The organism is Peribacillus sp. NPDC097284 (assembly GCF_044761765.1).
Classification (GTDB): Bacteria; Bacillota; Bacilli; order Bacillales; family DSM-1321; genus Peribacillus.
Genome location: NZ_JBIWCZ010000003.1, coordinates 188,834 through 246,504 on the forward strand (window position 1 = coordinate 188,834; position 57,671 = coordinate 246,504).

The window sequence follows — 57,671 nt, forward strand, 5'->3', positions numbered from 1 at the left end:
CCTACCAAGATATGTTGGCATGAGAAGAGCGAAAGAATTAATGTTAACAGGGAAATTGCTAAGCGGTGTTCAATGTGCCGAATGGGGACTTGCGAACGTATCCGCTCCTAAAGAAGAACTGGATCAAGTGGTTGAAACCTTCTTAGGTGATTTAACTGACAAAAGCCCATTCGTTATGTGGATTACGAAAATGTCAGCAAACCGCGGTTTAGATGCGGATACCGATACATTGATGGTGCTAGAACATCTTGCTTGTAATGTTGTGCATCAAAGTGAGGATGCAAAAGAAGGAGTTCAAGCGTTCCTGAACAAAAAGAAACCGGTGTGGACTGGATTGTAAGAGTTAGGAGGAAAAAAATGATTAAATTTGTTGTCCTAGCACGACGTCCGAGTGATTGGGAAAAGGAACGTTTCTTGGAATGGTGGCGTGGTCCTCATGCAGATATGGCTAAGAAATTACCAGGGGTGTTAGCTTACACTCATGGAAAGGTAGAAAAAGATTTCGATCAACGTAATGGGGAACCGGAATGGGACGGACTTGCGCAACTTTATTTTAAGGATCGGGAAGCCTTAAATCGAATGTTGATATCACCTGAGTGGGTAGCTGCAGTTGAGGATACAGCATCAATGGGAGGGAAGCGAATTGCATTGATTATGGATGAGGTGGATTTATTGGCTGAAGAAATTGGTACAGCTACACAACCACCTAGAGCAGCTTCCCGTAGCTCTCGATTTGTTCTCGATACGTTTGATTTACGCGGGAAAACAGCGTTGATAATGGGGGGGCACGGGGTATTAGCTAGTACTATGGCTAAAACACTTGCAGAATTAGGCTGTAATGTTGCCTTAGCGGCTCGTAAGGAATCTCTATGCGTTAGTTTGGCAGAGGAAATAACCAAAACTTACAATGTAGAGGCGATTGGTCTCCGTTGTGACATTACCAATCAACAAGAAGTAGAAAACACAGTAACGGAAACTATAAACCGCTTTGGCACCATAGATATTCTAATTAATAGTGCAGGAACGTTTTGGTCGGGTCCGCCAGAAGAGATTCCTCTAAATGGCTGGACTAAAGTGATTGATGTAAACCTAACCGGAACTTTCCTATGCTGTCAATCAGCTGCAAAACATATGATTAAAAATGGCGGAGGAACCATTATTAATATTACTTCTTCGGGAGGGCTAATGTCCTTCCCGCCGGAAGCCGGTGAGGTTGTTCCTTATACAACGTCAAAAGCTGCTGTGATAAAGCTAACCCAGGACTTGGCTGTAAGCTGGGCGCATTATGGAATTAGAGTTAACAGCCTTGCACCAGGATCCATCGACTCAGGTTTCACGGAAGAAATTGATGAACAACGACAATCCTGGTTACGTAACCGTATACCTATGGGTCGTTTTGGAAGATCAGAAGAAATTTCAGGAGCTATTGCCTTCCTTGCATCAGAGGCTTCCAGCTTTATGACAGGTCAAACACTTGTTGTTGATGGTGGACAGACGATTGGATAGGAGGGGTCCTTTTGATTAATGAAATCGGTGATATAACATGGGGGACAGAAGGCCTCTGGAAACAGTTCGCCAGGTGGTTTGAAATGGACCCAGAATCAGTAGCGGTCTTTGATGGGGAAAGTCCGATAAAGCGAATTGACATTTACCGTAATGCATTAGTTTTAGCAGATCAGCTGTTGCAAGCGGGTATCGGGGCTGGTCACAGAATTCTTTTTGATTCGCATACATCAGTTGATACAGTTGTTATTGGACTTGCCCTTTCCAAATTAGGAGCAATCATCTGTCCGGTTAATTACAAGCTTGCTAACAAAGAACGACAATTAATTCTCGAACGACTACGTCCAACTGCTTATCTAAGCCATAGGAAAGAAAAAGCGGCTGTCGAGTTAGTTGGGTTGAAAAATATGTACTTGTATTTGCAGTCATCTCCGATTGTAGAGTCAACGTCCGAAGAGGAAACGGTTTTAATCGGCTTTACTTCAGGAACTACGGGTGTTCCCAAAGCAGTGCCACATACTGCTAGTTCACTTAATTATGCAAGTAAGTATTGTTCAAGCATTGTTGGTTTAAGGCAGGGTGAGCCCATCATGGCTATTTCGCCTCTCACCTCTGCTGCAGGATGGACATTTAACGTTCACATCGCGCTGTCGATGGGACATCCTTTAATTCTTATGGGAGAATGGAATCCACTTAAGGCACTTGAACTAATGGATTTGCATAAAAGTGCTTGGGGGATGTGTGTACCAACCCATCTTCTTCTAATGATGGAGGCAGTCCACTCAGGACAATGGACCCGTCATCTTCCTTCGATGAGAGCCTTATCAGTAGGTGGTAGTCCTAATTCCGTAGATATCGTCATCAATGCAAACAAGTTACTAGGTATTCAAGTACTCCGCATGTATGGAATGTCTGAATGCTTAGGACATGCATCGGTCCGTTTAACTGATCTTGAAGAACGTAAACTCATTTTTGATGGCGTGCCGTTTCCAGGAACTCATTTGGAAGCGTATGACAGTAAAGGAAAAAGTCTTCCGCGAGGGGAAATTGGAGAGGCAGGTGTCCGAGGTCCGTCTCTCTTTAAGGGCTACTTGCCAGGACTAGGGGCAGAACAAAATAAGCGAACGTCAGACGATGCTTTTTTAACGGGGGATTTAATCATTCGTGATGAGGAAGGATTCATTAGGGTTGTTGGAAGAATTAAGGACCAAATTATTCGTGGGGGATTTAAAATTGATGCAGCAGAAGTAGAGACCGCCTTGATGACACATCCGGCAATTGTTGAAGCAGCTGTTGTTAGTCGTCCAGATAAACTGCTAGGTGAACGAATCTGTGCTGTTGTATCGGTCCGAGCTAATCATGAGTTAATCTTAGATGACATATGTTCCTGTTTAAAAGAAATTGGGATTTCTAAAGCTAAGTGGCCAGAGTTTTTATTTATTGTACCATCTCTCCCAAAAACCGATTTTGGTAAAGTGGATAAAAACCGGGTGAGGGAGATTGTCTTAAAAGAAGATCAAACTCATGCTTAAATCTATCGAAAAATAATTAGACTTGCTCATAAGATTCTTTTACCTATCTGTAACTGGTATTTCCTGAAAAAGTAGGATGTGTTAATCGGTAGATGCAATACGTAAACAGATGGGTAGTGTGGATATTGCTTTTAATGTTCAAAAGTAGAAGTGAATTTCTGACCAATTTTAATAAACAATTAAAATAATGGTCTTTTGGACAAGTTAGTTCCATTTTCGATAAAGTGTTAGCAGCTGCTGTACAGGTTACGATCTATAAGTGTTGCCATCGAAAACTTCCTTTATCTTAATCTAGTATAGCTATCGAATGCTAGAGGAACATAACATGAAGTTTTTGTACATGTTTTAATAACCTGATTTGGAAGGAAGGAAATTGTTTTGGTTTCGAATATAAAATATGACTTAAAAGGACCAGAAGGTGCATCAGAAATTCTGCTTTTACATGAACTAGGCGGGAGCCGTTCTTCTTGGCAGTGGATTGATCCATATCTTGAAAATAACTTCAGGAGAATAATCGTTGACCTGCCAGGTGCTGGCGAAAGCCCCCTTGTCAATTCAGTCATGAGCCTAGATGATGTGGCTCGAAGTCTAATTGATTTATTAGATGACTTAAAGATAGAGACCATCAATTTAGCTGGGGTAGCGTATGGAGCGGTTGTTGCTGCCTATCTTGCTGCAAATTTTCCAGAGCGCATCTCTTCTGTCATGCTGATTGCGATTGGACCGCACATTAGTCAGGGGGTCTCTGATTATGTGTTTAATCGTGCAAATCAGGTAGAAAAGGAAGGGATGGAGGCAGTAGTAAACTATAGCCTGGAAAGTTCCTTTCCGTCCTCTTTCAGAGAACGCTTTCCCGAAATTGTTGCGAATTACAGAAATATATTTACAAGTAATAATCCTTATCATTATGCAGTTTGCTCTCGTGCAATTGCTAGAGCAGGTACAATATTGACCGAACGGATAAAGAGCATTCGCTCACGTGCTGTCGTAATTGGGGGTATGCTCGATCCATCCTTCACACCTGAGGTTGTGGGTGAGGTTGGTCAACTCTTAAACCCACCTGTCAAACCTACTATTATGGAAGAAGCTGGACACTTCCCGCAAATTCAAGCTTCTGAAAAACTCGCAAACTATATGATAAAATTTTTTAACTCAAGAATATATATCTGATTTCTTGAAAGAGTGGTGACACGAATGTTTGATAAAGGACAAGCAATGTTATTGTGGGCATTAGAGTGTCAGCCGGAAATAACTGCGGAGTGGAACGAATGGTATAATCTGGAGCATCTGTCTTCACTAGTGCAAGTGCCAGGTTTTATAAGCGGAAATCGATATGAACAGGTAGAATCTTCTTCTCTATCACCTTTAAATCCTAGGTTTCCTGCCCCACGATATTTGAGTTTCTATGAGCTTTATGATGAAAAAGTGTTAGAGTCCGAGGCTTATCATATTAACCGAACATCTACAGGTCCAGGAATGCGGCCTGAATGGACAAAAAGAATGCTTACTTACATTACTAGTATAATGGGGGGAACCTATAAACCTCTTACTGATACTTGGTTGAATGATACGGACCGTACAGCTCAAAATGTGTGGGCACTATTCTTTGATCCGGAAGAATATGGAGAGGAGAAATTGGATCATTGGTACAATGACCAATTGTTCCCCATATTAAAGGAAAACGAGTCTATAAAGGCTTGCCGTCTAATTGGAACCGATCAGTCCTCTCCTAAAGTACAAGGAGGTGTACAACAACTGAAAGGTCCTAGGAGGATTTTGCTGTGCTCCGTTCAAGACCAATTTAATCCGGAAGTACAGCAAGCATCACTAGTGGAAGCGTGGAGAGGTGGAAGAGATTTTATCAGTGCAGCCCAAGCAGTATTATATAAGAGGATGTCAATAAAGTAGTAAATGAGAATTGACATTAATAGTTCGATGAATTTCTAAAGTCTAGTAACGAATAACATTGAGATCGTATAAAAGGTGAATCTTTAATGATTCACCCCATATCCATATTCTATTTATTTGCAAAGTAGAATACCTATTCACTTATCAAAAGATGAAAGTTGATTCACCTTTTAGTATTTTAGATGAAAACATGATGCAATAATCAAAGGAAAAACGATTTAAATATCGTTCTTCGTGGGAGGGTTAACATTGGAAAAAGCGAAAGAGAAACTTCCAGTACAGCCTGGGCTCTTTAATTCTTCAAAAGAACCATATGGTCTAATTGTTTCACAATGCTCTGAATGTGGTGAAATGGCCTTTCCAAAACAAATTTATTGCCCAGAATGCTGTACAGAAACGATGGAAGAATTGATTTTACATTCTAGGGGGAAATTGAAAAGTTTTACTGGAATTTATTCCCCTACACCAGGATACAAAGGGGAAGTTCCATATACAGTTGGTGTCGTTGAATTTCAAGAAGGTATCAGAATTATGGGTCTAACAACAGAAAAGACAATTGACCATTTAGAAGCAGGGATGGAAGTTGAAATCATTTTTGATTTGGCATATGTGGAAGAAGGTAAAGAATATATAACATTTAAGTATAAACCAGTTCCATAGGGAAGGGAGGGTTTCTATTGGATGAGGTTGTGATTGCTGGAGTAGGAATGCATGAGTTTGGCCGATTTAATGATAAGAGTTACAGGGATTTAGGTTCAATAGCTGCAAAACGTGCTTTAGCAGATGCTAATATGACCATGAAAGATATCCAAGCGGCTTTCTCTGCAAATGTGTATGAGATTTCCGCATCAGGCCATAACGTACTAGAAAGATTAGGTCTTCCAGGTATCCCTATTGTGAATGTAGAAAATGCGTGTGCGAGCGGTGCTTCTGCTTTACGTCTTGCATGCCAAGCAGTTGAATCAGGGGTTTACGATATAGTCCTTGCAGTTGGGTTTGAAAAAAGCCCAAGGGGATTTTTACATGGTGCTGGATATGATTATTGGCAGGAAGCGACGGGGTTGGGAGCAAACCCTATTTATTTCGCGACAAGTATTCATGAACACATGGTGGAATATGGAACGACAAAAGAACAATTAGCTTATATTACTTCTAAAAGTCATAAGTATGCTGTTCATAACCCCTATGCGATGTTTAGAAAAGAACTATCGATTGAAGAGATACTTAATGCACGAATGGTCTCAGATCCCTTAACACTTTACATGTTGTGTGCTCCAAATGATGGTGCAGCAGCTGCTATCATTTGTAAGAAGAAAACGGCCCAAAAGTTTACAAAGAACTATGTCACTATTGCTGCTTCCGTTTTGGAAACGAGACGAAGAGGGGATATGTTCGTACCGGCTGTTTCCGCACCTGTCCACACGTCTTATCCAACACTTGCTGAACGAGCAGCTCACGCAGCTTATGAGATGGCAGGAATTAGTCCTGAAGAAATTGATGTAGCGGAAATACAAGATGTGGATGCAGGTTCTGAGATTATCTATTCCGAAAGATTAGGTTTTTGTCCGATAGGAGAGGGAGGGCTGAGAGCTCAGGTTGGCGAGACTTCCATCGGAGGCAGGATTCCTATAAATGTTAGTGGTGGAATTCTTTCCAGGGGTGAACCTGTTGGGGCATCTTCTCTTGGACAAATTGCTGAGGTTACTTGGCAGTTAAGAGGAGAAGCGGGTGCTAATCAAGTAGAAGGAGCGAAGGTTGCATTATGTCATAGTGAAGGGGCAGGAGGGAACTCCTGTGTCACCATCTTAAAAAGATAGGGGGAAAAGTAAAAATGATTGATTCTAAAACAGCATCTAAAAATAGTCGAGCGGGAGGAAGAATAAGTAAGAGCTATCTGAGTGAAAATCATGAAATATTCAGACGTGCTTTAAAGAAGTTTTTAGAAAAAGAAGCAGTACCATACTTTGAACAGTGGGAGAAAGAAAAAAAGGTCTCGCTTTCCTTCTGGAAAAAGATGGGGGAACAAGGTTTTCTTTGTCCATGGGCGGATGAAAAGTATGGCGGGGCTAATGCAGACTTTGGATATTCGGTAATTATCAATGAAGAGTTGGAAAGAGTCGGTGGCGGGTTAGTGGGAATCAATAATCATAATGACATTGTAGTCCCGTATATAAATACATTTGGAACTGAAGAACAAAAGCAACGTTGGATTCCTAGATGTATTACAGGCGATATCATTACTGGAATTGCAATGACTGAACCAGGCGGAGGTTCTGATGTTGCAAGTTTAAAGACTACAGCGGTTAGAGAAGGTGATTACTATATTTTAAATGGTGAAAAAACGTTTATTACAAGCGGCATTGTAGGAAATTTATTTGTGGTTGCCTGTAAAACGGATCATATGGCTACACCTGCACATAAAGGAGTAAGTCTTATTGTAGTGGAGAGCAATACGCCTGGCTTTTCTAAAGGACGCCAGTTAGAAAAGGTTGGCCAACACTCTTCGGATACATCTGAACTCATCTTTGATGACGCTCGTGTACCAGCTGAAAATCTATTAGGAGAAGAAGGTAAAGGATTTTATTACTTAATGGAAAAACTTCAACAAGAGCGGTTATTAGTTGCTGTTGGGAGCGTGGCTACAGCAGAAAAAATGCTTGAAGTCACGATTGATTATGTTAAACAGAGGGAGGCTTTTGGAAAAGCAATTAGTAAACTGCAAAATACACAGTTTAAAATAGCCGAAATGGCAACCGAGATTGTTATTGCAAGAACCTTTGTAGATGATTTAATCGTTAATCATATGGAGAAAAAAGACGTTATTACCCAAGTTTCAATGGCAAAGTGGTGGATTACGGAGATGACAAAAAGAGTTGCTACTACTTGTATGCAATTACATGGTGGTTATGGATTTATGGAAGAATATGAAATTGCTAGACGTTTTAGAGATGTTCAAGCAACTACCATTTATGCCGGTACAAATGAAATTATGAAAACCATCATTGCAAAGCGAATGGGACTCTAAGGGCTAACATCACTGAAAACGACCAAAGTTATATTAGTATAAAAAATTCAGATGAGCGTTATTTGTTGTTGATTTCATTGACGGTTGCTTGACCAATAAGCGACCGTCAGGGTCCTTTTCTATCACACTACAAAATTCTTTAACTTCTAAATATATATCCCTATCATGATTAAAAAAAATTTCCGGGAAGGGAGCTCTACAATGGAAAATGAAGCGGTCATAATGCAAGTAAATAATGGGATAGCCACAATCACTCTGAATGAACCTAATTCTCTCAATGCCCTTTCAGGTGCAATCATTGAGAAGTTGAACCATTTCTTCAATTCTATAAAAAATGATTCTTCTATTCGTGCTGTTATTCTAACAGGAAATGGGAGGTCCTTTTGTGCTGGTGGCGATATAAAGGGGTTTTCAAAAGTGACTTCTGCAGCCAGCGGGAGAAAATATATGCAAAAGCATAGTTACTTTCTAAAGGAATTGGTTAATATGGAAAAACCCGTGATAGCGGCGGTTAATGGTTTTGCTATCGGAGCGGGATTCAGCATTGCAATCGCATGTGATATTGTGATTGCCTCCTCTAAGGCCAAATTTGGATTGAGTTTTAATAAAGTTGGCCTAGTTCCTGATCTAGGGGCACTCTATCATTTACCAAGAATCGTTGGGATGGCAAGAGCAAAGGAGCTTGCGTTCTCAGATAGAATTCTTTCCGCAAGCGAAGCGAAAGATTATGGCATATGCCTAGAAGTTGTTGAGGAAGATCATCTATTAAATTTTTGCACCGAATTAGCGGATTCATTTGTCGCTAATCCACCAATTGCCATTGGGCTAACCAAAACAATGTTAAATCACAGTATGGAATCTTCATTGGAGGATATTCTCAAAGAAGAAGCAATGGTCCAAGGGATTGTATTTAATACACAGGATCATCAAGAAGGGGTTCGTGCTTTCATTGACAAAACAAAACCTAATTTTACCGGTTCTTACCAATAAGGTGTATATAAGATGTAAAATTTTTTCCTTTGTTACTTAGATTACTGATCTAGCCTCGTTGTTTGTAAAGGAGGGGAATTCACTTCTAGTTAATAATAATAAAGGATGTGAATCAGTGAGAAGATTTAACTTAGAGAATAAAGTGGCAATAGTTACTGGAGGAAACCGCGGATTAGGAAAAGCGATTTCGTTAGCGCTAGCGGAAGCTGGTGCAGATATTGTGATCGTCGGCCGGAATGAAGAAAAAAATAAAGAAGTAGTTGCCGAAGTGAAAGAGTATGGAAGAGAGGTAATCAGTATTCCGACGGACCTTCGGGATATCTCAGCAACCAAAGAAATGATGGGAACAGTAGTTAGACACTTCGGAAAAATCGATATTTTAGTTAATAATGCAGGAATCTCGCATACACAGTTGGCCTTCGATATCTCCGAGAGTGATTGGGATAAGGTAATGGACTTAAATGTAAAATCACTGTTTTTCTGTTGCCAATCTGCGGGGAAGGTAATGAAAGAGCAAGGATATGGAAAAATTATCAACCTTGCCTCTGTAGCAGGTGCTGTCGGTGATTATGGGATAGCTCCTTATACGGCAAGTAAAGCTGCAGTAATTAATTTAACAAGGTCGTTGGCGCTTGAATGGGTAAGACATGGCATCCAAGTGAATGCGATTGGACCTGCCTACATTGAAACAGAGTTGAATAGACAAGAGTTAAGCAATCCAAAAATCCGAGCAAAATTGATTGGGAAGACTCCGATGAATCGATTAGGAGAACCAGAAGAAATAACCGGTGCTGTCATTTTGTTAGCTTCGGAGGCTAGCAGTTTTATCACAGGGCAAACGATTTATATAGATGGTGGATGGTTAGCTCAATAAGTATTCTCTTTGGGGAAGGCAATGTTTCCTTATCATGATATGAAATAAATGAAGAAAAAAACAAAAGGAGGGATAATCTTGTTTGACTTTACCCCAAATGGAGCGCAAAAAGCAATGGTAGATAAAGCGACCAAAATTATGCACAATTATGTTTTTCCAAATGAAAAATATATGGTCCCGCATCGTGGATTACCTCAGGAAATTTTAAAGCCATTACAACAAATTGTGAAGGAAAATGGTTTGTGGGCTGGACATCTACCAAAAGATGTAGGTGGAATGGGAATGGGTTTTGTCTCATTAGGATTGTTGTCAGAAGTGATTGGTCAAAGTCCTATCGGCCCATATGTTTTTGGTTCAATGGCTCCTGACGCTGGTAACGGCGAGATTTTAGTTCATGCAGCGACTGAGGAACAAAAACAAAAATATTTAAAGCCACTGGCAGATTATGAAGTTCGTTCCTGTTTTGCTATGACGGAGCCGGAAGTATCAGGTTCTGACCCAAGAACACTCCAAGGAACAGCAATAAAAGATGGAAACGAGTGGATCATCAATGCCCATAAGTGGTTTACCACTGGTGCAGAGGGAGCTACTTTTGCCATTGTGATGGTCGTAACAGACCCGGAAGCCGAGCCTCATCATCGCACGAGCTTGTTCCTTGTAGATACTGGGACACCAGGCTTTGAGATTGTGCGTGAAGTTCCTGTCATGGGAGATCATTATATAGGAGGACATTGTGAAGTTCGGTTTCATAATTGCCGAATTTCAGAGAATAATTTGCTGGGGAAACGAGGAGATGGATTCAAACTAGCTCAGCTTCGATTAGGTCCTGGGAGGATTACCCACTGCATGCGCTGGCTAGGTGTAGCACGACGGTCCTTGAATGAAATGATAGCCTATTCTTTAACGAAAAAAGATGGGGCTCAAACACTGGCAGATTCGCAAATTATTCAAAACGATCTTGCAGATTCAGAAGCAGAAATTCAGGCTTCCAGATTACTAACACTACAAGCTGCCTGGAAAATGGACCAAGGGGACCAAGCAAGGAAAGAAGTTTCACTTGCTAAGTTATATGGCGCTCAAGTCTTAAATAATGTCATCGACCGAGCTATTCAAAATCTAGGAATGTTGGGATTGACGCCAAATACACCACTAGAAGGGTTATATAGAGAAGCAAGAGCCGCTCGAATTTATGATGGAGCGGATGAGGTACACCGAATGGTGGTTGCTCGACAGGTATTAAAGAATTACCAATCAAAGGAGAAACTATATGAGCAAACTACAAGTCAATGAGATTAATTGGTCCATTGTCGAGGAGTATCTCCGTCAAGAAATACAAGGGCTAAGTTCTTCCCCCCTTGAGGTAAACCAATTCTCAGCAGGATATTCGAACTTAACTTACCTTATTTCTATTGGGGACTGGCAAGGAGTTTTGAGAAGGCCACCATTTGGTCCCATTCCTCCCAAGGCCCATGATATGAAAAGAGAGTTCGAAATACTTGAAAAATTGAATCGTGCTTTCCCGCTTGCACCAAAGCCATATTTATACTGTGCGGACCCAAATATTATGGAACGCCACTTTTATGTGATGGAGAAAAAAGAGGGGTGTGTGTTTGATGAAACTATCCCAAATGAATATGAAAATAAGGAAAACGTAGGACAACATGCATCAAAAGCTTTAGTTGATACACTAGTCAAATTGCATGCTGTTAATTATAAAACTGCTGGGTTAGATACCATCGGTTATCCAGATGGCTATTTAGGTCGACAGGTGAATGGGTGGATCAAGCGGTTCCACCAAGCGAAAACAAATGATATTCCTGCTGTCAGCTCTTTGGAAAATTGGCTTCTTGATAATATACCACCTTCTCTTTCGCCAACCATTGTTCATAACGATTTTAAATTGAATAATATGATGTTTGCAGCTTATGACCCGGGAGAGGTAATTGGTGTTTTTGATTGGGAGTTAAGTACGATTGGTGATCCACTAACCGACTTAGGTACGACACTTGCCTATTGGACCGAACCCGATGATAAAGTGACAGGGTTATCATCCGTTACAATGAATCCTGGATTTTTTACCAGAAGAGAAATATTAGAACTTTATAGTGAAAAAAGCGGTCGTGATATCACACATATTGACTATTATTTGACTTTCGCCTTTTACAAAATTGCCGTGATTCTTCAGCAAATCTATTATCGTTGGAAAATCGGGGAGGCAAAAGATAAGCGGTTTGGAAAATTGGATATAGGCATCAAGAATTTATTAGAACAAGCCTCTAAGGCGCAGAGAAAAGAAATGCTTCGCTGAGACTCTTCTGTATCCATTAGTTAAGAAAATCATCCAAATTATGATGGGGGTGGAATGACCTTGGCTAACGAGTTATTGAAACCGGAGTTAGAAAATGTAAAAGAAATTTTATCATCCATTTTATGCGATTATGCAGAAGATGCTGAGAAGTCATTCAAAAGAGATAGAAAAGAGTTGTCGAATGAAATCGTTAAACGTTTAAAACAAGTAGTTGATGATTATGGTTTAGATGGAATCGGTACAAATGAGGAATGGGGCGGCGCGGAGATATCCTTACTTGATAGAACGAAATTAGTAGAGGAAGCTTCCAAGCACCCATTTGGTCTTTACCATCCAGCTGCAGATGTGTTCGGAGGGGCATTTCCAAGTTTTTTAGCTGAGTGTACGAACAAACAGCGGGACTATTTTCTAAAGCCTGCCATGAAAACTGAAAAAGGCTGTTTTATCGCCGTTTGGGAGGAAGCTGAAGATAATGATTTAACCAAATTAACCACTTCAGCTATTCGAGATCAAGACAGTTGGATCATCACTGGTGAAAAGTCCTATATACAAAACCTAGATACATCGGGTTTTGGTGTTATCCTTGTAAATTGTCAACTTGAAAGTGGAGAGCTTAAACCAACTCTTTTTCTATTAGATTCTGTTGACCAATTGGAAAGGAAAGAAATGACTTTAATTGATGTACATTCTGCACACTCTATTATTTTTAATCAAACACGAATTTGTGACAATCAACGTATTGGTGCGATAGGTGATGGAACGAGATTTATAAAACAGTGGTTAGCCGAATCACAAGTTTTACTTGCCGCAAAATGCTTAGGTGTTTCCGTTCAAGCTATTGAATATGGGAAAGAATTCGCGAAAAAGAGGATTACGAGAGGAAAACCGCTTGCTGAATTTCCAACAATTCGAAATATGCTCGGGAAAGCGTATATCTCGTTGCAATCGGCTAGATTAATAGTGCAAGATGCTGCAAAAAGGATCGATAAGAATGAAGAGGATTGGGAGCTAATTGCTCAAACTGCGAAACTTCAGGCTACAGAAACTGCTTCAAAAATTGTGGATGATGTCTTACAAATTCATGGAGGTGCTGGTTTTGCTGGTGACTTGCCAATAGAAAGGTGGTATAAGGAGATTCGAATAGCAAGAGTAAACCATCTTAAATCGGAAACAATTATTGAAAATGTCTCATCTAAAGTATTGGAGTAACAAAAAATAATAAAGTAATAGTTTCATATAAAAGTTATTAAGTATCCATACTAGGAGGAATGTATATGCGTGAAGTGGTCATTATAGAGGGAGTTCGGACTCCTGTTGGAAAACGAAAAGGGGTTCTCAGTTCTATTCGTCCGGACGAATTAGCTGCTCATGTTTTAAACGAAGTAGTAGTACGTGCGGGCATAAGCACTAGTCTCGTAGAAGATGTCATATTGGGTTGTGTAACCCAAATAGAAGAACAAACATATAACATTGCCCGAATATCTGCCTTAATGGCAGGCTTTCCAATTCAGGTACCAGGGACAACAATTGACCGCCAGTGTGGATCTGGTCAACAGGCGATACATTTTGCGGCGCAAGCAATTATGAGTGGGGATATGGATATTGTGATCGCTGGCGGTGTGGAAAGTATGACTCGTGTCCCAATGGGATCATCGCGGAAAAATACCGATTGGAGTGAGATGCTGACTTCTCGCTTCGACATGATCCACCAGGGGTTGTCTGCGGAAAAGATTGCAGACAAATGGGAATTTACCCGGAAACAGTTAGATGAGTTTTCTCTAGAAAGTCATAATCGTGCATTGAATGCCCAAAGAGAAGGAAAGTTTGAAAGGGAGATTATGCCTCTAAAGGTCACACTTGAAGACGGAACAGTTATCAAGGTTAAACAAGATGAGGGTCCACGGGAAGGATCAACAATTGAAAAACTAGGAACCCTTAAACCAGCATTTGCGGAGGATGGAAAAATTCATGCAGGCAACTCAAGTCAAATGAGTGACGGCGCCGCAGCATTACTACTTATGTCCAAGGAGAAGGCGGAGGAATTAGGGCTTAAACCTAGGTTCCGAATCGCTGCCCGTGCAGTGATTGGTTCTGATCCTATCTTAATGTTGACGGGACCTATTGAAGCCTCTAAACAAGTATTAAATAAAGCAGGACTAACGATTGAAGACATGGATGTATATGAAGTGAATGAAGCATTTGCGTCAGTTCCAATGTGTTGGTTAGAAGAAATGGAAGCAGACCCTAGAAAATTGAATCCAAATGGTGGCGCAATTGCTTTAGGTCATCCTCTTGGTGCTACAGGTGCTCGTCTTATGGTTTCGATGATGCATGAACTCGAAAGAACTGGTGGTAGATTTGGACTTCAAGCTATCTGTGAAGGTGGTGGGATGGCTAATGGAACTATTATAGAAAGAATCTACTAATAATTAACTCATGCAGGTAATCTATTGGTTTCAATGAGGCTCAAAAATTCTCTAAACAAAAAGCATAGAAATTGTGTCAAAGGTTTTTTTAAACATGGTACAACTTTTCACGCATTGTTAATCATAAAAATTTAAGAACAAAAGGAGTGAGTTTTTGAAAAAAAATATCAATCGCCTAACTGTTATTGGATCAGGTGCTATGGGATCACAAATTGCGATGGTTTCAGCACTTGCTGGTATAGATGTTTATTTAAGAGATATAAGTGAAGAAAGCCTAAGAAAAGCAGAGGAATCATTGAATGGTCATATGAAAAAAAGAATACTCAAAGGCAAGCTATCTTCTCAAGAAGTGAAAGAAGCCTTTTCAAGACTGCATTTTGTAACGTCTTTAGAAGAAGCGCTAAAAGATACAGAATTTGTGATTGAAGCAATTGTTGAAGATCTCGAAGTAAAACGGCAATTATTTTCAGAAGTAGACGAATTGGTTTCAGAAGATGTGATTATTGCCACGAATAGCTCCACGATTGTAAGTTCGAAATTAGCGGATGCGACAAAACGTCCACACAAGGTATGTAATCTTCATTTCTTTAATCCTGTGCTAGTAATGGAATTAGTAGAGGTTGTAAAAGGGCTGCATACTTCAAACGAAACAGCGGACACTGCGGTTGAGTTTGTAAAACAAATCAACAAGACCCCAATTTTATTAAAAAAGGAAATTTCGGGATTTGTTGCTAATAGAATTTTGGGTGCACTAATAGACGAAGCAATTTATTTATTAGAAAATGATGTAGCGACTGTAGAGGAAATTGATCTTGCTTGTAAGAAAGCGCTTAATCATCCGATAGGTCCGTTTGCTCTCCTTGATTTAACCGGAATTGATGTGAATTATTATATCAGGAAAATCCTATATGAAGAAACTGGCGACGAATCAAAAAAGCCGCAAAGGGTCATCACAGAAAAATACTTCAAAGGAGAATATGGAAGGAAAACAGGAAAAGGCTTTTATACCTATAGTTAACGGCAATCTAATCCATTAACAACCCATGACATCAGCAGTCGCTTAAACCAAAGGAAATGCATCACCCCAAGAAAGCAATGATCCTTGGCGAGTCATTGTAACGTTTATAAAGAGGGCGAATGGATATACCTCTAAAGTTCAATAAGTTCTATAGGGAATACAATTATTTTCACTTGAAAATTCGATACCAAAATAGGCCAAGCACTTTCCCAAAGATGCCTTGGCTTATTTCACTTTTTGAATAATTATTTTGATCACTGAATAGAGAATGAAGAACTTAATGAATATCTCTGTGATTATTTCAGGAAAAAGGCTGGATCTAAAAAAGGTTAGCTAGCATGGGTTTGGTCCAATACCGTATTCACACTAGATAATTAATGGTCGAATACATAACTCGTCAGTACATCTTTGGTACTTTTTTCATTAAAGTAGGACTGTTAATCCCATTCAGGTTGTAGAATAGAACAATACTCAGCCTTTTGAAGGGAGTAATGAAAACTTCTAAAGAAATAAGAGAAATCATCAAAAAGGAGTGTATGATTTTCATTGAAATCATACGAATCCAGAAATTTTTCAATAATGGATTGTTGATCTACTAGGTCGAATAATCCTGTTACATAAAGTTGATAGCTGAATTTATCATATAATGAATGAAAGCCTGTATCTTCAAAAATTTGCTTTACTAAATTTAATTCCACCTGTATTCACTCCTTTAAAACAATATACCTTTATATCCTTTTAGCTATTCAAAGATAATGGAATAAATGATTAAATGACATGATATATACTGGAATAATAAACAGAAATGGTATTTACTTTATCACTATCATATTTATATGGTAAGATTGAAAAGATTTAAAAAATAAAAAGTTAGAGTAAAGGAAGATACCGTTGAAAAAACCAGTAAAACTCATAATTGCACTTTCACTCATTATTATTGTTATATTGATGTTTTTTGTGTCTAAGGTAGTTTTTAACTCGGATAATAATTCTGAAGAAGCTGCTGATACGACTGTAATTTCTAAAGATTCAAGTTATCTGAAAGATACGGAAAAAGTATATATAGTCCAGGAATACAATGCAAAGAAAAAGAAAGATATTAAATTTGAACTAAGCTTTATTGGAACATCTAAAGGGTATGATACATGGTATGGAGCGGATACTTATTTAGAGAAGGAAAACAAGTATGGCTTATTTTACGGTGACGATAAACTACTGGCTTACCCGGTAGAGGTGGGCAAAAAGTGGGATGTCAAGCCTTTTACTTTCAACATTGAATCTGTTGATGAAACGGTTACAACTCCAGCAGGAACCTTTAATAACGTCGTAAAGGTTAGAACGACTGAAAATGGTTCAGATGAATACAATCTTACCTATTATGCAAAGGGTGTAGGTCAGATTTTAAAGGAATCTGTTGATTCTTCTAATAAAAAGACCATAAGGTTTGAACTCCAGGAAATAAAAGAAAAGTAATTGAGAAGTCTGCCTGTTTTTAAGAGAACCCACAGAGAGTTTCATTCTCTCTGTGGGTTTTTTTGAAGTGGGGCAAACGAAAAGGTAACTTAAGTGGTAGTCCTCTAGATTATGACAGATCTTATATCGTCCAAGTCTTTTTACGTTTAGAGGGTTGTCAGATGGGGATAATGTTCATACAGAAGAGATGCAAAAAAAGTAAAGAACGGAATGAACTAGCCCTAAGCTAATCCATTCCGTTCTTTACTTATATTGATACCTATATTTATTAACGATTTAAATTACTCTTATAAGAGGACCATTCCTACCAATCCACTTATTATTCCAAGAATCACTACAGAGGACACGACAAACAATAGGACTCTTTTAGGGAATGACTTAGCGACAAGTATTAAAGATGGCAGACTGATTGCTGGTAGTGTTAGAAGCAAGGCTGCAGCAGGTCCTCCACCAAGTCCTAAAGACATAAACGTTTGTATAATTGGAATTTCAGCAGCAGTAGGTATAACGAAAAGCATACCGGCTATTGCAAAGATGACAATCGCGATTATACCGTTTGTAGATGAGTCTACTTGAGGGAATAGCCAAACACGCGCAGCCCCAATAAGCAATACAGATAAAACATATGCAGGAACAATGTAAAGAACCATACTTCCTAAGCTTTTTAACCATCTAGAAAGGAAGTTTCCAGTAGTTTCAGTGTCCGTTATTATCTGGTCTATATCAACCGGTTTTTTGTCTTTAACAAAGCGATTAGCTAAATAGCTGATTCCGAAAGTTAAAATCAGTCCGAAAAATAGACGAATTAACGTGAATTTCCATGATAAAACAAATGTCATAAAGACAAGCGTCGCAGGATTGATGGTTGGATTGCCAATCCAAAATGCTAAAGCTGCACCAACTGAGACATTTTTTTTACGTAGTCCAACCGCCACTGGGGCTGAACAACAAGTACACATCATACCAGGGACCGAAGCTAACCCCCCGATGAATGTGCTGCCGAACGATGTTTTCCCAAGCCATTTAAGAAGCAATTGTGTTGGTAATAAGACTTGTACCAAAGAGCCGAGCAGGATTCCTAGTATGGCCGCTTTCCATACGGACGAGAAATAAACCTGTGCATAATCCCAGGCAGATTTCCATGATAGGGTGGCGCTGGACTGGTCTCCCAAAATAGATGTTCCAATGGAATGAGTATCGGCTGCTAGCATCCCTTTTTGATAATAGGGCCACCATTTTATATAAAGTAATCCTACAATAGCGATTACTAAAAATGAAACGATAAACCACAAAGCTTTAGTATTTGACGTGCGTTGTTCAAGTAGTGTAGGTCTTAGCTGTGACATGGTTACCTCCCAATAAAATAAAAAAATTTCAAAAGACAATATATTATACCACTAATCTTTAATTTATTTTGGTGAAATAGTAAATTTCACAAATTTAAGCCTGAATTATGCTTTTATTGACTATGTGTTTTATAATAATTAAGACGAAAAGAAAGGTTGATTTAATTATGACAAATTCAAATAGTGTTAAGCTTACTTCATTATCCTCAAAAGGAGGTTGTGGCTGTAAAATCGGTCCAGCAGACTTGGCTCAGGTTTTACGTGGTTTACCACCTACTCTTCCTAACCCGAATTTATTAGTTGGTTTAGATACAAGTGACGATGCTGGTGTTTATCGTTTAAATGATGAATTGGCGATTGTACAAACCGTTGATTTCTTCACTCCCATCGTTGATGATCCATATTCATTCGGACAAGTTGCGGCAGCCAATGCCATCAGTGATATTTACGCAATGGGGGGAAAACCGCTAACTGCGCTAAATATTGTTGCCTTCCCAATTTCCAAATTGGACAAACAAGTCTTAACTGATATCTTACGAGGTGCAGGAGATAAGTTAAAAGAAGCAGGTGCCACTCTTGTCGGGGGACATTCAATCGATGATAATGAACCAAAATTCGGTCTTGCCGTGACGGGACTTGTTCATCCTGACAAGGTCCGTACAAATGCAGGGGCAAAACCAGGGGATAAACTTATTTTGACTAAACCTATTGGTGTGGGCATTTTAACGACATCGATTAAAAGGGACCTTCTAACAGAGGAAGAAATCGCCCACGTTACAAAAGTAATGTCCACGTTAAATAAAATAGCTTCAGAAACGATGGAATCCTATGATGTCCATGCGTGTACGGACGTTACTGGTTTTGGTCTATTAGGGCATGCTTCAGAAATGTCAAAAGGAAGTAATACCGGTCTTCGTATCCATCATGCCCAAGTGCCAATATTGCCGAGGGTTAAAGAGCTAGCTGAAACTGGTGCCGTGCCGGGGGGAACAAAAAATAACTTTGCCCATCTTCAAGGTGATGTCACTTTCCCAGAAACAATGGATCAGATAGATCAATGGATATTATGTGATGCCGTAACATCTGGAGGACTTTTGATTTCCGTAGCAGGTGTAGAAGCAGATGCATTATTATCCGATTTACAAGATGCGGGAGTGGAAGCCGCAATAATTGGTGAAGTAACCGAAGAGAATCCAGGGCACATTGTTGTCATATAATGAACGAAAAATTTGCTTGGAAGAAATCGACGAAAGCTGATTTCTTCCATTCTCATTTCTCAACGTTTGAAGATATTCAAGTTTTTCTTTCAGATCCAGAAAGGTGGAAACATTGTGTTCCAAGATATTTCAGTTGATGAATTGCTCGATTTAAAGGATAAGAAAGAACTCACGGTAATTGATGTACGTTCCCCATCTGAATATAAAGACGCCACCATTCCTGGCAGTTTAAATATACCGTTTTTTGATGATGCAGAAAGAGCCGAGGTTGGAACGCTGTATAAACAAGTGAGTGCCCAGGCTGCTAAAGAACGAGGTTTAGAAATTATTTCAGTAAAATTACCACAGTTTATAAAGGATTTTGCTAAGATAGAAGGCAAAAAAGCCGTTTTTTGTTGGCGTGGGGGTATGCGAAGCAGGACCACTGCCACTGTCCTATCCTTAATGGGAATTAAAGCCCTTCGATTGGATGGAGGGTATCGTAACTATCGTAACTGGGTGGTAGATCACTTAGAAACGCTGGACATGAAACCCGAAGCCTATGTATTGAACGGATTTACCGGAACAGGAAAAACGACAATTCTGCATCGACTTAGGGAAGATGGATACCCTATTTTAGATTTTGAAGGTATGGCAAATCATAGAGGGTCTGTTTTTGGCCAGATTGGTCTGGAACCGAATAATCAAAAAAAATTCGATTCATTACTTTTCGAGAGTGTCCAAAAAGTTCAGCAATCACCGTTTGTTCTTATTGAAGGAGAAAGTAAAAGGATTGGTAAAGTCATAATTCCAGATTCCGTTTTAGCAAAAAAGGAACAAGGAATACAGGTATTCATCGATTTACCCATAGAAGAAAGAGTTCTTCATATTTTAGAGGACTATCAACCTTGGGAACATGAACAGGAGTGTCTAGAAGCCTTTTTAAGGATTAAAAGACGGATTCATACACCCATTGCTACTCAAATAGAAAATGATTTGAGATCCGGTAACTATTCGTCGGCAGTCGCACTATTACTTGAATACTACTATGACCCTATGTATCAACATACCGCTGACCATTTTCCCGATGATCGAAAAATCACAATCCAGGCTAAAAATGTGGATGAAGCAATTGAAATCATTCGTGAACGGTTACGTGTAAAGCATGGATAAGCAGTAGTGCTGTTTGGGTTTTCCTTTTCCAATCAATAATTAATCGGTTACCTGAATCCTAATTCGTTTTATAATGCAAAAAAGCACACCCTAAAAAAGGTGTGCTTTTTTTGATATTCTATTATTTATACATGTCAGCGATTTGCTTTTGTAATTTGCTATCTTCAAGGTACTCATCATAGCTAATTTGTTTATCAATAGTTCCTTTAGGTGTAAGTTCGATTATACGGTTTGCAACTGTTTCAATGAACTGGTGATCATGAGAAGAGAAAATCATAGCTCCTTTGAAATTGATCAATCCGTTATTCAAGGCTGTGATAGATTCTAAATCAAGATGGTTGGTCGGTTCATCAAGCATTAATACATTTGAACCACTTAGCATCATTTTAGAAAGCATGCAGCGGACTTTTTCTCCACCTGATAGTACGCTGGCTTTTTTCGTCACTTCATCACCGGAGAATAGCATTCTGCCTAGGAAACCGCGCAGGAAGCTTTCACTTTGATCATTAGGAGAGTACTGACGCAACCAATCAACAAGTGTCAAATCGACACCTTCGAAGAATTCAGAGTTGTCTTTCGGGAAATACGCTTGTGAAGTGGTAACACCCCATTTGTAAGTACCGCTATCTGGTTCCATTTCTCCAGCAAGGATTTTGAACATGGTCGTTTTAGCAATTTCATCTCTACCGACAAATGCAATTTTATCTTCTTTGTTCATGATGAAGCTTACGTTATTCAACACGGTCACACCATCAATGGTCTTTGTGATTCCATCTACACGTAGGAGGTCGTTCCCAATTTCACGCTCTGGTGAAAAACCTACATAAGGATAACGGCGGGATGATGGTTGAATATCATCTAGACTTATTTTATCCAATAATTTTTTACGTGAAGTGGCTTGACTTGATTTAGAAGCATTGGCACTGAATCGCGCAATGAAATTTTGAAGTTCTTTAATTTTTTCTTCTTTTTTCTTATTGGCATCTTGTGTCAATTTAAGAGCTAGTTGGCTTGATTCATACCAGAAGTCATAGTTACCGATGTAAATTTTGATCTTACCGAAATCCAAATCCGCAATATGTGTACATACCTTATTAAGGAAGTAACGGTCATGGGAAACGACGATAACGGTATTTTCGAAACCAATCAAGAATTCTTCCAGCCATCTAATTGCTTTTATGTCCAAGTGGTTGGTAGGCTCATCAAGTAAAAGGACGTCAGGCTTGCCAAACAGGGCTTGTGCAAGCAATACTTTCACTTTGTCGCCACCAGTTAATTCAGCCATTTTCTTTGTATGAAGGTCTTCAGAGATGCCAAGACCTTTTAAAAGGATGGATGCTTCAGGTTCAGCTTCCCATCCGTTAAGTTCTGCGAATTCACCTTCAAGTTCGGCGGCTTTCATACCGTCTTCATCAGTGAAGTTTTCTTTCATATAGATTGCATCTTTTTCTTGCATGACTTCGTATAGTCTTTCATGGCCCATGATGACAACTTTAAGGACCTCTTCTTCTTCAAAAGCAAAATGATCTTGTTTCAAAACGGCCAGGCGTTCGCCAGGTCCCATATGCACATCACCGGATTGTGCTTCAATTTCTCCGGAAAGAATTTTTAAGAATGTGGATTTACCGGCACCATTTGCCCCAATCAATCCATAACAGTTACCAGGCGTGAATTTTATATTAACATCTTCAAACAGTTTACGATCGCCGTAGCGCAAACCAACGTTATTTACTGTAATCATTTATTTACATTCCTCCAATGACAATATCTTTAAAATTATAACATGAAAGAGGGGTCAATAAAAATATTTTAGGTTAACATAAGGGAAAAGTGATATATGCGTGATAATTTGGCAATTTGCTCTATACACCGTTCTTATAAGAAAACTACTCTAATCCTTTATGTGAGTGATGTGGATGACTTGGTACTAGTTCTTTTATTTTGGCTTAATAAAGAAATATTTGCTCCCGTCAGCCCATCTAGATAGCCGTAACTATCATATCTCCGATATAAATATAACAATGATATTTCCAAATATTTAATTCTAATAGATTCTTTTCTGGAATATATAGTTTTTCATTCGAAATATAACGTAAACTGGACTTACTGCTTTAAAAAAGATTCTTAAAAAAACCGTTTGAGATAAATAAAAAGGTTGAATGTAATTGTCAATTCTTTTTTTCTTTGATAATATGTATGTCCATTTCCGAGGGCATGGTTTAATTTCACATGTTCTCACATGTAGAGGGGAAGGATCAGAATGATACGACATCCCGATTTTGAAAAAGAACGCGAGCGGTTGGATTTTACAAAAAGGTACATTGATGTAGTCATCAAAACTTCAGAGAGCAATAAGGATCAATTCCAGAAGAATATGCAAGAGGCTTTTGGTGATGCGGATTGGTCGGAGTCAGGTTTATACTCCCAGTTACTGACTACCGCCAATTTCTTTGAAATGTCTCAGTCTGAATTGGATAGTCTGAAAATAGCAAGGAACAAACCATACTTTGCAAGAGTAGACTTTGTCCGGCATGACAATACTCAGGGAGAAATTCTTTATTTTGGTAAAACATCCTTGTATCAACGTGAAAGCCAAGAACAGATTATCGTCGATTGGCGTTCGCCCATTGCCAATCTATATTATGAGGGCCGAATTGGAGAAGTGAAATATCAAGCGGAAGGAGAAACATTCAGCGGGGATATCACGTTAAAGCGGCAACTGATGATTGAGGATGGCGAGTTGGAAGAGGTCAGGGACATTGACTTGACTACAACGGATGAATTGTTGCAGGAATCCCTTTCTAAAAGCTCAAGCAATCGCTTGACAGACATCATCACGACGATTCAGGAAGAACAAAATAAAATCATTCGTGCCGATTTAAATAAACCCATAATCGTTCAAGGGGCGGCTGGTAGTGGTAAAACGACGATTGCTTTACACCGGATTTCTTATTTCATTTACCATTACAAAGATTTATTTGACCCACGTCAGTTAATGATCCTTGCCCCAAGCCGTGTATTCATCGACTACATATCCGAAGCTTTGCCGGAACTGGGAGTCGATAAAGTCAAACAGTTCACATTTGCTGAATACGTCCAGGTGGCAATTGGGCGGCCTTTAAATCTAATACATGATGATAAGTTGATGCGTATATTGGAGGAAAACAATGACGAAACGAAAGTGGCAATCTGGATATCGGGTTTAAAAGGATCTCCTTTATTTAAATTGATTTTGGACGGATATATAAAAGATATCTTCCGGAGCTTTCACCCAGTGGAAGATTTTTATTGTGATAATTACCGGTTATATTCTGCCAAGAAGTTTATTAGATTATTAGAAGAGGATTATTGGTACCTGCCACTTTATGGACGCCTTGATAAGTTAAAGGACATCTTACAAAATGAAGTGAAATTGAAAAAGAAAAAAATGTTGGATCGAGTTGCTGATTTTTATCAAACGAAAATTGATAAAGCCTTCGCCAGGAACATTGATCCGGTAAAACGGAAGGAATTTGTCACAAAGTGCCATGACAAAATGATAGAACGGACCGAACGGATGAAAAAGGCGATTCGTACGTCAGTTAAAGCATATTTTAAACCATTCACAAACAAAGGCTTGCTACAGTATTATCAGGAGTTATATCAGGATCCTGAACGTCTTGCCTTCTACAGCAACGGTAAACTAAGCTTCGAGGATGCACGTGCGTTATGTGAATATAACCAAAAATTGTTTCATGAAAAAAGCTACGAAATCGAGGATTTAGGTGCCTTGTTATATTTACAGGAATTAATTTTTGGTGTTAATAAAGACCATAAAGCCAAAAACGTTGTCATAGATGAAGCCCAGGATTATAGTTTTATGCAATTGCAAGCATTGAAGACAGCCTTTGACACGGATATGTTCACACTTGTTGGAGACCTTGCCCAGGGCATTCATTCATATAGGGGACTTCAAACATGGGAAGATGTTCATCGTTCCATTTTTCCTAGAGCGACTTATACAGAACTGCAAAAAAGCTACCGGACGACCATTGAAATCATGGGGCAGGCCAATCGGATTCTAAAAATGTTACCTTATGATTTTCCTGAGGTCGAGCCTGTGGTCCGTCATGGAAACGAACCTGAATTCATATCCATCAAAAGCAATTGGGAGGGGCAATTGATTGATCTTATCGAAAAGTTAAAGGAGGAAGGGTATCATACATTTGCCATCATCGCCAAAACGATGAAAGATTGCGTGCTCGCGAATGAAAAATTGAGTAAGCTGTCCAATGATTTTCATTTAATTAATGAAGAGGGTATGATTCCGAAGCATAAAACGATGATAATCCCATCCTATCAATCCAAAGGTCTTGAATTCGATGTTGTCGTGGCCTTATCTCTGGAAGAGACATTTCTTCGGGAGAATGAACTTGATTTGAAATTGCTTTATGTCACCATGACAAGACCTTTACATCGCCTTTACTTTTTTGGAAGTGAAAAAGAAGATTTTCTTTTAGCTTGATGGATAAGATAGGAGGCCGATAGACGTCTGTGCCTCCTATTTTGTCATGCCTATTATAATTTCACTAGGATATCTAGGATATTCTCCCAGCCGTAACCAACTTCGGCTAACTCGATTCCGGCCATTTTAACCGTTTTTTCGCTGATTATGCGGCCGCCGAGTGCTTCGTAAAAACCCCTTGATGGATTGTCCTTTAACGCCCATATAATTAAATTAGCATGTTGCTTTTGTACAAGTTCATCTACCACTGCTTTCATTAGTTTTATTCCGATCTCTTGCCGTTGGTACTCTTTTAACAGATAAATGGCGTATACCTCACCTTGGATATGAAGATGATTCGTTTGTTCTGGGCCACCTGCTGCAAAGCCGACGATCTTTCCATCACCATTTTCAGCTATATATGTTGCACTATGAAGCATCTTTAGATTTCTTGACCAATTTTTTTTCCTGGTTTCTAAATTTAAAGAGTTCAGATATGAGTCTGGGAGAATTCCTTTGTAAGTGGATTGCCAACTTTTTATATGAACGTGGGCTATACCAGTTATATCGTTTTCTGTAGCCTTTCTGATTTGCATGTGAAATCACCTTCCATTTAGTAGTTTCCCATAGAATATCATGACAGATGAGAATAAACTTCAGATTTATGTTTAAAAGTTTCTTATAAAGGAAAAGAAATAAAAGAGTCATTCAACGAGATGAAGGGAAGGTTGAGAAAGATGAAATTGAAAGTTGGTTTTTATTTTCCAGGTGGTAAAGAGATTGAGCATGAGGTCGATGGGGATGACAGTACACAAATCATTTCAAATATTCAGAAGCACCGCTTTTATAATTTAGTTAAAGGCGATACACATTATGTGGTAGACACTGAAAAGGCTGCATACTTCTCGGTGACAGAAATAGCTGATTGATTTTTAACCGTATTGGACATTTGTTCCGATACGGTTTATTCTTTTTTGAGATAGAAATACTTTAAAGGAGTCAGTGATGAAAATTAATTTTACGAACAACCAATATAATACATTAATTAAATTGGTGCAGTATGGATATTGGATAGCATCTGATATGGAAAAAAATGAAGAATTCAGTGAGTTAGAGCAGTATTTGAATTCCTATGCGAAGGATTTTGGCGTGAAAGGAATTGAATATATAGAAGAGTATGGGATTTACGATGTGAGTCGTGAGCTTGAAGAAAAAATCCAAGAAGTAATTAATGAATATGAAGATGGCGTTTTCCTGGATAAGCTTGCCTATCACATGGCAAGAAACGAGTTTGTGAAGGAATCGAAGCTCAAAAATTTCAGCCAAGAGGAAGCATTTTTACGAGTACTTGAACTTGAAGAGAAATACCATCTGTATATAGAAGAGAATGGTCTGGAACATTTGAAAATTGAAAAATGAAGAAAAATGAAAGGGAGAGGAACCTCAATTATTCCTCTCCCTTTCATTAACCCAATTTCTCCATTTAATTAATCAGTTATCAGGTATTTCCATGAGCGTTACCTAGCTTATTAACGGCAAATGTATAAAATGCCATCATATCTTCCCGCGAAGAAAACCCCGCTTGAGCCGATTTTTCATTGCCCCCACCTTTACCATTGTGTGAAGAAAGCCATTCCCTAAAGAATTGTCCACAATGAATGGAGATGGTGCCATCGTGTGAAAGCAGAGCCTTTTGTTCCTGTAACGTTATAAATAGGAGAAGTGAGCTTTCTTTCCGATGTATAGCTGAAGAGAGCAGTTGTAGATCCTTCAATGTATGGTCTTCAAAAACATGAGCGATCATCGACCCATCTTCTCTATTTGCCAACAACGATGAAGCGAAAAACTCCATGTTTTCCAGTTTAAGCTTTTCATAAGCCATTGATAGCTTGTCGTGCTCGTTTTCCAATCTTTCCACCCTATTAAGGATATCTATACGACCTGTATTAAATTTGTATGATAACGTAGAAAGTAAGGTCAAGCTGTCAGTATAATCGTTTAACGCCCTTAAGCCACATTTAAAATAGAGACGTGTACTTTCTTTCTGTTTTTCCGTTTTGAGGATTTTAATAATTCCTATTTCTCCGGTTTGTTCCACGTGCGTTCCACCACAAGGATTAAATTCAATCCCCTCGATTTCTACAATTCGAATGTTTTCTGTCACCGTAGGCATTTTGACTACGGGTATGGTCTTCAATTGATCTTCAGACACAAAGTATGTATGTAACTTACGATTCTCATAGATATACTGATTGGCGATCCGTTCCGTTTCAACTGTTTGGACATCAGTCCAGGAAGGTGTATCAATATCAATGGAGACAATGTCTTGGCCAAGATGGAAACTGACGGTATTTGCGTTGAAAAGGTCCCTACAGACGGCTGAAAGTAAATGCTGTCCGCTATGCTGCTGCATATGGTCGAAACGGCGTTCCCAATCAAGCTTGCAATGTACGAAAAGGGAAGCGGGGCTGTTTCCAACCTTATGAAGGATATCTTCATTTTCATTTTTTGAAATTTCAAGAACTGGTATACCATCTATGCTACCAATATCCCCAGGTTGACCTCCACCCTCAGGGTAAAAAGCTGTTTCATCGAGCAGTATATAATAAAAGCCTTCTTCTTCAAAAATGTCGAGGACCTTCGCGCCCCATTCAGATACCTTGGATGATTCATAATATAGTTTCTTTGTCATAATAACCCCTATCCCATCTTTATTCAGTAAATTATATCACCCCCAACCATATTAATGGAATAAGGAACCTTTATCGGATGTTACAGTAAAATATGTAGTCTTTATGACAAAGATTCAAAAAAATTCATGAGACCGTCATTATGCTATTTATAGAAAAAACCTTTTGATGTAAAATATTCCTGAAAGAATATACTTTAGACCTAATTAAAATAAAAATATGGAATTGGGGCTCGACTATTTACAGGCTTTGTGTGAAAGTCGACTATCTTTTTTTCTATGCAATATGTTTATTTACGTAGGTTAGAAAGGGTCAAGTGATTAGAATTGCACATAGTCAATATGGAAAAATACAAAAATACTCTCTATCGAAATATTAAAAAACAGCTTTCTGATTGGTTGGAATTAGATAAAACGAAGATGGTTACTACAAATGAGGTATACCGTTTTCTTCATTCTATTAAAGGGACTGCAGGCACCATAGAGTTAGGTGGTCTCATGTTAATATCCGAAAATCTGTTAGGAAAGCTCGATGAAGACAGTGATGGAGTATGGAAACAAGATGACCTTGAAAATCTACTATTTGCTTTAATTGAACATACCTATGAATATGAGCATTTTGCAGAAGTGGAGATAAAAGAGAAGCCAGCCCATGATACACAGGCCCCACTCATTCAAATCATTGATGACGATATATCGATGCTGATTTTATTAAAGGACATCCTTGAAGAAAAAGGGTGGATGGTCATAACGAGTTCTGATCCGGTTAAAGCTACAAAACAATATTTTGAGATGCAGCCAGATTGCTTAATTCTAGATATTCAATTACCTACGAAAGATGGTTATCAAGTTCTGCAGGATATCCACTTTCATAATGAAAAATATTTCATCCCTAAAATCATGATTAGCATTCAAAATGACAAACAATCACGAATTAAAGCATATAAAATGGGGGCGGATGATTTCATTAGTAAGCCTATAGATATTGAAGAATTTGTTGTGAAAATAGAAAGACATATTCAGCGCAAGAAAATTTTCGATCAATCCGTCCTAATTGATGAACTTACTCAAGTATATAATCGTAGGTTCTTTGAAGATATGCTACCGCGTTATTTTCAGGATTTCAAACGAAACGGAAATCTGTTTTCGATTAGTATCATAGATCTGGATCACTTTAAAAGAGTAAATGATACATATGGACATGCGATGGGTGACGTCGTTTTGTTGGAGTTTGCCCAATTTATTAAAAACAATATCCGTAGTTCCGATTTGATTTGCCGGTATGGCGGTGAAGAATTTGTCATTATATTTCCTCAGACAGCAAATGAGGAAGCCAGGAATAAACTAACAGAATTAATAAAGATTTTCTCTACCAAAAGTTTCACTTATGAACAACAACATTTTTCTGTCTCTTTTTCTGCTGGTGTTTATACGGTACATGATGAGAGCATTACTCCTAAAGAGGCTTTTGAGGAAGCGGATAGTTCCTTGTATGAAGCAAAGCGTTTAGGGCGAGCGCGGGTGGAGAGCATTCAAAAAACTAGCATTAAAAAGAAATACCTTAATGTATCAGTGATAGATGACGATATCATTATTAGAACGATCTTAACGAAAATATTGCAGTCGATGGATTTTCCTCTTTATGATTTACATATAGCCGTATATGAAGATGGGGATTCTTTTTTGAATTCAAACAGGGCAAACGAAAACATCTCCCATTTTTTGATACTTGATGGAGTAATGCCAACTATGGATGGCATTGACGTACTGAAGAAAGTGAAAAAGGGTAGCAATGCCGATTCTTTTACCGTTTTGATGTTAACCGGTAGAAAAAGTTCGGGGGACATTGCTACAGCATTAAAATTGGGAGCGGATGATTATGTCACAAAACCTTTTAATATTACTGATCTTCAGGCAAGAATGGAACGTCTGATAAAAAAAATAATGTAAGCAGTAGACCATTTTTTCTATTCGATAGGAAAATAAAAGAGAAAGTAGGGTTGCGGTTTCAAAGAGTCACATGCATTTGAAACGAATTGATCCTTCTATTGCAGTACTGATCGTAAGGAGAATGAAAAAGTGAAACGGATTTTATTAGCTGAAGACGAAGAAATTTTGCGTATGCTTGTTGTGGATACATTAGAGGATGAAGATTACGAAGTCGATGAAGCTTCTGATGGTATTGAAGCGGTTCAATTACTTGAAAAGAATAGCTATGATCTCATCATCTTGGATTATATGATGCCAGGCTATACCGGTTTAGAAATCATTGAAAAAATCGAATCAACTGAAATTGAAAATAAAGGGAAAATCCTGATGCTATCAGCGAAAAGCCAGCAATTTGAACAAGAGAGAATTTTAGAAGCGGGAGCGGACTATTTCATGGCCAAGCCTTTTAGTCCAATGAAGCTTTTAGAGAAAATAGAGGCCATTTTACATGAAGCTGAAACGTTATTCAAATAAGAGTCTTTCTCGTCAAGTAGTGAGTCTAATGACTGCTTGTATCATTTTATTCATAGTTGGTACAGGGATTTTATTTTATGTGCTGCAGACTGTGAATGCAGAATATATCCAGAAAAGAAATGGAATTGTTGAGAAAGAATTGTTGTTGGATGAAATTTACGAGCAATATAATAATGTCTTTTTGGATGCTAGAGGTTATATTGCATTTGGAAATGAGACATATAAAGACAAAGTTTGGAGCAGGGAAGATAAGATACGACATGATATTTCCACTTTCAAGGACCTATCAAGTTCAAAAGCCGATGAAAAAGTCCACACCGATCTCGTGAATTTTACTGATTATTATTTTAATGCCATTAAGCCTGTTTTTTCGAATATAGAAATGGACGGGAGTAGGGATAAGGGTAAGCAAATAGAAAATGAGATCACTGCCCAAGTTGCGGATTTTCGCGACAGTGTAAGGTCGTATTCGTCTGCGCTTTCAGAAAAGCTTGATGAGAATGTGAATGCATTGGCAAAAGAACAGTCCATTTTACAAGGGACCTTTATCGGATTCGTACTTGTTTTCTTATTGGTCTTTCAGAAAGTCGTGAGAAGCATTATTAGGAATATCGGAAAGCCTTTGGCTGATTTTTCATTTGCAGCTAATGAGATTGCAGCTGGTAGGGACGCCATCATTTCAGTAGATGAAGGCCGGGGAGATGAATTAGGGGTTTTGGCCATTGCCTTTAGAAAGATGATTGCAAGCATTCAGGATAAAGAGCAGGAATTGATGGCTCATAATGAAGAATTGCTTGCTCAGCAAGATGAACTTCAGGCCCAGCAGAATGAATTACAAGAAACGTTGGGGCTTATAACGAAGAATGAGAAACAACTGACTAGAAGAAATGAACTAATAAATGGTATTTCCACTTCTTTGGATAAAAATGACGTTCTTAAAAGTATTGTCTGTAATATGAGCAGTTTGATTGGAGCTGACCGTGGTATGATCACTCTAATTAATGAAGATGCATATTCTTCTTTCGGCATATCGGAATATGGAGTACAGCAATACCGAAAGAATATCAATACTGGGTTAAATGAACGCTTAATAGAAGGAAAAAAGCCATTCACTGTTAAAAGAGAGCAACATGTCAGTGAAAAGGGATACCATGAAAATATGAATTACAGTTATGATTTATTTCTTCCTGTTCTATCCGCTTTGCAAGAGGTCGACGCAATCATGGTTTTCAGCCGTTATGGATCCGCTTATACAGAAGAAGAAATGAGTGAATGTGAAACATTGGCTAAGCAGATTTCAACTTCACTTGATAAAATCAAGCTGTACGAGCAAACGGAAGATAATCGCCGGTTAAATCAGGATATCCTGAGCACGATACAGGAAGGCATTCAATTAATAGACCAAGATAGAAAGATTGTTCAAGTGAATCAACAATTTTGTGACCTATTCAAACAGGGGTCGGAACCAGTACATGTCATCGGATCTCCATGGGAAAGATGGAGTAGTGAAATGGATAGCCGGATTGCCCAAGAAGATTTCTTGGATACCTTGGAAAAAGCATTAAAAAGAGCGGATGAAGAAGCGGACTCTGAAGAGCGCACGTTCACTTTTCACAAGAAAGAAAATAACCAGGTTCTCAAGGTGTACTTTGAAACCATAAAGTATGGTGAAGAAGCTTATGGCACCATTTTGGTTTTTCGTGATATTACGAAAGAATATGAAGTGGACCAAATGAAGTCCGAGTTTGTCAGTACCGTCAGTCATGAATTGCGTACCCCGCTTGCGAGTGTTCTAGGCTTTACCGAATTAATGTTAAATAAACCGTTAAAACCGGAAAGACAAACAAAGTATTTACAGACTATTTATAATGAGGCGAAGAGGCTCACCGCTTTAATCAATGACTTTCTGGATGTGCAACGAATGGAATCGGGTAAACAAACATATGAGAAGAAATATGTTGAGATTCTTCCGTTGTTGCAAAAGGTCATAGAGAACCTTGAAATTAGCACATCACTCCATGATATTCGTCTTCTTGCGGAAACTGATGATCTCGTGATTATAGGTGACCGCGCAAAAATCGAACAAGCTATAATGAATCTATTGAGTAATGCAATTAAATACTCTCCAGATGGAGGGAAAGTTCTTATTCGGGTGTACAGCAAGAAAGAAACGTTATCCATCGATATCGTGGATGAGGGGTTGGGAATCCCACAGGAATCCCTTAAGCATTTGTTCCAGAAATTTTACCGTGTGGACAATTCGGACCGCAGGCGGATAGGAGGAACGGGTTTAGGGTTATCCATCGTGGAGGAAATCGTCAAATCGCATGGTGGGCATATATCCGTAAAATCAGAGTACGGTCGTGGAAGTACATTCACCCTTTCATTCCCTAAGATAACCCTTAAGGAAGAACGTACCCTGAATGATGGACATTCAAAAAAATTGAGCTATGATATCATGGTCATTGAAGACGATTTCAATTTAGCGGAGTTATTAAGATACGAACTGGTTGACAGCGGTTTTCAAGTCAGTTATTTCAAAAGCGGAAAGAAGGCGCTTCAGAAATTGAAGCAATCGCCTCCGGATGCCATCGTCCTTGACATTCTCCTTGAAGAGGGGGAAATGGATGGGTGGTCAATCATGAAAGAGTTGAAAGAAAGACCGGAGTTAAAGGACATCCCCATTTTTGTATCGACTGCGCTTGATGAAAAAGAAAAAGGTTTTTCGCTTGGGGCAAAGGAATACTTGGTTAAACCATACAAACCAAGTCAATTATCAAAGGTGATCATGCATACGTTATTAAGCAATGGAAAAAAAGGCCAGATTATGGTCCCACGTCCATCCTGGGAAGCCGAAAGAAGCCTTTGAAAAATAAAAATGATAGAATAGGTGTACAGAAAGATAAAAAAATGATAGATTCAAATATGATGGAAAAATAAATATTTGGGTACAATTGTAGGTAAAGGTAAGTTACAGGAGGATTTTTATACATGCAAAAAATTCAGGCCGGTTTGGCTGTAGAGTTACAAGTAGAACGTAAGGCTGATTTCGGATGGTTCTTGACTGATGGTTCGGAAGATGTCTTGCTACACCATAATGAAGCGAATGAAGGTACTGAACTTGAAATTGGTGATGAAGTTACAGTATTTATCTATCATGATAAACAGGCACGGTTAACGGCTACCATGAATATTCCGGAAATACAGATTGACAAATATGGCTGGGCAGAAGTCGTCAATGTACAAAAGAAGCTAGGCGTCTTTGTGAATATTGGGCTTTCTAAAGATATTCTTGTATCTTTGGACGACCTTCCGAACATCGATCGTTTATGGCCGGAAGTGGGGGATCGTCTCTATATTTGCCTGAAAACAGATCGGAATGATCGTTTATTCGGCAGACTTACAACGGAAGATATCATTCAAGAAATCACTGTTCCAGCTCCATTAAAAGGAGTCCGCAATACTACCGTAAAAGGGAATGTATATCGATTGCTGATGGTCGGTTCCTTCTTTGTTTCGGAGGAAGGGTATCGTTGCTTTATTCATGAAAGTGAGAGAAAAGAAGAGCCGCGCCTAGGAGAATTTGTTGAGGGGCGTGTAATCGACAGTAAGGAAGATGGCACACTTAACGTTTCTCTATTTCCATTCAAGCAAGATCTAATGGAAGAAGATGCTGATATCATCTATACTTATTTAATGAATCGCGGTGGAGCCATGCCATATGGTGATAAGACTCCGCCTAGTGATATCCAGTTCCATTTCGGTTTAAGTAAGGGAGCCTTCAAACGTGCTCTTGGTAAATTGATGAAAGAAGGAAAGATTTATCAAGAAGAAGGATGGACATACTCTTCTGATCGTAAATGATAAAAAAGCAGCGGAATGAACTTCTCCGCTGCTTTTTTATGGTTCTTATTAAAAGATTTTCTTTTTCCCCTTTTCTTCTTTTAAAATCTCCACCGCTTCACGAAATCTCATGGAATGAACAATTTCCCTTTCTCTTAAAAACCTTAATGAATCGTTGATGTCCGGATCATCCGAAATGTCAATCAACCATTGATAGGTTGCTCTGGCCTTTTCTTCTGCTGCAATATCTTCATATAAATCTGCTATGGGATCGCCCTTTGCTTGAATATACGTAGCCGTCCATGGATTTCCTGCTGCATTTTCATAGAAGAGGGCGCTGTCGTGATTAACATAGTGGTCACCAAGACCGGCCTCTAGCATTTGTTCCGGTGTGGCGTCTTTTGTAAGCTTATAAATCATCGTTGCAATCATTTCTAAATGAGCAAATTCTTCCGTTCCAATGTCGGTGAGCAATCCGATCACTTTTTCCGGAATTGTATAGCGTTGATTTAAGTATCGTAGTGCGGCAGCCAATTCACCATCAGCGCCTCCATATTGTTCTCTTAAATATTTAGCCAGTGTGGGATTACAAGTACCAACCTTTACTGGATATTGTAGCTTTTTCTCATATATCCACATAGATATCTCTCCTTAAACCTGCCATGGCCAGGGTCCTTGGCCCCATTCCCATTTATTTTCACCATCTGGACTGTTTCCAAATTGAAACAATGGGCCGTATTTAGGTTCAAATGCTGCCTTCAATTTGGTTGAGTATTGTTGAAATTGGTTGAATTGTTGTAAAGCTTTCTGATCATGGGGATGTGTATCCAAATACAGAGTCAGCTCGACTAACACGAAATCGGCAGCTTGTATTTGGCCGAGTAACTGGTAATATTCATCATCCAGTTTCCTATTCATTACTATTTCTCCCTTTCACGATATGGATTATCATAAAAATCGTAGAAAAATTTCCAAAGCGTACCATACCTCAAAGCTTCTTCTGGAGAAAATTGTTCTAGGTTAGGCGGCTGAAAATTAATATACAAATTCGGAGGCGTACGGTAATACTTTCTTCCGATTGGTGGACATGGATCGAATTTGCTATGAAAAGGCTTATAGGACTTGATTAAGGTAAAAGTCTTTTCACTTGCCAAGGAAACTCCTCCTTTCAATATAAGGTCAGCCATTAATAATTATGCTGTTGTTAATAAAATATGCCTAATGAAAAACGGCCAAAAGGTAGGACAGACTCTACTTGGAATCATTTTTGTATTTTTGGGCTTGTTATCCTCTTGTTATCTTTCTGTGATGTTTGACATCTATTCTTCATCTGTTTGTTCTTTGTATAGGGACAATCTGTGATAGTATTTAGAACATAGCTTTTGAAAGAGTTCACAAGGAGGTACGATATATGAAAAAATCAATTTTATCGTTAACGGCCGTGGTGGCCATATCAGGAGCATTTACAATACCGGTTCAAGCTGAGGAAGTTACAGTCAAAAATGGTGACACACTATGGGGATTATCTCAATCACATAAAGTTTCAGTAGAAGATATTAAATCATGGAATCAATTAACGTCAGATTATATATATGTGGGAGACTCTTTACATATTTCTCAAGAAGAGCAATATACCGTAAAGGCTGGAGACACATTATCGAAAATAGCGAATAAATATCATGTTTCGATTAAGGACCTTAAATCATGGAATAATTTAAATACAGATACAATTCATCCAAAACAGGCCCTAGTTATTAAACCAGCGGCAAATAAGGTGGAGGCAGCAAGTACAGGTCCAGATAATAAGGCAGAGCATGCTGCACCAGCACAAGAGACTGCACCAGTACAAAAAACTGCACCTACACAACCTGAAAAAACAGAAAAAGAGAATAATGTATCGCAAAATGAATCAAATCAAGACAATGTAGCAAAAGAAATGACTGTAAGGGCAACAGCCTATACAGCAGATTGCCAAGGATGTAGCGGCGTCACAGCGACAGGGGTGGATTTGAAAGCAAATCCAAATCAAAAAGTCATTTCCGTTGATCCATCTGTCATACCGCTAGGAACAAAAGTATATGTAGAAGGCTACGGTTATGCAACGGCAGCTGATACAGGTAGTGCGATTAAAGGAAATAAGGTCGATATTTTCATTCCAAATAAAGAAGATGCTCTAAACTGGGGCGTCAAAAACGTTAATCTAAAAATCCTTAATTAAGAACTGACAATTGCTCTATATGAAAGAAGGAATGGACACAGATAATATCTGTGTCTATTTTTTATTCTTTTGGTGTATGAAAAAAACGAGTACAATAGAGATATTAAAACAATAGTCAATTGGGGGAGTCACACTTTGATAGAAAAAGCACGCGAATATTTACAGCAGTATTTTGGTTATGAATCATTCAGGACAGGCCAAGAAAAGATTATCGAGCAAGTCTTAGATGGAATAAACACAGCTGGAATTATGCCGACTGGAGGAGGAAAGTCAATTTGCTACCAGATTCCAGCCCTACTTTTGCCAGGCGTCACACTCGTTATATCCCCGTTAATCTCCTTGATGAAAGATCAGGTTGATGCCCTCGAACAAAACGGCATCGATGCCACTTTTCTCAACAGCTCCATATCTGGTACGGAAGCTTCCAATAGGATGAGAGATATTAAGCAGGGAAGGTACAAGCTGGTATACCTGGCACCGGAACGATTGGAAAACCATATTTTTCAGAGGGATCTGGCTAGTGTGGATATATCGATGGTCGCGATAGACGAAGCTCACTGCATCTCTCAATGGGGTCATGATTTTAGACCAAGTTATTTAAAAATCAAAACCTTTTTGAAAGAAATGCCGACTGCTCCGACCATTCTTGCCTTAACAGCGACAGCAACCCCGCATGTAACAGAAGATATCTGTCAGTCATTGGGAATTACTGCAAACCATACGGTATCCACAGGATTCGCTAGGGAAAATTTATTTTTTTCCGTCGTCAAGGAAGAGAACCGCAGTCGATATTTAATGCGTTATATTGAGAAGAATAAAAATGAGTCCGGTATTATATATGCTGCAACAAGAAAAGAAGTCGATTCATTACATGCCAAACTCAACAAAGCGGGTATTAAAACAGGGCGTTATCATGCTGGAATGAATGAACATGATCGATCTGAACAACAGGAGCTATTCATTCGTGACGATATATCTTTGATGATTGCAACCTCAGCTTTCGGTATGGGCATTGACAAATCAAACGTTCGTTATGTCATCCATTACCAAACGCCGAAGAATATGGAAAGTTATTATCAAGAAGCAGGTCGTGCAGGACGTGATGGATTGGATAGTGAATGTATTCTGCTTTATTCACCTCAAGACATGCAGATTCAGCGTTTCTTAATCGACCAATCCAATCCCTCTCAAGAATGGCAAGCCCAAGAACTGAAGAAGCTGAATAGGATGAAGGATTATTGTTTTACAGAAGGGTGTTTACAAGCATTTATCCTTCGATACTTTGGTGAAGAGAATCCGGAAGATTGTGGTCATTGTGAAAACTGTACGGATAAACGTGATGCCGTAGATGTGACAACTCAGGCGCAAATGGTCCTTTCGTGCATGTTGCGAATGGGGGAAAGGTTCGGTAAGACGATGATCAGTCAAGTGCTTACAGGTTCAAAAAACAAAAAGATAGAACAATTTGGATTCCATAAGCTCTCGACATATGGAATTATCAATAATCAGTCAGCTAAAGATGTTGCCGATTTCATAGATTTTTTGACCGCCAAGCAATTTATCGAAATGACAGGTGGGCAATTTCCTGTTCTTAAAGTAACAAATGCTGGTAGGGAAGTGTTGCTAAATCAGAAGCAAGTGCTACGCAAAGAAGTGAAACAAGTCACCAGCATTAATGTGGATCATGGTTTGTTTGAAGAATTACGACGTGTAAGAAAAGACATCGCAAGTACGGAAAATGTGCCGCCATTCATTATTTTTTCGGATGCCACTTTAAAGGATATGGCAACAAGGTTACCTGTGACAGAACAAGATTTCCTTGAGGTTAAAGGCGTGGGCTCACAAAAATACGATCGTTTTGGTAGGACATTTTTAGAGGTAGTTTCGAATTATTTACAAGCACATCCTGACATTGAGTCGAATAGAATATATAAAAAAGAAACGACGAAAAGCAGTACAGGACCTTCACATATCGAAAGTTATCGTTTATATCAAGAAGGAAAGTCAATCAAAGAAATTGCAACGATAAGAGGCCTGTCTACAATTTCCATCGAAAATCATTTATTAAAGTGTGCGGAAGAACAAATGGATATCAAATGGGAGGGTTTCTTCAATCAAGAAGAGTACGATTTAGTACTGGAAACTGCTAAACAACTTGATTCCGGAAAGCTAAAACCTCTTAAAGAGGCCCTTCCCGAGCATTTTTCATACTTTCAGATAAAAGCGATCATGGTAAAAGCCACATTAGCTAACTAATTGATCAAATAATGGTTATTTTTTAGCGCTGGATAAATAAGAAGTTGATTTGATACGTATACTATAGAAGTAAAACAGCCGAAAAGTTCATTGGCTTAAAACTTGGTGTGTAATTTGAAAAAGGAGGTTGCTCATGTATTTTGGCAAAAAGAATTCAGAGGAACCAGAAATCATAATGGAAGATACTATTGTATATGCGTGCGGATCAGCGGATTGTAATGGCTGGATGAGGAAGGACTTTGCCTCAGTAAACTATGATTGTCCAATGTGTGGAAGTCAATTAATTGAAGAAGTTAGAGAACTTCCGAAAATTGAAAATGAATATAATGCGTATAAATAAAAGGGGTAAGTACTTACCTCTTTTTATTTTGGGAATGTAATTAGGCTTTCATCAAGATATAATAACTACTCTTTACATCATAAGAAACGTGTGCTATAATTAAATTTCAGTGTTGTTATTAGAAAACACTAAGAGGGTAATTTAAAAGATACATTTTTATTAATAAAATAATTTTCATCGTTTTTATGATGAAGTAGAAACAAGTTAAAACAACTAGAAAGAAATACGTTTTAATCACCAGGTATTTTCCTCGATTCATTTTGTTCTTCATTAACTTACTTCTATGTAGCCATTTATCTTTTGGATTTAATTTTCCCAATTGGAATTACGGACGGTTTAATTAATAAACATGTACTTATCAGCTTTCACCTGATTCTCACAGGCACGGTCTAGGAGCCGTATGGATGAGAGAGAGGCAGGGCTTTCATTGTTTTAGGTTATGGCACTAAAATTACTCTCATGCTTGATTCGACTTTATACTAAGCGAACAAGCTGGAAGAATCATGATTGATGATTCTTGAATACAGTCCAGTCTTTACAAGCTCTGAGGTAGTCAAAGGCTGGATTGTGAATACTTGGATTTGGAATTGTAGGTATCCTAAGCTTTACTTAAATATTTTATGAAGAAATATGTTATAATGTATAATGAGATATTTAAAATTGGTTGTGATCTCCTGTTATTTCCACTCATTTATCTTGAGTGTATAGTAACTAATCTTAGATAAGTAAATGGGCTATACTCACATTTATTTAGATTAATCGCTAGCTATTCTTCTTTATCTTTATGGCACCGGCACAAAAAATCTGTGCTAAGTCAATTTAAATCTAAGGAGTGAGATACATGTATAGAAGAAATAATACGGAAGAAATCATTCCTGAAGAAACTAAGGTTTGGGAATGCACATCAGAAGATTGTAAAGGGTGGATTCGGGATAACTTTACGAGCAATGATGAGCACCTTTGCCCATTATGCGGTAGTAAAATGAAACAAGGTACAAGAATGCTACAAGCAATTAATAATCCGAGAAATTATTAATACCATTAAAAAAGCTGAAGGGATTCTTCCCTTCAGCTTTTTTTTGCTGCATAACCATAACTGAATATTGCAAATGTAAGAAGGATATTTTTAATGGATGTCCTTCTTCTTGAACCGTCCACCTCGAACCTCGGCAATATCACCGACGGCAAGGAAAGCAGAAGGATCGAAACTTTTTACGATATCTTTAAGTTTTGCTTCTTCAAGACGGTTTATTACGCAGAATATAACTTTTTTATCGTCCCCTGAATAGGCGCCTTCTCCAGCTAGATAAGTTACGCCTCGTCCTAAGCGATGCATGATTGCATCCCCTATATCCAAAAACTCATCGCTGATAATCCAAACAAATTTAGATTCATCCAAACCGGCTATAACGATATCCATCGTTTTATACGCTACAAAATAAGCCAGAATCGAATACATGGCACGATCCCAGGAAAAAACAAATCCTGCACTGCCAAGGATGAATAAATTGAAGAACATGACAATCTCACCAACAGAGAAAGGAAGTTTCTTACTAGCTAGAATGGCAAGGATTTCAGTTCCATCTAATGAACCACCATACCGAATTACCATTCCAACCCCAATTCCAAGTATCATGCCTCCAAAAGCTGAAGCAAGGAGAATATCCTGAGTGAAAGCTGGTACATGATGAAGCAATGTGGTAGTTAAAGAAAGGATTAATATTCCATATAGGGTAGATAAAGCGAAGGTTTTTCCGATTTGTTTATATCCAATAAAAAAGAAAGGAAGGTTTAAAACAAAAAGAAAGATACCAAGTTTCATGCCGGTGATATAAGATAACATAATGGAAATACCGGTAATGCCTCCATCGATAACGTTATTCGGAACAAGAAAAATCTCAAGGCCGACAGCCATTAATACGGCACCAATCGTTATGAGTAGACCTCTTTGTAAAACTTGCCTACGCGTCAGTTTTTTATGCTGCGTCTTCTTTTGTATAATTTCGGCTGTATTTGCGCTTGCTAGGTCCGACATTATCATGCCCCCACTCCTTTTTATATATATTCTCTATTTAATTATAAACGTATAAAAGGGATTAAAAAAAGAAATAAGCTCTCCGAACGTAGTTTGTTTTGCACGTACTCATGAATTGTAATCATTGTTCTCAGGAGGAGAACGATTGATAAACACTTTTTATTTTACTCGATACATAGGAAAAATATTTGTCATTCTATTATTTTTTTACATAGTTGTCGAAGATTTATTTATTGAATATACAGAAAATAACTTTAAATAACTCAGGAAGACAGGTAAATAGAAATAAAAGTCTTTAAGCAATTCGAAATTTACATTACAATATAGGATAATAGAACGATAGAGGTGAGAAGGTTAATGGAACAATCAATTGTATCATCCAATCCAATCCTATTTATAATTGCAGCACTCCTGACATTCATGGCTTGCTATACCGCCTTGGATTTGCTGACAACATATATTTCGGCAGAAAAATATAAACGTCTTTTGTATTTGGGAAGTACTTGCTCCATGGGAGTGACTATGTGGACGATGAATTTTGTATATGTTTTTACTTATGAGAGTGACAGGACTACGGCTTACAGCTTTTCCTTAATCATGCTTTCATTAATATTAGGAGCCATATTTGTAGGGATTGGCCTTTTGGCCATTGCCCATAACCCTTCCATGTTGCAAATGGTTTTCTGTAGCTTTATGTTTACGATGGCTCTTTTATCAAATTATTTAATTGGCCTGTATCCATTGAGTAAGTCCTTGGAACTTAATCCATGGTTGTTAGGTAGTACGCTAGTTATAATTTTTTTGTTGTTTGTAAGCGGATTTTCACTATTATTTTATAATGGAAAAGGGAGTCAACCCTTCCTAAAACCAGTCAGTACGATCATTATGAGCGGAGCAATTATTGGAGGACATTTTCTTTTTTTGAGAGGGCTTCCACTTACTCCAGAAATGGTGAATATGAAAGGACTCGCTCAATTAACACCCTTTATGCTTTATCTCGTATGCTTTGTTTCGCTTTTCATACTAGCGAATTTAATTGGCTCGAGCACAATTGTTGCAAGACGGTTGGTGAAGAGTGACAACCAAGTGAGTGATATCCGTTATGCTTTAGATCAATCCTCGATTGTGGCTATTACGGATGCAAAAGGCATCATAACCTATGTTAACGAAAAATTCATTGAAATATCCCAATATGAAGAGCATGAACTGATTGGAAGAAATCATTCAATCATTAACTCGGGTTATCATTCTAAAGAGTTTTTTTTCAATCTATGGAAAACGATCAGTAATGGACAGACATGGCATGGTGAGATATGTAATCGGGCAAAGAACGGGGAGCTCTATTGGGTGGATACCACGATTGTGCCCTTTATGAAGAAAGGAAAACCATATCAATATATATCCATACGATCTGATATTTCCAGTCGGAAAAAGGCTGAGAAGGATTTAAAGGTTTCTATTAAAGAATTGGGTGATATGTACTATGCCATTAATCAATCGTCTATCGTGGCCGTAACTGATGATGAAGGAATCATCGTCGAGGTTAATGAAAAATTCTCTGAAATTTCTGGGTACACGAGAAACGAGTTAATTGGACAAACGCATAAAATGGTGAATTCCGGATATCATTCAAGTGAGTTTTTCGAGAATATGTGGAAGACCATACATAAGGGCAAAGTATGGAAAGGGGAAATTAGAAACAGAGCGAAAGATGGTAGTTATTATTGGGTGGATACCACGATTGTCCCTTTTTATACAGTTGAAGGCAAACCCTATCAATTTCTCGCGATTCGCTATGATATCACAGAGCGAAAACAAACAGAAGAAATGCTTTATCGCCAGGATAAATTGGCAGCTGTCGGACAACTGGCTGCAGGAGTGGCCCATGAAGTAAGAAATCCTCTTACATCGATTAAAGGGTATACGGAATTCTTACAATTAGATGAAACGGATAGTGAGCGACAAGAATATTTGGATATCATTTTAGATGAAATCAACCGGGTAAATGAGATTATTGAAGAATTTTTGGATCTGGCAAAACCACAGTCCTTGAATCTGAAAACAAAGAATATCGTCCCGATTTTACAGAATGTTATCTCGCTAACTGAGTATGATGCGAAGAAGAAAAATATTATACTCTTCTTTACTAGTTTCCAAGAAGAAATCCATGTTCAGTGCGATGAAAATCGTTTGAAACAAGTTTTTCTGAATTTCATTAAGAATGGAATGGAAGCGATGCCGCAAGGAGGAGAAATCAGGGTCACTATGGAATTAAGGGAAAGGAAGGTTCATATTTCTATAACAGATACAGGAGTAGGAATCCCTCCCAATCAATTAAGAAAATTGGGTGAACCGTTTTTCACTACAAAAAAATCCGGGAATGGGCTGGGTCTTATGGTTAGCTTTAAAATCATTGAAAGTCATCAAGGACGAGTGTTTGTAGAAAGTGAAGTTGATAAAGGGACTGTATTTAACATTGTCCTCCCTCTGGAGTTGTTGCAAGAAAGAAACAAGAAAGGGAACTGGGACTAACTGTCTAGTGTTTGTAATAGTATTTAGATGACTTCATGGGGGATATTTTAGTGAATAAACTTGAAAAGGTTCATATAACACGATTAAAAGGGTTTTATCTTCTTTCTTTTTTTGCGGTAGGTAGCTTGACACCACTTTTAAGTGTCTATTTAGCTAATGAGGTCGGACTGAATGGATTTGAAATAGGGTTCATCATGTCTGTTGGACCACTGGTGATGATTTTTTTTCAACCTATATGGGGACTGATTTGTGACTGGACTGGAAAACCCACTAGGATACTGGCGTTGACTACCTTATTTGCTGGAATTTTTGGGTTAGGATATGTTTTATTTGAACCTTTTCTATTTTTAGTATGCATCTCAGTGGGACTGGCAGTTTTTCAAAGTGCCCTTATCCCTGTGTCTGATAGCATCACCTTGCAATATACGACGAGTATCAACGCGAATTATGGGAAAATCCGTTTATATGGTTCGCTTGGTTTTGGAGTTGCCGTTTTTGTGATGGGGAGGTTATCGGAAACTTTCATAGGCCCATCCGTTATTTTCTACGTATTTTTTATCAGCCTTCTTTTTGCTGCTTTTCTAGCTCTGCATTTACCCGAGGAGTCACCGCAAAAAAAAGCAAAGCTTTTCAGTGGAATAAAGGAACTTTTTATTATGAAACGTTTTGTCGTCTTTCTTGCCGTAACATTCCTGATTTTTGGTCCCAACCTGGCGAATAACGTCTATTATGGCCTATTCGTGGAGGCTAGGGGTGGAACCTATACAGGAATCGGCATTGCATTTCTGCTCGCGGTGCTGTCCGAAATTCCATTCTTACGTCTCGCAGGAAGTTGGATTCATAAATGGGGGTTGCTGCCAATCACGTTATTGGCAGGGGGTGCCTCGCTGGTCCGATGGGTTCTCTATTTTATGGAACCTGGTTTAGCCATTGTTTATATTTCATCTATCATGCAAGGTTTTTCACTTGGATTATTTATTCCAGCAGGTCTGCAATATATTAAAGAGGTTGTACCAGTTCATATAACCGTTACGGCAGTCACACTTTATTCTGCGATAGGGAACGGGTTCGGTAATTGGTTCAGTACATTTTTCGGTGGCATGATCATGGATACATCAGGTATTTACATGGTTTATCTCTTTTTTGGAAGTCTTTCGGTGCTTGGTATCATACTTACGGTATGGCTTATGATAATGGAGGGAAAGACGGGAGGTCAGCCCATATAGTAAAGAATTTATAATTTTTAAAGGACTTGCTCACATTTGTGAATAAGTCTTTTTTTGTTTGCTAATCCATTGAGTTTAATACGGTGCTAGTTGGTAGGTTATCTTGTTTTTACCGTGGAAGCCTACTGGAATCGGCTCATGGTTGTCATGCGTTTATGAAAAAAAGAACGGACAGTTTAGTTACCGGGGTCGACATCTTTTTATTATTGGAAATAATGTGTTTTAATGGAATTAAGTAAACCATCGGAAGGATGAATGTGATTGAGCCAAGTCAGGGTTATTGCAACAACTATTATAGCAGCGCTTATCGGACTGTTTTTTCTGTTTTGTGTAGGGTGGACACTTTACGATTACTATGGAGAAAAATCCTCTGAAGTGGAATTGAAAGAAGCAAATTCAAAATCAATAGAAAAAAATGTTCCAGATGATTTCACCTTAGTGGCCTTAGGAGATTCTCTGACTCGGGGAACTGGCGATGAGACAGGGAAAGGCTATGTGGGCCTTGTGGTCGAAGACTTGAAAAGTCGCTTTAATAGCAAACCCCTTGTTCATAACCTTGGAGTAAAGGGGCAAGTATCCAAAGAATTGGCTGAACAGGTGAAACAATCGGAGATAGGTCGCCAAATACAGTCAGCGGATGTCATCATGATTACAATCGGCGGGAATGATCTTTTTCAGCAAGGTCAGACCTTATTTGATTATGATCTTGAGGTTACCAGTGAATTGCAAAAGGACTATTTGAAAAATTTGAATGAGACTTTAAAGGAAATCACTAAATTAAATGATTCAGCCACCATATTCATGGTCGGTTTGTACAACCCCTTCATCGAATTGGATGAAGACTTTGATACAAATAAAATTGTTCGGGATTGGAATAACGAAACAGCTGAGGTGATTGCGACCTATGAAAATGCCGTATTCGTACCGACTTTTGATTTATTTCAGTTATCAGTGAATGAGTATTTGTATTCGGATAGATTTCACCCCAATAAGGAAGGGTATCGTTTGATCGCGGATAGGATCTCTCCTTTAATTCAATGGGAAGGGGAAGCAAAATGAGGAATGTGACATTGAGCGTGAAGAATCTAAAAAAAACGATTGGCAAGCGGGAAATCATAAAGGGAATAGAGTTTGAGCTAAGAGAGGGTGAAGTATTCGGCTTTTTAGGTCCGAATGGGGCCGGGAAAACGACGACAATCAGAATGTTGGTTGGCCTAATTAAGCCAACATCAGGTTCCATTGAAATATGTGGGTACGATGTACGTAAAAACTTTACGGAAGCCATGAAGAATTTAGGCTGTATAGTAGAAAATCCAGAACTTTACCCATATTTAAGTGGTTGGGACAATCTGCTCCATTTTGCACGAATGCTACCGGGTGTTGATGAATCAAGAATGAATGAAGTCATTGAGTTAGTTGGTCTTAAGGCTCGGATTCATGAAAAGGTGAAGACATACTCGTTAGGTATGAGGCAGCGGCTTGGTATAGCACAAGCTATGCTAAACAGACCTAAAATATTGGTCCTGGATGAACCGACAAATGGACTTGATCCCGCAGGAATCCGTGAAATGCGCCAGTTCATTAGGAAACTTGCAGAAGAAGAAGGCATGAGTGTTTTGGTATCTTCCCATTTACTGGGGGAAATACAACTTCTTTGTGATCGGGTGGCCATTATTACAAAAGGTGAAATCATCCAAACTGATACGGTAGAACATTTATTAAAGACTCAGGAAAAGATGATTTGGCGTGTTGAGCCATTGCAAAAGGGAAGCGAAATCCTTAGTGCGTTTACGGACATAAAGATGGAACACGATTATATCGTCACAAAATTTGATGAACATAGGACTCCCGAATGGAATGCCGCCCTCAATGTTGCGGGTGTGAAGGTACTTGAAATGAATCGTAGACTTCCAGCCTTGGAGGAGTTATTTTTACAAATAACCAGTGGGGGTGCTGGAATTGAGTAACCTGATTCAAAATGAAATGATGAAGTTATTGGCAAAGAAACGGCTGCTCATCATTGGAATTATCGTAGGTATACTAGTGTTGATGTTTACATACGCACAATATAAACAAGTGGAGGAGCAAAGAGAGAAGTTAGGTACTGATGATTGGCGTACTGCAGTTCAACAGCAAATCATCGATACTCAGAACAGATTGAGCTCAAGCAGGATGTTGGATGAATGGAGAGAGCAGCTTCAGGTCACCCTAAAACAGCAGCAATATTATCTAGACCACGACATTAACCCTTCAGAACCTGGGGCTGCAACTTTTACACGTATGTTTTTGGAGAATTCAATAGACCTATTCATTCCCCTTTTAATCATGATTGTAGCCAGTGACCTCGTATCCTCGGAAAGTAGTCAGGGAACGATTAAACTCTTGCTCACTAGGCCTGTGAAACGATGGCAAATACTTTTGAGTAAATATATTACTTTGTTATTGGCTGTTTCTTTGATAGTGGCGATGACCGCTTTTCTCGCTTATTTTTTATCAGGTATTGTTTTTGGGTATCATGGCTGGAATGCGCCGACCATTACCGGTTTTGGCATAAATGGCGGAGAAGTGGATATAAGCCAGGTAAGAATGGTCCAACAATGGAAATTCCTTTTGATGGATATGGGCCTAGTCTGGCTGGTGGCCGTAGTGGTAGGAACCCTTTCATTCATGTTGTCAGTACTAGTTAGAAGTACACCTGCAGGGATGGGTATCATGCTCGCCTCCCTAATATCCGGAGCCATTTTAAGCAACATGGTTTCTTCTTGGGAATCGGCTAAATATTTCTTTATGGTGAATTTAAAGTTGACCTCATATGTTAGTGGGACAGCACCTCCTATCGAGGGAATGACCTTATCATCATCTATGATTACCCTACTTGCTTGGTGGGCGATTGCCCTGCTTGTATCTTTTTCGGTATTTACACGGAAGGATGTTTTTTAATCGAGGACAGGCTTGTTGCATCAAGGCCGGTTTTTATTATTCAAAGGTTGGTATCCTTTTAAATGAAAGCAACGTTTAATAAATAAATAAGTGGAGGGGCTTATGGATAATAATAATTTGAACAAAAAAATCATTCCAATGACATCAGTATCCAGTGGGAAAGGTCAGTTTGTGAATAAGGATTTATATTGCTTTCCTATTCAAATTGTGAATGTCGTGTTCATAGGATCACCAGATGAAAAGAAGTGGGTCCTGATTGATGCGGGTATGGCCGGTTCAGCAGATATGATCAAGAAAGAAGCTGAAGAGATTTATGGTGAGAATCATCCTCCAGAGGCCATTATCCTCACTCATGGACACTTCGACCATATTGGAGCACTAGTAGATTTATTGAAAGTGTGGAAGGTTCCGGTCTATGCACATCTAAATGAAATGCCTTATTTAACCGGCAAAGAGAATTATCCAGAACCTGATCCCACGGTGGAAGGTGGTTTGGTCGCGAAGATATCTTGGATGTTTCCAAACGAGGGAATTGATTTGGCTGAGCAAGTTCAGCCCCTGCCGGATGACCATAGTGTTCCCGGACTTCCCGACTGGAAATGGATCCATACTCCTGGACACTCAGCCGGGCATGTTTCCCTTTTTAGAGAAGGCGATCGAAGCTTGATTTCGGGTGATGCTTTTGTTAACGTCAGACAAGATTCCCTTTATAAAGTCATCACTCAGGAAAAAGAATTGACTGGTCCACCACGCTATTTGACAACTGATTGGGATGCAGCCAAACAATCGGTATTAACCCTAGCTGATTTAAAGCCGAGGCTTGCGATAACGGGTCATGGTTATCCGATTGAAGGAGAGGAACTTACGAAAGGTTTAGCAAACCTAGCAAGGAACTTTGATTCTATTGCAAAGCCAGATTACGGGGAATACGTAGAATAAATAAGAAACACTATTTTTCGAATAAATTAAGATCTCATTTAGATGGAGGAATTATATGACGAAAATAAGAGATATTATGACATCCGATGTGGATTTTTGTACGGCTGAAGATAATGTATACGAAGCGGCTTTAAAAATGAAGGATGGTAATGTTGGAGTTATTCCCGTTTTAGAAAACAATCGTTTAATTGGTGTTATTACAGATAGGGACATTGTTACCCGTTCTGTCGCAGAGAAAAAACCAAATTCAACAAAAATCACCGATATTATCTCCACAGACCTTGTTACGGGTTCGCCGGATATGTCAGTGGAAGAAGCAGAGGATTTGATGGCGAGTGAACAAGTAAGAAGACTGCCGATTGTAGAAAAGGAAAAATTGGTTGGTATTATCGCTTTGGGCGACCTTGCCGTTCACCACCAGACAATTTCCGAAGCGGGTATCGCTTTACATTCTATTTCTGAGAACCGAGATCAGATTCAACATTAAAAACAAAAGAACTCTGCTAGCGGGAACGCTAGCAGAGTTCTTTTGTTTTTAAAGGTACTTATTAAACCATTCCTTGATTTCCACTATATGACGAAGACGCATTTTGGGTGACCCGCTTCGGGATACTTCATGGTTTTCATTTGGGAAGGAAACAAGCACCGCTTCTTTTTTTTGCCTTTTCAATGCTACAAAAAATTGTTCACTCTGTTCAATAGGACAACGATAGTCTTTTTCCCCGTGAAGTAATAGCAAAGGAGTTTGCACATTTGCTACATACTTTAATGGGGAGTGTTCCCATAATTTTTCTGGTGAGTTAATGACATCTCCTGAAATTTCCCATTCGGTGAAATAATATCCGATGTCACTGACTCCATAGAAACTTATCCAATTGCTTATGCAACGCTGGGTCACAGCCGCCTTGAAGCGGTTTGTATGACCGATAATCCAATTGGTCATGAACCCTCCATAGGAGCCACCCGTTACACCTAACTTTTCAGCGTCAATAAAGGAGTAGAAATCTAGAACATAGTCTACAGCAGCCATTAAGTCCTCATAATCCATTCCACCATAATCACCACGGTTGGCATTAGCGAACTCCTGTCCATATCCAACACTTCCGCGTGGATTGATGAACAATACAACATAGCCTTCATTCGCCAAAGTCTGAAATTCGTGAACATAGTTATTCGCATACATTGCATGAGGCCCACCGTGAATCTCTAAAATGAGGGGATACTTTTTATTATCCACAAATTCACATGGCTTCATGATCCAGCCGTGGATGAGGGTATCATCTGTTGAACGGAAGGAAATGGGCTCGGCAATAGCTATAGTTTTATCCTGTAAGTATTCATCGTTTACAAAGCTGATCTGTTCTTTATCGCCAGTCATGAGGTTATAAACAAATAAATCACCGGGATGAACAGGTGTACTTATGGCTACGATGGCATGATGGCTATCCGGGTTGATTGTTAACCCATATACATGTTGAGGCTCGAGGAGGGAAGGGTACATGGCCCCTTCAATCGATCCATAATAAACACCGGTATTTCCATAATCACTTATTAAGAAGTAAAAGCCTTGGCTGTCATTCGTCCACAGAATGCCAGGATCCACTGCGCCCATTTGGAAATCACCGATGGCGGAGCTTCCTATTTCAACGTCCCAACCTTCCGTCAAACATTGTATGGTTTCATCCAAAACAGAGTACAACCAGATTTTTGAAGAGGTTGCACCGGCAAATTCTTTGTTGTGGCCAATGTAGGAAAGGAATTCACCATTAGGGGACCATTTTGGATCACGGTAATATCCAGAGCTGCCAGTTACTTTTCGGGAAATTTTCGTCTTGACATCCATAATGTAGATATCTGTGAATAGGTCCAAATCACTTTTCCCCGGTTCACCGCTAATATAAGCGATTTGAGATCCATCTGGAGACCAGGCATTTGGGTGACTGTTCGTCAGATTTTCCGTTAGTAATATGAATTCACCATTTACTATATCTACCAAGACGAGTTGACTATAGTGATGATTGAAATATCCTCTGTCATCCCATTTGTATTTTATCTGATCATAACGCTGTACATCTTTGCATGAGGTTTCTTCTTCTTTTTCGGATAACACCGCCTTATTTTCAGGTACCATAGTGGATAGTAGCAGTTTTCTCGAACAAGGGGACCAGATGGGATTGGTTGCTCCATCGAGGAAATGCGTCAGCTGTCGGCACTCCCCACCGATTGAATGAATGATATGAACTTGTTTTTTTCCAGAACGGTCTGATAAGAAGCTAATGTACTTTCCGTCTGGTGACCAGCCTGGTGAGGTATCACGGTGATTCCCGAATGTCCATTGTTTTGTTTCAGCGGTGATCAGGCTATACATATATAAGTTGGAGATGTATTTTTCCGTTCGTTCATCGATGGTGGTTTGTACATAAATGACCATGCTGCCATCGGGTGAAAGTTTTGGATCGGTTACAGATTTCATCTGAAATAGGTCTTCTGCTGATATTCCTTTTTTATGCATATTCTTCATCCTTTCATTTCTCGTCTCTATGTATTCGCTATAGGGAATTCCAAATCCTTTAGTAAATATTTTACACTTTGGAAACAAGTGCACAGCGAATTTTCAGGCACGAGAATGAATAAGTGCCTAGGATGAAAAAATTCCGTCCTATGTATAGGCCGGAATAGAAGAAAAATCAGTCATTTCATTACTTTGGCATGTGTTTTGTATGTGGGCGGTGCGAAGGGATTTGAAAATCATGTTGCTCCATCATTTTGTAGTGTCGTTCAAAATGTGCGTACATTTTGTCTCCCTCTTCTTTAGAAAGCGCACCATATTCCACATATTTTTCAATTAACTCCTTTTTGTCCGCTAGTATCCTTTTTTGGATAGTGGCTAATTCTGTTTTTTGGGACTCTGTGAATTGTACGTTATCCTGCTTAACGGATTGTTGGTTTTCCTCAGCTGAAGCAGGAAGGATCGGCATGCAAAGTAATAAGGAAAAGATTGCAACCATTACACCTATTTTTTTCATTTAAAACACTCCTTTTAAATTTTTTTCACCATAAGGGTACCACCCATGAATATAATCTGGAAATTATCCTGATCAAGAACTTTACATGATTATCTTTTACAGTATTAACAGATTTATGTATATTTTTGTTGGCGGAAGAGTAGGTTTGTTAGTGGAAGATTGGGGTATTTTATATGTAAGATTAAATTTGCACACGCTTACGGCAATGGCTTAGAAGGATATCTGTAAGTGTTTGCAATGAAGGAAGGAAGAGAGTACAATGCTTTGGACGATAATTGGTGCCATCATCTTATTATGGATTCTCGGTTTGGTATTTAAAATTGCGGCGGGTTTTATCCACATCCTGCTTATCATTGCAGTCATATTGATCCTGGTAAAAGTATTTCAAGGTATACGCCGAAGGTAGACGTCGAGCGTAGCGCTAAATAGTAATACACAGTTTATAAAAAAAGTATCGGTTTCCTTGAATGAGGGTACCGATACTTTTTTCTGTCCCCTAATCAGGAGGCAGCTCACCCATCAGGCGTTTATGAATCCAAATGGCAGCCTGAGTTCCGTCCCCCATTGAAATGGTTACTTGCTCGGAATGGGCGGCAAGATCTCCTCCAGCCCATACTCCCGGAATATTTGTTTCTTTCGTACGTGGGTTCACATGAATATGATTTGTCTCATTTACATCAACACCAAGTTGTTTGGCAAGTGCATTATTTATTTTGTTCCCTTTAAATGCTACAAAAGCTTTTTCTGCTTCTATCCTTTTCCCATTTACCAATTGGATAGCTTGAAGATTTTGAGATTCATCGACTTTAACTTCCTCTACTTCTTCTTCGAATACAGGTATTTGGTTTTCCTCTAGCTTTTTTCTGAACGTTTCATTGATCTTGGTTTTTGAATGGTTTACATAGATGATAGCTTTTGACCAATATAAAAGGGTGAGCGCCATGTTAGCCCCCGTATTTCCCCCGCCAATGACCACTGTTTGTTTATGCTTAATTTCATACCCATCACAGTCTGGACAAATATAAGTGGAGATACCAAGAGTAGGATAGAGATACCTTATAGCTGGAATGTTATCGGTAACGCCTGTCCCAAGAAAAATCGTTTTCGCTTCGTAATGGATATCATCATCTGTGCACATTATAAAAAGATCCTCTTTTTTCTCGAGTGAGGTCACGGTACCGTCGAAGAACTCGACTCCGAACTTTTCTGCATGCTGTCTCCCTAGGCTCCTTAACCGTTTTCCGCTCACTCCTTCAGGCCAACCTAGAATGTTTTGATAGTCTTTAGCTATCAATGAACGGCCTTTCTGAGCGTCTATCACCGCTATATTGTGATTGTATCTTCCGAGTTGGATGGCAGCCTGTAAACCAGCGATGCCTCCTCCAATAATGATGCAGTCCACTTTTTTCATAAATTCACCGCCTGCTTTTAGGAGTTACCCTTTATGAGAAAAATATACCACTGAACATATACGAATAAACAAAGGTAAGACATAAAAAAGAGAGAAACCTCTATATATGGTTCCTCTCTTTTATAGGATATCCTATTGGTCCTCTATGGGTTTGATCCATTCTCGTGCCCAGTTCTGTATCTCGTGAATCACCGGTGCAAGCGCTTCGCCTTTTTCTGTTAAAGAATATTCAATCCTGACAGGTGTCTCTGGGTAAACATCTCTTTTTACGATGCCTTCAGATTCCAAGTCTTTTAACCGTTCAGAAAGAATTCGGCCACTGATTGGGAAGGCAGATTCAATATTGCAAAACCGTTGAGGTCCATTAAGTAATTGATTGACGATCAATCCTGTCCAACGTTTACTCAAGATTTGCATGCCTTTTTCAAATCGAGGACAAAGTGTCACATTATTCATCATATCACCCCGTTGGTATTCATTATAAAGCATTTACCTCGTATGTAACAACTTTACTGAATATTATTTAGTTACTGTATAGGTTGTTATATAAAAAAGTATAGCTACTTACATATAGTAAGATTGATGGGTCGTGTTGACCAGAAATTGTCACATCTTTTAAAGAAATACTATTTCTTTAAGGTATTCTTTTAGAGATAGAGATAAGATCTATGATACGTTATTAGTATCTCAGGTCAGTATAGATGGAAGGATTAGTGGGATAGATGAGTGAATTACTACATGAAGCCATCTCCTTCATCAAGATATATCATGATGAAATGGGTAAAACAGATGAAGAAGCGATGGATAGAATTAGTCAAATCAAAAAGGAAATCCAAGATACGGGTAGGTATGAACATACGCCGGAAGAATTGGAATATGGGGCTAAATTGGCCTGGCGAAATAGTAATCGCTGTATTGGTAGATTGTTTTGGGATTCATTGCGGGTGCTAGATAAAAGGGCTCTCCAAAGTGAGGATGATATTGTGTCTGCCTTGATTGAGCATATTGAATGGGCAACGAATGATGGAAATATCAGGCCAATCATCACCGTTTTTAAACAGCAGGACATTGAAAATAAGATAGAGATATGGAATCATCAGCTTATACGATATGCCGGATATGAGACGGAAACGGGCATAGTTGGGGATTCTAGTTCGATAGCTTTCACCAAACAGTGTCAGGCCTTGGGATGGGAGGGGAAGTATGGATCGTTTGATATCTTACCACTCGTGATTCAAGTAGGCGGAAAAGCTCCAAGAGTATATGAAATCCCGAAAGAAATCATTAAAGAAGTACCAATTGGCCATCCTGAGTTTTCCTGGTTCCAGGACTTGGGTCTCAAGTGGTATGCTGTGCCCATTATTTCCGGAATGAAACTGGAGATTGGCGGTATTTCGTACTCGGCGGCCCCATTTAATGGATGGTATATGGGGACTGAAGTTGGGGCTAGAAACCTTGCGGATGAGGATCGCTACAATATGCTTCCCAGCATCGGAGAGAGAATGGGATTGGACATTCGAAGAGATTCCACATTATGGAAGGATCGGGCACTGATTGAACTGAATGAAGCGGTTCTATATTCGTTTAAAAAAGCTGGTGTGAGTATGGTTGACCATCATACAGCCGCCAAGCAATTTAAGCTTTTCGAAGAAAGGGAGGCATCATGTAAACGGAATGTAACGGGGGACTGGACATGGCTAATTCCACCTGTCTCTCCAGCAACGACGCATGTTTTTCATAAATCGTATCAAAATGAAATCGTTAAGCCCAACTTCTTTTATAAAAAGGCCCCTTACGTTAAATGAATGTTTACATTTAATGGGTGAGGGTACATATATATTAATCCAACGTTAAGGAGGAAGGTAATGATGGCATTAGCAAAGAATGTAGTACTGCTCGGAGTCGGAGTTGCCGGAGTCTCGTTTTTATCTAAAACGAACCGAGGGAAAGCGAAAAATGTATGGTCCAGTGCAAAAACGAAGGCAATGAGTTTTTGGAATAAACGACAATCGGTAGATCCCTTAATTGAAAAGGCAGGACATCCTGACCCATATGATCACGAAGACAATAAAATGGTGGATGAAGGCGCTATGTATAGCGTAAATTACTATAATACTGTGAAGCACACTTAAATGAAACACCATCGCTTGGGAAATATCCCAAGCGATTTTTTTATGAAATGATTTTTTAGAAAGTTAACCAATTATAGCGCTTAAGAAACTAGTCAGCATTTTCATATGTTGTGAAAAGAGCTTGGGGAATTATTTATTGTGCTTTAGAAGATTTAGGATTAAGATAAAGGAATTGAAAGGATGTGATACGAGTGGGCATCAGTTCTTATGACGACCCTGAACCCAGTAAGCAAGAGGAAGCCGATATGATGCTAGACGTCGAGACTGTTATTCTCCATGAGTATCTACTCGAAGATGGTAAATTGAGCTCTCTCTAAGAAAGAGGAGGTCGTTTGAATGATTGAGATATACAAGACGAATGAAAGCCGCATGCTGAACGTAACCGATGAAATGACGAAAGGTTCATGGGTGAACATAGTGGCACCGACAGAAGATGAAATACAATATATTTGCTCCACTTTGCAAGTACCGATTAACTTCATGAAAGATCCATTAGATGATGAGGAACGGCCTCGTATAGAGAAAGAGGATGATCATTTACTGATTATCGTCGATTTCCCTTATTTGACAAAGGATGAAGCGGACTTGCCCATTTTTGAAACGATACCAATCGGCATGATTTTTACGAATGATTGTTTCATTACGGTATCTCTCAAAGATTCACCCATTTTAACCAATTTTAAAAATAATAAAATCAAAGGTTTTTACTCTAATAAGAAAACAAGATTTGCCCTGCAGATATTATTTGAAATCTCGTCCTATTATTTACGTTATCTTAAGCAAATCAACAAGATGACTAATGAAGCCGAACGAGAACTGCATCAGTCCATGAAAAATAAAGAACTGTACACCTTCTTGGCATTGGAAAAAAGTCTGGTTTACTTCACGACATCCTTGAAGTCAAACAAGGTTGTTCTCGACAAAATCCTCCGTTTTAATTACTTGAAAATGTATGAAGAAGATAAAGAATTATTAGAGGATGTAATCATTGAAAATGGCCAGGCGATTGAAATGGCAGAAGTGTACCTATCAATTTTGAGCGGGATGATGGATGCATTCGCATCCATTATATCCAATAACGTCAATAATGCCATGAAGTTCCTTACATCGGTTACGATTATACTAACGCTCCCGACTATGGTGGCAAGTTTCTATGGAATGAATGTGAATCTACCATTTGAGCATAACCCATATGCTTTTATCTTCACTTTATTAATTGCTATCAGTCTGGCAGGCACAACAGCCTTTATATTTTGGAAAAAGAAATATTTTTAAAACAACCGGCTTTCTAGTGAAGCCGGTTTTGTTATGAAGAAAGAATTCATGAATTCGCGAAACAAGGGGAACTTTAAACGTAAGAGAGGTGAATGCGATGACTGAATGGAATGAACAGGCAGCTCCCAATAATAATCTAAAGACTAGTGATATGAAACCGAAGCGAGCTGTGGGAGGAAAATCAAAGGCAGGGACAAATGGTGATGAACCATTAAAAAATGAGCAAATACAAGAAGAAATCCTTAAACAAAATTTATGAAGAATGAGAGACCGATATTAGGTCTCTTCCTGTCTTTAAGGAAAATAAGGACCATACATAAATTGCCCAAGGAAAGGAAATCATTAAACGTAGAGGAGGTGTGTGAAGATGTCAAAAATCGGTGTTGAAGAATCATTAACGAATATCCAAGAAGCACTCCGCGATAAAGGTTTTGATGTAGTTGAAATCAAGCAAGAAGCAGATGCGAAGAACTTGGATTGTTGTGTTGTAACAGGTTTGGAAACGAACGTAATGGGAATCAGCGATACTTCCATCAAAGCTTCCATTATAGATGCAGACGGTTTAACGGCTGATGAAGTATGCCGTCAGGTAGAAAACAAAATGAACTCCATCCAATAAGTAAAGAGTGCCTATCCTTGAATCGTGGTTAGGCACTCTTTTTACATTAACGTGGAGCGATGGAAATGTCCGGTTCTACCTCTACTTCCACGTTGCCTTTGATGGCACGCGATATCATACAAGAGGCCTCCGATTTATCCACAAGTTTTCGGGCTTTTTCCAAGTCCTTATCCGTAGCTTCATCAGTTAAAACAAGAGATGGTCGATGAATGATTTTCTTGTATGTGAATACCCCATTCGTAACATCCACAAAGGCTTCGGATTCCATCGTCAAACTGGCCTTTTCAATATGGCTTCTTTCAAGCATGGCCGCAAGTGTAATAATATAGCAAGTAGATGCTGCACCGAGCAGCATTTCATCTGGGTTGGTTCCAATCCCCGGTCCATCCATTTCCGGAGGCACACTAATTTCCGTTTGTAAATTACCTGCCTGTATCGTACCAGTGCCATTTCTTCCACCAGGCCAATTCGC

At 38.9% G+C, this 57,671-nt stretch carries 57 protein-coding genes (1 of these 57 cut by a window edge); 43 read left to right on the forward strand and 14 right to left on the reverse strand.

Annotated elements, in window-relative coordinates; genetic code table 11:
* The 15 genes from ACIQXU_RS08925 to ACIQXU_RS08995 form a co-directional block, all read left to right on the forward strand.
* Positions 1–340: enoyl-CoA hydratase/isomerase family protein (locus ACIQXU_RS08925; RefSeq protein WP_402988350.1), on the forward strand; the 340-nt coding region annotated here is incomplete at its 5' end.
* Between the two features lie 17 nt (positions 341–357).
* Entirely contained in the window at positions 358–1,506 is a 1,149-nt protein-coding gene (locus ACIQXU_RS08930; RefSeq protein WP_402868805.1) for an SDR family oxidoreductase, read from the forward strand.
* A gap of 11 nt (positions 1,507–1,517) precedes the next feature.
* A complete protein-coding gene (locus ACIQXU_RS08935; protein ID WP_402988354.1) occupies positions 1,518–3,035 on the forward strand; it encodes a class I adenylate-forming enzyme family protein in 1,518 nt (505 codons plus the stop codon).
* 378 nt (positions 3,036–3,413) lie between these two features.
* Positions 3,414–4,205: an alpha/beta fold hydrolase gene (locus ACIQXU_RS08940; protein ID WP_402988357.1), complete on the forward strand. Its 792-nt coding sequence runs from the start codon at positions 3,414–3,416 to the stop codon at positions 4,203–4,205.
* 24 nt (positions 4,206–4,229) lie between these two features.
* Positions 4,230–4,943 (forward strand): hypothetical protein, encoded by a 714-nt coding sequence (locus tag ACIQXU_RS08945; protein ID WP_402988360.1) that lies wholly within the window; start codon positions 4,230–4,232, stop codon positions 4,941–4,943.
* Positions 4,944–5,192: 249 nt separating this feature from the next.
* Complete coding sequence (locus ACIQXU_RS08950; RefSeq protein WP_402988363.1) at positions 5,193–5,603, forward strand: Zn-ribbon domain-containing OB-fold protein; 411 nt, start codon at positions 5,193–5,195, stop codon at positions 5,601–5,603.
* Between the two features lie 17 nt (positions 5,604–5,620).
* Positions 5,621–6,760: a thiolase family protein gene (locus ACIQXU_RS08955; protein WP_402988366.1), complete on the forward strand. Its 1,140-nt coding sequence runs from the start codon at positions 5,621–5,623 to the stop codon at positions 6,758–6,760.
* A gap of 14 nt (positions 6,761–6,774) precedes the next feature.
* Positions 6,775–7,968, forward strand: coding sequence for an acyl-CoA dehydrogenase family protein (locus tag ACIQXU_RS08960; RefSeq protein ID WP_402868796.1), 1,194 nt, complete (start codon positions 6,775–6,777; stop codon positions 7,966–7,968).
* Positions 7,969–8,169: 201 nt separating this feature from the next.
* A complete protein-coding gene (locus tag ACIQXU_RS08965) occupies positions 8,170–8,958 on the forward strand; it encodes an enoyl-CoA hydratase/isomerase family protein (protein ID WP_402988369.1) in 789 nt (262 codons plus the stop codon).
* Between the two features lie 115 nt (positions 8,959–9,073).
* Positions 9,074–9,832 (forward strand): SDR family NAD(P)-dependent oxidoreductase, encoded by a 759-nt coding sequence (locus ACIQXU_RS08970; protein WP_402988372.1) that lies wholly within the window; start codon positions 9,074–9,076, stop codon positions 9,830–9,832.
* Positions 9,833–9,910: 78 nt separating this feature from the next.
* A complete protein-coding gene (locus tag ACIQXU_RS08975; RefSeq protein WP_402988375.1) occupies positions 9,911–11,122 on the forward strand; it encodes an acyl-CoA dehydrogenase family protein in 1,212 nt (403 codons plus the stop codon).
* Positions 11,100–12,140, forward strand: coding sequence for a phosphotransferase family protein (locus ACIQXU_RS08980; RefSeq protein WP_402988378.1), 1,041 nt, complete (start codon positions 11,100–11,102; stop codon positions 12,138–12,140). Before ACIQXU_RS08975 ends, ACIQXU_RS08980 begins: the two co-directional genes overlap by 23 nt.
* Before the next feature lie 60 nt (positions 12,141–12,200).
* The gene (locus ACIQXU_RS08985) at positions 12,201–13,349 is read left to right on the forward strand and encodes an acyl-CoA dehydrogenase family protein (RefSeq protein ID WP_402988381.1); all 1,149 of its coding nucleotides are present in this window, start codon (positions 12,201–12,203) and stop codon (positions 13,347–13,349) included.
* Between the two features lie 65 nt (positions 13,350–13,414).
* Entirely contained in the window at positions 13,415–14,566 is a 1,152-nt protein-coding gene (locus ACIQXU_RS08990) for a thiolase family protein (RefSeq protein ID WP_402988383.1), read from the forward strand.
* 154 nt (positions 14,567–14,720) lie between these two features.
* Positions 14,721–15,584: a 3-hydroxyacyl-CoA dehydrogenase family protein gene (locus ACIQXU_RS08995; protein WP_402988386.1), complete on the forward strand. Its 864-nt coding sequence runs from the start codon at positions 14,721–14,723 to the stop codon at positions 15,582–15,584.
* A 437-nt stretch (positions 15,585–16,021) separates the two neighbouring features.
* On the opposite strand, the gene ACIQXU_RS09000 is transcribed toward ACIQXU_RS08995, so the two are convergent.
* Positions 16,022–16,282 carry a hypothetical protein gene (locus tag ACIQXU_RS09000; protein ID WP_402868783.1) on the reverse strand — a complete coding sequence of 87 codons (261 nt, stop codon included), beginning with the start codon at positions 16,280–16,282 and terminating at the stop codon, positions 16,022–16,024.
* 193 nt (positions 16,283–16,475) lie between these two features.
* Here ACIQXU_RS09000 and ACIQXU_RS09005 point away from each other — a divergent pair, with 193 nt between their 5' ends.
* Positions 16,476–17,057, forward strand: coding sequence for a hypothetical protein (locus ACIQXU_RS09005; protein ID WP_402868781.1), 582 nt, complete (start codon positions 16,476–16,478; stop codon positions 17,055–17,057).
* A 287-nt stretch (positions 17,058–17,344) separates the two neighbouring features.
* On the opposite strand, the gene ACIQXU_RS09010 is transcribed toward ACIQXU_RS09005, so the two are convergent.
* Positions 17,345–18,403 (reverse strand): permease, encoded by a 1,059-nt coding sequence (locus ACIQXU_RS09010; protein WP_402958667.1) that lies wholly within the window; start codon positions 18,401–18,403, stop codon positions 17,345–17,347.
* 167 nt (positions 18,404–18,570) lie between these two features.
* On the opposite strand from ACIQXU_RS09010, the gene selD reads away from it, so the two are divergent.
* Both selD and mnmH read left to right on the forward strand, forming a co-directional pair.
* The gene (gene selD, locus ACIQXU_RS09015) at positions 18,571–19,620 is read left to right on the forward strand and encodes a selenide, water dikinase SelD (RefSeq protein WP_402868777.1); all 1,050 of its coding nucleotides are present in this window, start codon (positions 18,571–18,573) and stop codon (positions 19,618–19,620) included.
* A 114-nt stretch (positions 19,621–19,734) separates the two neighbouring features.
* Positions 19,735–20,772: a tRNA 2-selenouridine(34) synthase MnmH gene (mnmH, locus tag ACIQXU_RS09020; RefSeq protein ID WP_402958669.1), complete on the forward strand. Its 1,038-nt coding sequence runs from the start codon at positions 19,735–19,737 to the stop codon at positions 20,770–20,772.
* Between the two features lie 121 nt (positions 20,773–20,893).
* Here mnmH and ACIQXU_RS09025 read toward each other — a convergent pair whose 3' ends face one another.
* Positions 20,894–22,513: an ABC-F family ATP-binding cassette domain-containing protein gene (locus ACIQXU_RS09025; RefSeq protein WP_402958671.1), complete on the reverse strand. Its 1,620-nt coding sequence runs from the start codon at positions 22,511–22,513 to the stop codon at positions 20,894–20,896.
* Between the two features lie 519 nt (positions 22,514–23,032).
* Here ACIQXU_RS09025 and ACIQXU_RS09030 point away from each other — a divergent pair.
* Positions 23,033–25,276 (forward strand): HelD family protein, encoded by a 2,244-nt coding sequence (locus ACIQXU_RS09030; protein WP_402988389.1) that lies wholly within the window; start codon positions 23,033–23,035, stop codon positions 25,274–25,276.
* 53 nt (positions 25,277–25,329) lie between these two features.
* Here ACIQXU_RS09030 and ACIQXU_RS09035 read toward each other — a convergent pair whose 3' ends face one another.
* Positions 25,330–25,851: a GNAT family N-acetyltransferase gene (locus ACIQXU_RS09035; RefSeq protein WP_402988392.1), complete on the reverse strand. Its 522-nt coding sequence runs from the start codon at positions 25,849–25,851 to the stop codon at positions 25,330–25,332.
* A gap of 141 nt (positions 25,852–25,992) precedes the next feature.
* Here ACIQXU_RS09035 and ACIQXU_RS09040 point away from each other — a divergent pair, with 141 nt between their 5' ends.
* Together ACIQXU_RS09040 and ACIQXU_RS09045 are read left to right on the forward strand one after the other, a co-directional pair.
* Positions 25,993–26,184, forward strand: coding sequence for a hypothetical protein (locus ACIQXU_RS09040; RefSeq protein WP_402958677.1), 192 nt, complete (start codon positions 25,993–25,995; stop codon positions 26,182–26,184).
* A 76-nt stretch (positions 26,185–26,260) separates the two neighbouring features.
* Positions 26,261–26,674 (forward strand): hypothetical protein, encoded by a 414-nt coding sequence (locus ACIQXU_RS09045; protein WP_402958679.1) that lies wholly within the window; start codon positions 26,261–26,263, stop codon positions 26,672–26,674.
* Positions 26,675–26,753: 79 nt separating this feature from the next.
* Here ACIQXU_RS09045 and ACIQXU_RS09050 read toward each other — a convergent pair whose 3' ends face one another.
* Positions 26,754–27,947, reverse strand: a complete 1,194-nt coding sequence (locus tag ACIQXU_RS09050; RefSeq protein WP_402988395.1) for an alanyl-tRNA editing protein — start codon at positions 27,945–27,947, stop codon at positions 26,754–26,756.
* A gap of 495 nt (positions 27,948–28,442) precedes the next feature.
* Here ACIQXU_RS09050 and ACIQXU_RS09055 point away from each other — a divergent pair, with 495 nt between their 5' ends.
* The 4 genes from ACIQXU_RS09055 to ACIQXU_RS09070 all read left to right on the forward strand — a co-directional run bounded on the left by ACIQXU_RS09055 (position 28,443) and on the right by ACIQXU_RS09070 (position 34,271).
* Positions 28,443–29,894 carry a GGDEF domain-containing response regulator gene (locus ACIQXU_RS09055; RefSeq protein ID WP_402988398.1) on the forward strand — a complete coding sequence of 484 codons (1,452 nt, stop codon included), beginning with the start codon at positions 28,443–28,445 and terminating at the stop codon, positions 29,892–29,894.
* A gap of 129 nt (positions 29,895–30,023) precedes the next feature.
* Entirely contained in the window at positions 30,024–30,407 is a 384-nt protein-coding gene (locus tag ACIQXU_RS09060) for a response regulator transcription factor (RefSeq protein WP_402868760.1), read from the forward strand.
* The gene (locus tag ACIQXU_RS09065) at positions 30,382–33,276 is read left to right on the forward strand and encodes an ATP-binding protein (RefSeq protein WP_402988400.1); all 2,895 of its coding nucleotides are present in this window, start codon (positions 30,382–30,384) and stop codon (positions 33,274–33,276) included. Before ACIQXU_RS09060 ends, ACIQXU_RS09065 begins: the two co-directional genes overlap by 26 nt.
* Positions 33,277–33,398: 122 nt before the next feature.
* Complete coding sequence (locus tag ACIQXU_RS09070; RefSeq protein ID WP_402958689.1) at positions 33,399–34,271, forward strand: CvfB family protein; 873 nt, start codon at positions 33,399–33,401, stop codon at positions 34,269–34,271.
* 48 nt (positions 34,272–34,319) lie between these two features.
* Here the strand turns inward: ACIQXU_RS09070 and cotJC are convergent, their stop codons facing one another.
* The 3 genes from cotJC to ACIQXU_RS09085 are packed head-to-tail and all read right to left on the reverse strand — an operon-like array spanning position 34,320 to position 35,404.
* Entirely contained in the window at positions 34,320–34,889 is a 570-nt protein-coding gene (gene cotJC, locus ACIQXU_RS09075) for a spore coat protein CotJC (RefSeq protein WP_402868755.1), read from the reverse strand.
* Between the two features lie 12 nt (positions 34,890–34,901).
* The gene (locus ACIQXU_RS09080) at positions 34,902–35,168 is read right to left on the reverse strand and encodes a spore coat protein CotJB (RefSeq protein ID WP_402988403.1); all 267 of its coding nucleotides are present in this window, start codon (positions 35,166–35,168) and stop codon (positions 34,902–34,904) included.
* A 2-nt stretch (positions 35,169–35,170) separates the two neighbouring features.
* Entirely contained in the window at positions 35,171–35,404 is a 234-nt protein-coding gene (locus ACIQXU_RS09085; protein ID WP_402868751.1) for a spore coat associated protein CotJA, read from the reverse strand.
* A gap of 257 nt (positions 35,405–35,661) precedes the next feature.
* Between ACIQXU_RS09085 and ACIQXU_RS09090 the strand changes: the two genes are divergently transcribed.
* The 4 genes from ACIQXU_RS09090 (at position 35,662) to ACIQXU_RS09105 (ending at position 40,100) form a co-directional block, all read left to right on the forward strand.
* Entirely contained in the window at positions 35,662–36,468 is an 807-nt protein-coding gene (locus ACIQXU_RS09090) for a LysM peptidoglycan-binding and 3D domain-containing protein (protein WP_402988406.1), read from the forward strand.
* 135 nt (positions 36,469–36,603) lie between these two features.
* Complete coding sequence (gene recQ, locus ACIQXU_RS09095; RefSeq protein ID WP_402988409.1) at positions 36,604–38,724, forward strand: DNA helicase RecQ; 2,121 nt, start codon at positions 36,604–36,606, stop codon at positions 38,722–38,724.
* Positions 38,725–38,857: 133 nt separating this feature from the next.
* Positions 38,858–39,064 (forward strand): cold-inducible protein YdjO-related protein, encoded by a 207-nt coding sequence (locus tag ACIQXU_RS09100; protein WP_402868746.1) that lies wholly within the window; start codon positions 38,858–38,860, stop codon positions 39,062–39,064.
* Positions 39,065–39,905: 841 nt separating this feature from the next.
* Entirely contained in the window at positions 39,906–40,100 is a 195-nt protein-coding gene (locus ACIQXU_RS09105) for a cold-shock protein (RefSeq protein ID WP_402868744.1), read from the forward strand.
* A gap of 90 nt (positions 40,101–40,190) precedes the next feature.
* On the opposite strand, the gene ACIQXU_RS09110 is transcribed toward ACIQXU_RS09105, so the two are convergent.
* The gene (locus ACIQXU_RS09110) at positions 40,191–41,099 is read right to left on the reverse strand and encodes a YitT family protein (RefSeq protein ID WP_402868742.1); all 909 of its coding nucleotides are present in this window, start codon (positions 41,097–41,099) and stop codon (positions 40,191–40,193) included.
* 357 nt (positions 41,100–41,456) lie between these two features.
* Between ACIQXU_RS09110 and ACIQXU_RS09115 the strand changes: the two genes are divergently transcribed.
* The 7 genes from ACIQXU_RS09115 (at position 41,457) to ACIQXU_RS09145 (ending at position 49,223) form a co-directional block, all read left to right on the forward strand.
* Entirely contained in the window at positions 41,457–43,631 is a 2,175-nt protein-coding gene (locus ACIQXU_RS09115) for a PAS domain S-box protein (RefSeq protein ID WP_402988413.1), read from the forward strand.
* Positions 43,632–43,681: 50 nt separating this feature from the next.
* Positions 43,682–44,857, forward strand: coding sequence for an MFS transporter (locus ACIQXU_RS09120; protein WP_402868739.1), 1,176 nt, complete (start codon positions 43,682–43,684; stop codon positions 44,855–44,857).
* 261 nt (positions 44,858–45,118) lie between these two features.
* Complete coding sequence (locus tag ACIQXU_RS09125) at positions 45,119–45,916, forward strand: GDSL-type esterase/lipase family protein (protein WP_402988417.1); 798 nt, start codon at positions 45,119–45,121, stop codon at positions 45,914–45,916.
* Positions 45,913–46,824, forward strand: coding sequence for an ABC transporter ATP-binding protein (locus ACIQXU_RS09130; RefSeq protein WP_402988420.1), 912 nt, complete (start codon positions 45,913–45,915; stop codon positions 46,822–46,824). Before ACIQXU_RS09125 ends, ACIQXU_RS09130 begins: the two co-directional genes overlap by 4 nt.
* The gene (locus ACIQXU_RS09135; RefSeq protein WP_402988426.1) at positions 46,817–47,797 is read left to right on the forward strand and encodes an ABC transporter permease; all 981 of its coding nucleotides are present in this window, start codon (positions 46,817–46,819) and stop codon (positions 47,795–47,797) included. Before ACIQXU_RS09130 ends, ACIQXU_RS09135 begins: the two co-directional genes overlap by 8 nt.
* Before the next feature lie 102 nt (positions 47,798–47,899).
* Positions 47,900–48,736, forward strand: a complete 837-nt coding sequence (locus tag ACIQXU_RS09140) for an MBL fold metallo-hydrolase (protein WP_402988431.1) — start codon at positions 47,900–47,902, stop codon at positions 48,734–48,736.
* Positions 48,737–48,791: 55 nt separating this feature from the next.
* The gene (locus tag ACIQXU_RS09145; protein ID WP_402988437.1) at positions 48,792–49,223 is read left to right on the forward strand and encodes a CBS domain-containing protein; all 432 of its coding nucleotides are present in this window, start codon (positions 48,792–48,794) and stop codon (positions 49,221–49,223) included.
* Positions 49,224–49,271: 48 nt separating this feature from the next.
* Here ACIQXU_RS09145 and ACIQXU_RS09150 read toward each other — a convergent pair whose 3' ends face one another.
* Positions 49,272–51,248, reverse strand: coding sequence for a S9 family peptidase (locus ACIQXU_RS09150; RefSeq protein ID WP_402988442.1), 1,977 nt, complete (start codon positions 51,246–51,248; stop codon positions 49,272–49,274).
* 187 nt (positions 51,249–51,435) lie between these two features.
* A complete protein-coding gene (locus ACIQXU_RS09155) occupies positions 51,436–51,762 on the reverse strand; it encodes a DUF2680 domain-containing protein (protein ID WP_402868726.1) in 327 nt (108 codons plus the stop codon).
* A 259-nt stretch (positions 51,763–52,021) separates the two neighbouring features.
* On the opposite strand from ACIQXU_RS09155, the gene ACIQXU_RS09160 reads away from it, so the two are divergent.
* The gene (locus ACIQXU_RS09160; protein WP_402868724.1) at positions 52,022–52,168 is read left to right on the forward strand and encodes a lmo0937 family membrane protein; all 147 of its coding nucleotides are present in this window, start codon (positions 52,022–52,024) and stop codon (positions 52,166–52,168) included.
* Between the two features lie 90 nt (positions 52,169–52,258).
* Here ACIQXU_RS09160 and ACIQXU_RS09165 read toward each other — a convergent pair whose 3' ends face one another.
* Both ACIQXU_RS09165 and catR read right to left on the reverse strand, forming a co-directional pair.
* Entirely contained in the window at positions 52,259–53,173 is a 915-nt protein-coding gene (locus ACIQXU_RS09165; RefSeq protein WP_402988447.1) for an NAD(P)/FAD-dependent oxidoreductase, read from the reverse strand.
* A 132-nt stretch (positions 53,174–53,305) separates the two neighbouring features.
* Positions 53,306–53,629, reverse strand: a complete 324-nt coding sequence (catR, locus tag ACIQXU_RS09170) for a catDE operon transcriptional regulator CatR (protein ID WP_402988450.1) — start codon at positions 53,627–53,629, stop codon at positions 53,306–53,308.
* Positions 53,630–53,895: 266 nt separating this feature from the next.
* Between catR and ACIQXU_RS09175 the strand changes: the two genes are divergently transcribed.
* The 6 genes from ACIQXU_RS09175 to ACIQXU_RS09200 all read left to right on the forward strand — a co-directional run bounded on the left by ACIQXU_RS09175 (position 53,896) and on the right by ACIQXU_RS09200 (position 57,199).
* Positions 53,896–54,978, forward strand: a complete 1,083-nt coding sequence (locus ACIQXU_RS09175) for a nitric oxide synthase oxygenase (protein ID WP_402988453.1) — start codon at positions 53,896–53,898, stop codon at positions 54,976–54,978.
* Positions 54,979–55,038: 60 nt separating this feature from the next.
* The gene (locus tag ACIQXU_RS09180; protein WP_402988456.1) at positions 55,039–55,305 is read left to right on the forward strand and encodes a hypothetical protein; all 267 of its coding nucleotides are present in this window, start codon (positions 55,039–55,041) and stop codon (positions 55,303–55,305) included.
* 191 nt (positions 55,306–55,496) lie between these two features.
* Positions 55,497–55,622: a hypothetical protein gene (locus tag ACIQXU_RS09185; RefSeq protein WP_402988459.1), complete on the forward strand. Its 126-nt coding sequence runs from the start codon at positions 55,497–55,499 to the stop codon at positions 55,620–55,622.
* A 19-nt stretch (positions 55,623–55,641) separates the two neighbouring features.
* The gene (locus tag ACIQXU_RS09190; protein WP_402868713.1) at positions 55,642–56,580 is read left to right on the forward strand and encodes a magnesium transporter CorA family protein; all 939 of its coding nucleotides are present in this window, start codon (positions 55,642–55,644) and stop codon (positions 56,578–56,580) included.
* Positions 56,581–56,677: 97 nt separating this feature from the next.
* The gene (locus ACIQXU_RS09195; protein ID WP_402868711.1) at positions 56,678–56,839 is read left to right on the forward strand and encodes a hypothetical protein; all 162 of its coding nucleotides are present in this window, start codon (positions 56,678–56,680) and stop codon (positions 56,837–56,839) included.
* A 108-nt stretch (positions 56,840–56,947) separates the two neighbouring features.
* Positions 56,948–57,199: a YkuS family protein gene (locus ACIQXU_RS09200; RefSeq protein WP_402868709.1), complete on the forward strand. Its 252-nt coding sequence runs from the start codon at positions 56,948–56,950 to the stop codon at positions 57,197–57,199.
* A 46-nt stretch (positions 57,200–57,245) separates the two neighbouring features.
* Here the strand turns inward: ACIQXU_RS09200 and ACIQXU_RS09205 are convergent, their stop codons facing one another.
* Positions 57,246–57,671 carry the 3' portion of an OsmC family protein gene (locus ACIQXU_RS09205; RefSeq protein ID WP_402988461.1) on the reverse strand. It continues 27 nt past the right edge of the window, so the window shows 426 of its 453 coding nt (coding positions 28–453); its start codon lies beyond the right edge, outside the window — the gene reads right to left on this strand; the stop codon is at positions 57,246–57,248.

Coding starts and splice junctions, on each gene's coding strand:
- ACIQXU_RS09035 (WP_402988392.1), bottom strand. CDS start 25,851: ATGCAAATCAGAAAGGCTACAGAAAACGATATAACTGGTATAGCCCAC.
- ACIQXU_RS09100 (WP_402868746.1), top strand. CDS start 38,858: ATGTATTTTGGCAAAAAGAATTCAGAGGAACCAGAAATCATAATGGAA.
- ACIQXU_RS09045 (WP_402958679.1), top strand. CDS start 26,261: ATGAAAATTAATTTTACGAACAACCAATATAATACATTAATTAAATTG.
- ACIQXU_RS09115 (WP_402988413.1), top strand. CDS start 41,457: ATGGAACAATCAATTGTATCATCCAATCCAATCCTATTTATAATTGCA.
- ACIQXU_RS08945 (WP_402988360.1), top strand. CDS start 4,230: ATGTTTGATAAAGGACAAGCAATGTTATTGTGGGCATTAGAGTGTCAG.
- ACIQXU_RS09200 (WP_402868709.1), top strand. CDS start 56,948: ATGTCAAAAATCGGTGTTGAAGAATCATTAACGAATATCCAAGAAGCA.
- ACIQXU_RS09080 (WP_402988403.1), bottom strand. CDS start 35,168: ATGAATAGGAAACTGGATGATGAATATTACCAGTTACTCGGCCAAATA.
- ACIQXU_RS08930 (WP_402868805.1), top strand. CDS start 358: ATGATTAAATTTGTTGTCCTAGCACGACGTCCGAGTGATTGGGAAAAG.
- ACIQXU_RS09110 (WP_402868742.1), bottom strand. CDS start 41,099: ATGTCGGACCTAGCAAGCGCAAATACAGCCGAAATTATACAAAAGAAG.
- ACIQXU_RS09145 (WP_402988437.1), top strand. CDS start 48,792: ATGACGAAAATAAGAGATATTATGACATCCGATGTGGATTTTTGTACG.
- ACIQXU_RS09105 (WP_402868744.1), top strand. CDS start 39,906: ATGTATAGAAGAAATAATACGGAAGAAATCATTCCTGAAGAAACTAAG.
- ACIQXU_RS09130 (WP_402988420.1), top strand. CDS start 45,913: ATGAGGAATGTGACATTGAGCGTGAAGAATCTAAAAAAAACGATTGGC.
- ACIQXU_RS08990 (WP_402988383.1), top strand. CDS start 13,415: ATGCGTGAAGTGGTCATTATAGAGGGAGTTCGGACTCCTGTTGGAAAA.
- ACIQXU_RS09030 (WP_402988389.1), top strand. CDS start 23,033: ATGATACGACATCCCGATTTTGAAAAAGAACGCGAGCGGTTGGATTTT.
- ACIQXU_RS09180 (WP_402988456.1), top strand. CDS start 55,039: ATGATGGCATTAGCAAAGAATGTAGTACTGCTCGGAGTCGGAGTTGCC.
- ACIQXU_RS09140 (WP_402988431.1), top strand. CDS start 47,900: ATGGATAATAATAATTTGAACAAAAAAATCATTCCAATGACATCAGTA.
- ACIQXU_RS09160 (WP_402868724.1), top strand. CDS start 52,022: ATGCTTTGGACGATAATTGGTGCCATCATCTTATTATGGATTCTCGGT.
- ACIQXU_RS08980 (WP_402988378.1), top strand. CDS start 11,100: ATGAGCAAACTACAAGTCAATGAGATTAATTGGTCCATTGTCGAGGAG.
- ACIQXU_RS09155 (WP_402868726.1), bottom strand. CDS start 51,762: ATGAAAAAAATAGGTGTAATGGTTGCAATCTTTTCCTTATTACTTTGC.
- ACIQXU_RS09025 (WP_402958671.1), bottom strand. CDS start 22,513: ATGATTACAGTAAATAACGTTGGTTTGCGCTACGGCGATCGTAAACTG.
- ACIQXU_RS09150 (WP_402988442.1), bottom strand. CDS start 51,248: ATGCATAAAAAAGGAATATCAGCAGAAGACCTATTTCAGATGAAATCT.
- ACIQXU_RS09050 (WP_402988395.1), bottom strand. CDS start 27,947: ATGACAAAGAAACTATATTATGAATCATCCAAGGTATCTGAATGGGGC.
- ACIQXU_RS09190 (WP_402868713.1), top strand. CDS start 55,642: ATGATTGAGATATACAAGACGAATGAAAGCCGCATGCTGAACGTAACC.
- ACIQXU_RS09010 (WP_402958667.1), bottom strand. CDS start 18,403: ATGTCACAGCTAAGACCTACACTACTTGAACAACGCACGTCAAATACT.
- ACIQXU_RS09165 (WP_402988447.1), bottom strand. CDS start 53,173: ATGAAAAAAGTGGACTGCATCATTATTGGAGGAGGCATCGCTGGTTTA.
- catR (WP_402988450.1), bottom strand. CDS start 53,629: ATGAATAATGTGACACTTTGTCCTCGATTTGAAAAAGGCATGCAAATC.
- ACIQXU_RS09070 (WP_402958689.1), top strand. CDS start 33,399: ATGCAAAAAATTCAGGCCGGTTTGGCTGTAGAGTTACAAGTAGAACGT.
- ACIQXU_RS09175 (WP_402988453.1), top strand. CDS start 53,896: ATGAGTGAATTACTACATGAAGCCATCTCCTTCATCAAGATATATCAT.
- ACIQXU_RS09090 (WP_402988406.1), top strand. CDS start 35,662: ATGAAAAAATCAATTTTATCGTTAACGGCCGTGGTGGCCATATCAGGA.
- ACIQXU_RS09195 (WP_402868711.1), top strand. CDS start 56,678: ATGACTGAATGGAATGAACAGGCAGCTCCCAATAATAATCTAAAGACT.
- ACIQXU_RS08960 (WP_402868796.1), top strand. CDS start 6,775: ATGATTGATTCTAAAACAGCATCTAAAAATAGTCGAGCGGGAGGAAGA.
- ACIQXU_RS09065 (WP_402988400.1), top strand. CDS start 30,382: ATGAAGCTGAAACGTTATTCAAATAAGAGTCTTTCTCGTCAAGTAGTG.
- selD (WP_402868777.1), top strand. CDS start 18,571: ATGACAAATTCAAATAGTGTTAAGCTTACTTCATTATCCTCAAAAGGA.
- ACIQXU_RS09055 (WP_402988398.1), top strand. CDS start 28,443: ATGTTAATATCCGAAAATCTGTTAGGAAAGCTCGATGAAGACAGTGAT.
- ACIQXU_RS09040 (WP_402958677.1), top strand. CDS start 25,993: ATGAAATTGAAAGTTGGTTTTTATTTTCCAGGTGGTAAAGAGATTGAG.
- cotJC (WP_402868755.1), bottom strand. CDS start 34,889: ATGTGGATATATGAGAAAAAGCTACAATATCCAGTAAAGGTTGGTACT.
- ACIQXU_RS08965 (WP_402988369.1), top strand. CDS start 8,170: ATGGAAAATGAAGCGGTCATAATGCAAGTAAATAATGGGATAGCCACA.